This window comes from Streptomyces sp. CA-250714, from assembly GCF_050936705.1.
Classification (GTDB): Bacteria; Actinomycetota; Actinomycetes; order Streptomycetales; family Streptomycetaceae; genus Streptomyces.
In genome coordinates, this window is the sequence record NZ_JBNJMI010000002.1 from 3,684,344 (window position 1) to 3,739,902 (window position 55,559).

Below are 55,559 nucleotides of genomic sequence, written 5' to 3' on the forward strand. Positions count from 1 at the left end.
TCCGGACCGTACGCGCGAGGGGCGAACTGGACATCGCGACGCTGCCCGGGCTGGAGTCCGATCTCGTCCGGGCACTGTCCGACGCCTCGCCGCCCCGCGTCGCACTGGACATGCGGGACGTGACATTCCTGGACTGCTCGGTGGTCCGCGTGCTGCTGCGGGCCCGTACGACAGCGCTCTCCCAGGACGGCTGGCTGGCTCTGGTGTGCGGGCACGTACCGGTCGGCAGGCTGCTGCGGCGGCTGGAATTGGAGCACCGCCTGCCGCACTACCCCTCCCTCGACGCCCTCGACGCGGCTCTGGTCCCGGCCGAAGACACCAACTGAACACCCCCATACCGCCACCATTACGGTCAGCCGGCCGCCGCGACCACAACGAACACAACGACCAATACTTTTCTTGCCGTACGAGGGCAGACACCGCCCCGCCACCCGGGCAGCATGTGGGCCTCCCCACCCCCGTCCCCCGGACTGCCCCTGGAAAGGCGGTGTTCCGCGTGCGTACGCGCGCCCTTCTCTCCCCCCTGGCAGCCGCGGTGGTCGTGCTGCTCGTACCGCCGCTGATCACCTCCGGCAGCGGCAGCGCAGGCGGTACGAACATCCCCGGCCTGCGCTTCATGGTGCCCAACACCCCCGGCGGCGGCTACGACATCACCGCACGTACGGCCGCCAAGAACGCCGAGGACGCCGGGCTCAACCACAACATCGAGGTCTTCAACCTGCCCGGCGCCGGCGGCACCGTCGGCCTCAGCCGGCTCGTCAACGAGCGCGGCAACGGCAAGCTGGCGATGTCCATGGGGCTGGGCGTGGTCGGCGCCGTGCACACCAACCACTCGCCCTCCACGCTCGCCGACGCGACACCCATCGCCCGGCTGACGGAGGAGCCCGACATCGTGGTCGTCGCCAAGAACTCCAAGTACAAGACGTTCGAACAGCTCCTCGCCGACTGGAAGAAGCACCCGCGGTCGGTACCGGTCGGCGGCGGCTCCTCGCCGGGCGGCCCCGACCATCTTGCGCCGATGCTGATGGCCCGCGCGGCCGGTATCGAGCCGAAATCGGTCAACTACGTGCCGTTCGACGGCGGCGGCGAGCTGCTGGCCTCCGTACTGGGCGGCAAGGTGAAGTTCGGCATCTCGGGCCTCGGCGAGTACCGCGACCAGATCAAGTCCGGCGAGCTCAGGCTGCTCGCCGTCACCGGGCCCGAGCGGGTCGACGGCTTCGACGCGCCCACCCTCAAGGAGTCAGGCGTGGACGTGGAGTTCACCAACTGGCGCGGCATGATGGCGCCGCCCGGCCTGACCGAAGCCCAGCGGGACAAGCTGATCCGCTTCATGCGCGAGCTGCGTCGCTCGAAGGAGTGGCGTGAGTCGTTGCGTACCAACGGCTGGGACGACGCCTGGCTCCCCGGCGACAAGTACGGCCGCTTCCTGAAGCGCGAGGACAAGCGCGTGGACTCCGTCCTGAAGGAGCTGGGACAGTGAGCGCAACGCAAGCACCGGACACAAAACCGGCCCCCACCGGCCTGCGCGCCTACTCCGAACTGGGCGTATGCGCCCTGCTGCTGGCCGTCGGCGTCCTCGTCCTCACCGACGCGCTGACCATGGACACCGTCGCCGGGGCACGCGGCCCGGTCGGGCCCCGTACGGTCCCGCTCATCGTCGGGACGGCACTGCTCGTCGTCTCGGTCCTGCTCGCCGTCGACGTACTGCGCGGCGGACGAGGCGAGGCGGAGAGCGGCGAGGACGTCGATCTCAGCGAGCCGGGCGACTGGCGTACGGTCGCGCTGCTCGCGGGCGTCTTTCTCGCCTTCGCCGCGCTGATCGACCCGCTCGGCTTCCCGCTCGCGGGCGCGCTGCTGTTCTGGGGCTCGGCCTTCGCGCTGGGCAGCCGCACCCATGCCCTCACCCGCGATCCGCTGATCGCCGCCGGGCTGTCCCTGATCACCTATGCGGTCTTCCACCTCCTCCTCGGCGTCCAGCTGCCGGGCGGACCACTGATGGGAGTGATGTAACCGATGGACTCCGTCAACTCCCTGATCGACGGCTTCGGTACCGCCCTGACGCCCCTCAACCTGCTGTGGGCCGCAACCGGCGTACTGCTGGGCACCGCCATCGGCGTACTGCCGGGCATCGGCCCGGCCATGGCCGTCGCCCTGCTGCTGCCCGTCACCTACGGTCTCGACCCGACAGCCGCGTTCATCATGTTCGCGGGGATCTACTACGGCGGTATGTTCGGCGGCTCGACGACATCCATCCTGCTCAACACCCCGGGGGAGAGCGCGGCGGTGATCGCCGCCATCGAAGGCAACCCGATGGCCAAGGCGGGACGCGGCTCCCAGGCGCTCGCCGCGGCGGCCGTCGGGCACTTCGCCGGCGGCATGATCGGCACGGTCCTGCTCGTCGTCCTCGCCCCTACCGTGGCGAGCCTGGCCGTGGACATCGGCGCCCCCGACTACTTCGCGATCATGGTGCTGGCCTTCATCGCCGTCACCTCAGTCCTCGGCTCCTCCCGCATCCGCGGCTTCGCCTCCCTGCTGATCGGCCTGACCCTCGGACTGGTCGGCCTGGACCAGATGACGGGCCAGCAGCGGCTGACGTTCGGCAGCCTCCAACTCTCGGACGGCATCGACGTCGTCATCGTCGCCGTCGGCCTCTTCGCCATCGGCGAGGCGCTGTGGGTGGCCGCACATCTGCGGCGCGGAACCGGCGCCTCCATTCCGGTCGGCCGCCCCTGGCTGGGCCGCGACGAGCTGCGGCGCACCTGGAAGCCATGGCTGCGCGGGCCGTTGATCGGGTTCCCGTTCGGCGCGGTCCCGGCCGGCGGCGCGGAGATCCCCACGTTCCTGTCGTACATCACCGAGAAGCGGCTCTCGAAGCACCGGAAGGAGTTCGGCAAGGGCGCCATCGAGGGCGTCGCCGGACCGGAGTCGGCCGCCTCCGCCTCGGCCGCCGGCACACTCGTCTCGATGCTGACCCTCGGGCTGCCGACGACCGCCGTCGCGGCCGTGATGCTCGCGGCGTTCCAGCAGTACGGCATCCAGCCTGGCCCGCTGCTGTTCGAGCGCGAACCCGAACTGGTGTGGGGCCTGATCGCCTCGCTCTTCGTCGGCATGGTGATGCTGCTCGTCCTCAACCTGCCACTGGCACCGGTCTGGTCGAAGCTGCTGCGCGTACCGCGGCCGTATCTGTACGCGGGAATCCTCTTCTTCGCGGCGGTCGGCGCCTACGCGGTGGGCGGCGAGGCCGTCGATGTGGTGATCCTGCTCGTCATCGGCCTCCTCGGCCTGATGATGCGGCGCTACGGACTGCCCGTGCTGCCCGCGATCATCGGCGTCATCCTCGGTCCGAACGCGGAGCAGCAGTTGCGCAGGGCGCTCCAGATCAGTGACGGCAGCGTCACCGGCCTGGTCAACACCCCGTTCGCCCTCGCCGTCTACGCGATCATCGCCGTCCTCCTCCTGTGGCCCCTCGTGAAACGGCTACTTCCGCCCCGCCAGAGCTGAAGCTCAGCGGCCGCTTGCGGGCTGCGGGTTGCGTTGTGGCTGGTCGCGCGGGTCCCCTGCGAAGCTTGGGCAGTCTGCGCCAGGGGCGCAGGGTGGGCAAGCGCAGCCCCCCATGCCGGGTGCGCACGAAATGCCGGGTGCGCACGAGCCGCCGGACACGGCCTACCGGCGGGCGTGCCGACCCCGGCCGCCAGGCCGGTTCTGCGGAGCAGACTGATCCTGCGGCGGAGCCGGGGGACCCTGCGGCGCCCCGCCCTCCTGGTACGGCGGCGGAGCCTGCGGCGCCGCACCGGGACCGGGGCCGTACGGGACCTCCGGGGGCAGCGGGTAGCCGTCGCCGTAGGGAGCCCCGGGAGGCATCGCACCCTCGGGTCCGGAGGGGCCGGGACCCGCACCGTGCCCAGGGCCATAGCCGCCCGGCGTACCCGGGGCACCCGGGTGCTGCCCCGGAGCGCCGTAACCCGCGGAGCCGTAAGGCGCGCCCGGCGCCGGCGGGTGGCTCTCCGAATTGGCGGGAGCAGCGGCGGCGTCCGGCTCGGCCGTGGCGGAGCCGCCCTTGCCGCGGCTCCGCAGATACTCGATCACGATCGGGAGGATCGACAGCAGCACGATGCCGATGAGAATCGTCTCGATGTGCTTGTGCACGAAGTCGATCTGCCCCAGCGCGGCACCCAGAAGGGTGACGCCGGCGCCCCACAGGGTGCCGCCGATGATGTTGAAGATGACGAACGACCGGTACCGCATCTGGCTGACACCGGCGATGATCGGCGTGAACGTCCGCACGATCGGCACGAACCTGGCCAGCACCAGCGACTTCGGCCCGTGCTTCTCGAAGAACTCGTGCGCCTTCTCGACGTTCTCCTGCTTGAAGAACCGTGAGTCGGGCCGCTTGAAGAGCGTCGGCCCCACCTTCTTGCCGAACATGTATCCGACCTGGTCACCCAGCACCGCGGAGAGCACGATCAGCAGGCACATCAGCCACAGCGGCGTGTGCAGCTGGTCGGTCACGATCAGCAGACCCGTGGTGAACAGCAGCGAGTCGCCGGGCAGGAAGAAGCCGATGAGCAGGCCCGACTCCGCGAAGACGATCGCCAGGATCCCGACAGGGCCGAAGGTCTGGATCAGGAAGTCCGGATCCAGCCAGCTGGGTCCTAGTGCGAGGTTGGTCACGGAAGGCTCCTGATCAGGGGCGCGGGTCTGGAGTGCGGCCGCCCGGCCGGTGGCCGGGGGAGGGCGCGGAGACGACACGCGGGCGGTGTCGGACGCTACACGCTACCAACGAGGTTCCCCTCCCCGGTCGTTCCCGAGCCACCGGGACGGGCAGTACGAGCCAAACCACACCGCGGCAGCACGGGGCACAACACGGCCGCAGTGCGCGCACAGCCGTTCCCTCCCGGCCCGCCGCCCGCTAGCTTCCCTCTGACCGAGTCCGCGCGTCCGTATGCCGGACACTGCCGGACCCGACGCACCAGAGAGCACAGAGCGCACCAGAGCACCACACGTCGACAGCGGTTCCCCGAAAGGATCACGACTGTGTCCGTACCGCTCCGCTCCGCCCGCTCCCTGCACGCACTGCGCAGGAGATCCATGGCGGCTCTGACCGCCACCGCCCTCGCCACCCCGCTGCTCCTCGCCTCGACGACCAGCGCCGGCGCCGCCACCGACGCCGCCGAACGCCCCGCCGGACAGTCGGCGAAAGAAGCCGACAAGCTCGCCGAGAAGCTGGTCCGACGCACCAGTGGCGACGGCGCCATGAAGCATCTGAAGGCACTCAGCGCCATCGCCGAGTACAGCGACGGCAACCGGGGCGCGGGCTCCGAGGGCCACGACCGCTCCGCACGCTACGCGGGCACCCTGCTCAAGGCGGCCGGCTACAAGGTCACCTACCAGAAGTTCGAGTTCACCTTCCGCGAGACCCTCGCGGAGAAGCTCTCCGTCGTGAGCCCGGACCAGCGTGACGTCCCGATCACGCTGATGACGTACACCAAGAGCACCCCGGAGGGCGGCATCAAGGCGCCCGTCACGGCCGTGCCTGTCGACGCCGACGGCTCCAACGGCTGCGAGGCGGGCGACTACGCCCAGGGCGCGTACGACGGGAAGATCGCACTGATCAAGCGGGGCGGCTGTGCGTTCGCGCAGAAGCAGGCGGCCGCCGCCGACGCGGGCGCGGTCGGCGCGGTGATCTACAACAACGTGGACGGCGCGCTCAACGGCACCCTCGGCAGCCCGGACGCCGCCCGCATCCCCACCGGCGGCATCACCAAGGCCGACGGCGAGGCGCTCGCCGAGCAGGCCGCCAAGGGCGAGGTCACGCTCAACCTGGAGCTGCGGGAGCACCAGGAGCAGCGCACCACGCACAACGTCCTCGCCGAGACCCGCGGCGGCGATCCGGACAACACGGTGATGCTCGGCGCCCACCTCGACTCCGTCCCCGAGGGCCCCGGCATCAACGACAACGCCTCCGGCTCGGCGGGCATCCTGGAGACCGCCCTCCAGTTGGCCAAGGCCGACCCCAAGGGCAAGCACGCCAACAAGGTCCGCTTCGCGCTGTGGAGCGCCGAGGAGCTGGGCCTGCTCGGCGCCGAGCACTATGTGACGCAGCTGCCGGCCGCCGAACGCGCGAAGATCGGGCTCTACCTCAACTTCGACATGATCGCGAGCCCCAACTACGGGATGTTCGCCTACGACGGTGACAACTCCGACGGCACGGGCGCGGGCCCGGGACCGGAGGGTTCGGCGACGCTGGAGAAGGACCTGGTGGACTTCCTCACCTCCCGCGGTACGGCGACCCAGGGCACCGACTTCACCGGCCGCTCCGACTACGGCCCCTTCATCGAGGCGGGCATCCCCGCAGGTGGCACGTTCACCGGAGCCGAGGGGATCAAGACCGCCGAGCAGCAGAAGCTGTGGGGCGGCACGGCGGGAGCGGCGTACGACGGCTGCTACCACCAGGCCTGCGACACGCTGAAGAACATCAACACCCGCGCCTTCGACCTCAACGTCAAGGCCATCGCCAACGCGGTCGGCCACTACGCCTGGGACACCAGCGGACTACCCCGCGGCACCGACCGACCGGCCGGTACGTTCTCGACGGAGGAGTCGGCCGCCCCGGTCACCGGCCCGTACAAGGGCGCACACCTCATCCGCTGACCCGCCGCTCCGCGCAACCACACGCCCCGTTGTCCACAACCTGTGGACAACGGGGCGCCACCCCGCTCTGAGCCTTGAATCGTGCACGGCTCCCACAGAACCGGCACGGAAGCGGCGTCCGCCTTCCGCTCGCCTTTCACCTCCGGTCTGCCCGCCTTTCACCCGGTTCATTGAAAGATCACCCGGATTGCACCAGCGGCACAGGGCTGCGCCCGGTACCGGTAGCCCGGTAGGCTTTCCGTGTGATCTTCAAGCGAATCGGAAACGGGCGGCCGTACCCCGACCATGGCCGGGAGAGCACCCGTCAGTGGGCGGATGTGGCCCCGCGCCCGGTGCGCCTTGACCAGCTCGTCACCACCAAAGGCCAGCTCGACCTGGAGACCCTGCTCGCGGAGGATTCGACGTTCTACGGCGACCTGTTCGCCCACGTCGTGAAGTGGCAGGGCGATCTGTATCTGGAGGACGGGCTGCACCGCGCGGTCCGCGCCGCGCTCCAGCAGCGCCAGGTGCTGCACGCCCGCGTCCTCGAACTGGACTGACCGACCCGCCGAACCGGGCTGCCCCGCCGCGAACCGGAGCGGTTTCACGCCGCGCGGGAGCACACACATTCCCCCGTTCGGGTACGTGTTTGTAGGCGTATCGAGGAGCCGTTGATCATCTAGTAGGCAGTCCTGCATACGGCCACTACCCTGCGCACATGAGCATGCTCACTCCCCCAGGCATGGGCGGGAAGTACCGCATCAAGGGAGACCGTTACCCGCGGATGCGCAGGCCACGAAGGCGGGGGCGGATCATCGCCGCCTCGCTCGCCGCCGCGCTGGCCGTCGCGGTACTGGGATGGGGCACGCTCCAGCTCGTCGACATCTTCTCCGGCGGCGACCCCGCCGAAGCCACCGGCCGCCCGGCGGAGCGCTCGAAGTGCGCCTCGCCCGCCGGCGCCGAGAAGGCCACCGCCGGTGGCCGGAAAGCCGCCATCGGCAGCAAGTCGGCCGACGCGGACGACAGCAAGAAGGACACCGCCGACAGCAAGCTCCCGGAGCCCGGCGACATCACCGTCAACGTCCTCAACGCCACCTCGCGCAGCGGCCTGGCCAAGGACACCGCCGACGAGCTGAAGAAGCGCGGCTTCAAGATCGGCAAGGTCGGCAACGCGCCCACGGAGTTCGACGAGAAGGTCAAGAAGGCGGGCATCCTCGTCGGCGCCCCCGGCTCCACCACCTCGGACCGTCTGCAGGTCCTGGGCACCCAGCTCGAGAACACCGAGACCCGGTACGACGAGCGGAACGGCAAGGACGTCGACCTCGTACTCGGCAAGGGCTTCGAGCGCCTGACGAAGAAGAAGTCGGCCACGGCCGCCCTGGCCCAGCTGACCGGCTCGCCCCGGCCGGACAAGTCGGCCTCGGCCTCCCCTGCCGACTGCTGAGCCTCTATCCAGCAGTGCCCGCCGACTGCTGAGCCCTACCCGGCGGTGCCGTACAGACCTACCCGGCGGTGCCGTACATCCGGTCCCCGGCGTCGCCCAGGCCCGGCACGATGAAGCCCTGCTCGTTGAGGCGCTCGTCCACCGAGGCCGTCACCACGGTCACCGGCGTACCGGCCAGATCCCGCTCCATGACGGCGACCCCCTCGGGCGCCGCGAGCAGGCACAGCGCGGTCACGTCGTCGGCGCCGCGCCGGATCAGTTCCTTGATCGCGGCGACCAGCGTGCCGCCGGTGGCCAGCATCGGGTCGAGGACGTAGACCTGGCGTCCGGACAGATCGTCGGGCATCCGGTTCGCGTACGTCGAAGCCTGCAAGGTGTGTTCGTCGCGGATCATCCCGAGGAACCCGACCTCGGCCGTCGGCAGCAGCCGGACCATGCCCTCCAGCATGCCGAGCCCGGCCCGGATGATCGGCACCACCAGCGGGCGGGGCCGGGAGAGCTGCACACCGGTGGTCGCGGTCACCGGTGTGGTGATCCCGACCTCCTCGACCCGCACATCGCGGGTGGCCTCGTACGCCAGCAGCGTCACCAGCTCGTCCGCGAGACGGCGGAAGGTCGGTGAGTCGGTGCGCGCGTCGCGCAGGGTGGTGAGTTTGTGCGCGACCAAGGGGTGGTCGACGACGTGGATCCGCATGCTTCGACAGTATCCGAGGCCGCGCGGGGTCGATCCCGCCGGTACCGGACCGGTACGCGCCCGTACGCGCCGGGGCGCATGCGCCAGGCTCGCGGAGGGCGCGCCGGGATACGCCGGGGCGCACTGGCGTACGCCGGGCGGAGCAGGGAAAGTGGGCAAGTACACCGGAGGTGTGCATATGTCAGAGCCACGTGAGCCCGGGCAGCAGTCGCACCGGCAGCCGGGAAAGATCTCCCGGCCCCGCCAGGAATCGGACTTCCGTCCGGAAACCGACCGCCGCCCGGACCGCTCCACGGACCGCTCCCCGGACGCCGACCGCGGCGCCGACGCGGAGCGGCTGAGCCGCCGTGCCCGCTTTCTCCGCGAGCTGAGCGAAGCGCGTGAGCTGCGCGAGCGCGTCCACCCACGCCGCTCGCGGGCGGCCCGTATGCGTCAGCAGGCGCTGCGGATGCGTACGTTCCGCTGGTGAGGCCGTCCCTGCGAAGCCTTGCGGGTACGACCCGGAACAGGGGCTCGCCGGCCACCGTCCACGCAACAGCGGCTCCCCCTCCCCACAGCTCTGAGTCGCGAGTTGTCACAGTGAGTCGTCGCAGGCGAGCGCCCGGGTAAACGTTCGGGCAACAGTCGGGCAAACAGCGCGACGACGCACTGTCGAAGACCCTTCGCACGGCGCGGGTTTCTGCCACGATTCCGATGGGGCGGGGGCACGGTCCTCGTCAGCACTCGGGCACATCTTGAATCAGTGGGAGAGTCACGGTGTATTTCGCCGCGCTGCTCGCGCGCACCGAAGACGGGTGGGAAGCGAGCGACACAGAGCTGGACGATGTGGAGACCCTGGCCGACCTGGCCGACCTGGCCCGCGAGGCCACGACAGACGACGAGACGGTGCTGGTCTGCATCGAGCAGGACGGTTTGTGGTTCGGCGTCGTCCGGGTGGACGGCGAGGACGATCCGCGCGTGTTCGTCTCGGACGCCGCGGCGGCGATGCGGAGTTCGTACGGCGAGATACTGCTCTCGGACGAGCTGCTCGGCCGCCAGCCGGAAGACCCGTCGGCCCTCGACCAACTCGTGGACCTGGACGGCACGGAGGAAGGGGAGCCGGAGGGCAGCGAGGACGACGACGGGGCGGCACGCGCCGCGGCAGCGGAGGCGGAGACCGCCCCCGCGGGCCCGCTGGGCGACGCCGACCTCCTCTCCGACCTCGGGATGGACGAGAAGGTACTGCTCTCGCTCTCCCCCGAGGACGCGCTGACCGAGGTCGCCGACGCACTGGGCTGCACGGACGTACTGGAGGCCGTCCGCTGAGCCGCCGTACGACAAGCGCGACACTGTCCCCATGACCCCCGCAGCCGACGACCGGCCGACCGCCGCGTCCCCCACCCCGGAAGGCGACCCCGTACGCGACCCCTGGCGCGAGCCCATGCGGCTGGCGCTCATGGAAGCCGCACAGGCGCCCGGGACGGGGGACGTGCCGGTCGGTGCCGTCGTACTGGGGCCGGACGGCGCGGTGCTCGGCCGGGGGCACAACGCCCGTGAGGCGTACGGCGATCCGACGGCGCACGCCGAGATACTCGCCCTGCGCGCCGCCGCCCGCACCCTGGGCGGCGGCGACTGGCGGCTGACGGGCTGCACCCTCGTCGTCACCCTGGAGCCGTGCACGATGTGCGCGGGCGCTGCGGTGCTCGCCCGCGTCGACCGCGTCGTCTACGGCGCCCTCGACGCGAAGGCCGGCGCCGCGGGTTCCCTCTGGGACGCCCTGCGCGACCGCCGCCTCAACCACCGCCCCGAGGTCGTCAACGGCGTACTGGCACACGAGTGCGCCGCCCTCCTCACCGACTTCTTCCGCACCACCTCCCCCCCACCCCCCACCCCACCGGATACCGATTTCGATCCCGGGCCCTCATTGGGCTAGAGTTCCTCTCGGTAGCGTGTCCGAGCGGCCGAAGGAGCTCGCCTCGAAAGCGAGTGAGGGGGCAACTCCTCCGTGGGTTCAAATCCCACCGCTACCGCTTGTGAGCAGGATGTATGGAGGGCCGGACCCCGTGGGGGTCCGGCCCTTTGTCGTGTGACGCGTCATGCGGGCTGTTCGGCGAAGACCTCCGCAAGTGCGGGGCGGGTCAGGACGCGGAGGAAGGGGAGGACGGTGATGGCGACCGAGACGGCGAAGAGCGCGAAGGCGATGCGGATGCCGAGTGCTTCGGCCAGCAGGCCCATCAGTCCGGCGCCGATGGGCATGGCGCCCCAGCTGAAGAGGCGGCTCACGGCGCTGTAGCGGCCGAGCATGGCGTCGGGCACGAGGCGCTGCCCGATCGTGCGGGAGTTCACCGTCCACAGCGTGCCGCCCAGGCCACCGGCGAAGGCCGCGGCGGCGACCGCCCAGACGTTGGTGGTCAGCGCCGGTACGACCATCATCGCGAAGGTGCCGACCAGGTCGGCGAACATCACCCGGCGCCGACCGAAGAGCCGGTTCACCCAAGTGACGGTGAGGGCGCCGACCAGGCCGCCGATGCCCAGAGCGCTCAGGATCGCGCCGTACTCCCCGGGGCTCACCCCCATGACGTCGGTGGCGAACAGCGGCATGAGTGCCAGCCAGGCACCCCAACAGGCGCACAGGGCGGTCAGGATCAGGGCCATGGTGCGCAGCAGCACCTGCCGCCACAGATAGCGCAGGCCGATGGCTATCTGCTTGTTGACGCTCTCGCTGTTGGATCCGCGGTCGTCGTGTCCGCGGTCGGGTCCGCCGGGCACGCCGGGCGCGCCGTCAGGTCCGTTCTCCGGGGCGGCCGTTGCCGCCGTCTCCCGACCAGCGCGGAAGCGGCCCACGAGCAGGAGCAGGACGAACGAGACGGTCAGGTACGACACCCAGGTCGCGCCGAGGGCGACGCCCGTGCCGGCTGCCAGGAGGAGGCCGCCGACGAACGGGCCGCAGAACTCGTTGCAGACCGTCTCGGCCCCGGCGATCCAGGCGTTCGCACGTTCCCGGCTCTCCGGCGGGGTCAGGGCCGGTACCAGAGCCGCGGCCGCCGTCAGCGCGACGACCTCGGCGACGCCCAGCACCGCGCCGACGGTACAGAGCACCGGGATGGTGATGCTGTCGGTCGCCGCGCGCTGGATCAGCGCGCCGAGCGCGAGCAGCCGCAGGCCGTCCGCGCCCCACAGCAGACGGCGGCGATCGACGCGGTCGACCAGCACTCCGACATGGAGGGCCACCAGCAGCCAGGGCAGGGAGAGGGCGAGCGACACCGCCGAGACCTGGCCCGGGGAGCCCGAGGCGCGGGTGGCGAGCAGCGGCAGGGCGATCTTGGTGACGCCGTCGGCGAGATTGGTGATCGCGGTGAAGACGAGGAGGACGACGGTGTTCCGCGTGCCGTACTGCGCGGCGGACTCCGCGGTGGGTCCCGGGGCGGTCCCCGTACGGGACTTCGGGACGGCCTCCCCGGTGAGCTCCGGGGCGGTCCCCGTACGGGACTTCGGGACGGCCTCCCCGGTGGGCTCCCGGACGGTCCCCGTACAGGGCTTCGTAACAGCCCGCCTGCCGGGCTCCGAGACAGCGCGCCTGCCGGGCTCCGGGACAGCCCTCCCACCGGGCTCCGCGACTGCCCTCCCACCGGGCCCCGGGACAGTCCGCCCGCCGGGCTCCGCGAGCGCCGCCGACGGCTCCACCACCGCGACGGCGTGGTCTCGCTTCTGTCCGTCACTCACCAGATCCTCCCCCTAACCCTCTAACGAGTTTTGCCGGTTATTGGCGAGGGGTGGAGTCTGGCACAGGACCAGGCACCTCCGCTACCGGTAAAACCGTTAGCCGGTTAGTCGGGTGTAGGCTGGCGGCCTTCCGAGGAGGTGACTGATGCGCGATGCCCCGGCTTCGGCCCGGCTGATCGAGGCCTTCGCCAACACCGTCGACGTGGAGCTCGGCACCGACGAGTTGGCCACGACGAGCGGACTGGCCGTCTGGCTGGTCGACCAAGGGCTGCTCGACCGCAGCCGCCGGGTCAGCGCCGAGGACCACGCCCTCTGTCTGCGGCTGCGCATCGGCATCCGGGAGGAACTGGGGGTCAACGTCGGTGACACCGCCGACGCGACGCTCCTCGCCGGGGCCGACGACGCGCTCCGCGAACTGCCCGTCCTCATCACCGTCCGGGGTGGCACCCGGGAGGGCGTCCTGTCCCCGGCGCCGCATCTGCCACCGGTCAGAAGGGCACTGGCCGGGCTGGCGATCGCGTGGAGCGAGCTGGCCCTCACGGGGGAGGCCACCAGGCTGAAGCGCTGCGCCGAGCACGGCTGCGCCTGGGTCTTCTGGGACGTGTCCAAGAACCGCAGCCGCCGCTGGTGCTCGATGCGCGTCTGCGGCAACCGGGCCAAGGCCCGCCGGTACACGGCGAAGCAGGCCGGCACTGGCGCGTCGGCGGACCGGCCGGCCTGAACCCGGGTCGGCAAGAACGACCGTTCTCCAGGTCGGCCGACGCCCGGAGAACGCTCGTTTCCGCAGTCAGCCGGAGAATGCAGTCGGCCGGATAAGAAGGAGCCACCATGGCCCCGCGCCCCTGCCCCCCGTTCGACGACTAGAGCCCGCCGCACAAGGGGCAGGCCGCGCAGGCCGCGCAGCCCTCCGCAGCACGACCACCCACCCCGAGAACTCCGTCCGGCGGAACCCGGCGGCGCCCCGCGAGCGGGCGCGAGCCCTCACCACCCGTCCGGTGAGGCAATTCGGGGGAATCCAGGGATTGCCCCGCAGAAATTCGCCGGAACAATAATGGCGTTTTTCTCCGGGAAGTGCTTGACCGTTGCGGTATCGTCATCCCAACTCTCCCTTTGAGAGGGGGTGAGGAGAAATGGCCGGTGCGGGCTGTAAGTCTGAACCGGCGAGGACGACGCTTCAACGGTTCGCTGATCTCGCGCGGGCAATCGCCGGCTTCTTCCAGGCGGTCTACTACGCCGTCCGGACGGAGCAGCTGTGGTAGCTCCCGTACGAGCTGATGGGCCCACCCCGGGCCTGGGATGAGCCCATCAAAGGTCCTCGCCCGCGGCCCCGCTCTTCGTCCGACCAGAGGCGCGGGGCCCGCGCCGTGCGGACCGGCAGCAATTGCGCTGTTGTTTGCAGACTAGCATTGATCGCCCCGATTTTGCGGGTGCGCCCATACCCATTGTGATGCCCTGGTTGATCCTCCGGCGGCGTCACGGGAGGGGTTTGTTTTCACCCGTCCCGCACCAGGAGCGCCGGTATCGAAGGCGCGCCGCCGCTATTCCTCTTCGCGGAGACGACGAATACCGCGGGCGGCATTCCCCCGGTATTTCGGCCGGACGGCGGGGGACGGCCCGTGCGGGCGATCTGCGCGGGGCCGCGGGCTGTCGTACGTTGAGAGCGTCCGCTGGTTCCAGGGGGGAGCAGGGAGGCGCGGGTCGATGCGTGCTGTCGGTGTGCGGGAGCGGAACGGGCGGCCCGAGCTTCTTCAGGCGCGGCGGCCTGAGCCGGGCGAGGGCGAGGTGCTGGTGCGGGTCGTGGCCGCCGGCCTGAACCCGCTGGACTGGAAGATCGCCGAGGGCATGCTGGAGGACCTGGTTCCGTATGACTTCCCGCTGGTCATGGGGGTGGACTTCGCGGGCGTCGTGGAGGCCGGCGGTCCGGAGACATACCGATTCGCCCTGGGCGAGCAGGTGTTCGGGCACGTGGTGAGCGAGCCGGTGGGCGGGGGGACATACGCGGAGTACGTCGTGGTGAACGAGGCGGGCAGCATCGCCCACGCACCGACCAGCATTCCGCTGACCGCCGCCGCGGGAGCTCCCACGGCGGGGATGACGGCGCTGGGGCTGATGGACTCGGCCGCACTGCGCTCGTACGAGAGCCTGCTGATCATCGGGGCTGCGGGCGGCGTCGGTACGTTCCTCACCCAGCTCGCCGCCGCGCGCGGGCTGCGCGTTGTGGCCGCCACGCACGGGCACGACCAGGCCCGGATGGGCGCCTTCGGCGCGGCGCTGACCATCGACACCCGGGAGCGGGAGCTGGCGGACGCGGTGCGGGAGGAGTATCCGCACGGTGTGGACGCGCTGGTGGACCTGGGGTCGGCCGAGCCGGAGGAGTTCGCCCGGCACGCCGCACTGGTACGGGACGGTGGCGTGGCCGTCTCCACGCTGGACGCGGCGTCGGTGGAGGCGCTGTACGGGCGCGGCATCGAGGGCATCAACTATCACATCGCGGCCTCCGCCGACCTGCTGGAGCGGCTCTGCGAGGAGATCGACAGCGGCCCGCTGACCGTGCCCATCGAGGCGGAGGTCCCGCTCGACCAGGCGCCCGGCGCTGTGGCCCGCAACCGGGCGGGCGGCGCCCGCGGAAAGACCGTCCTCCTCCCCTGAGCCCTCGCCGCCCCCTGCCGCTGAGCCCCAGCACTCCCCGCCACTGAGTCCTCGGCCCTCGCTGCCGCTGACCCCGCCCACCCTGCCCCCGCGCCCCGGACCTCACGCCGCCCCGGACTCCCGTTGCCCTCCCGGAACGCTGGACTCCCTTCGCCTGCTGGCGACTCGTCGTTCCCGCTACACTCACACAGCCGCACAGGTGTACAGAGTGTCGATGATCGAACGCCCGGGGGCCGAAGGCCCGGGGGAGGGACAGCACGATGGCGCAGACGAAGAAGGTCGCGGGCTATGTGCTTGTCGTCTTCGTGCTGTACACGATCATCACGTCCCCCGAACGCGCGGCCGATCTGGTCCAGATAGGTTTCGAGGGCATCTCCAGCGCCGCGCAGGGCGTCGGCCGGTTCATGACCTCGCTCGTCAACTGAGACCCCCGCTCCGCCCCACTGAGACACCTGTCCCGCCTCTTCCGCGCGGGTTCCCCACCCCTCTTCGACCAGGTGCTTCCGGCTGCAACTGGCAAGCAACACGGAGTTATACGGTGCTTGCGCACGGTGCACATGTCTTGTGATGCTATGACCGCTTTTTGGCTGACGAATCCTGCCTGCACGCTCAAGGCCGGCCGAGCAAGCGAAGCACCCGAAACACCTGAAGCACCCGAAGCGATCGAAGCGATCGATCAGGACAGATCTGCACCGTAAGGGGTGGTGGCTGAGTGGACGGGACCCGTACCCCCACCCAGACCTCCTCCGGCGACGCCGAAACACCCTCCTCCCCCGCCGAGGCGCAGCGGGAACGAGCCGCGCGGACCCGGGCGCTGACGCAGTCCCTCTTCGAACAGCTCGCCCGGCACGAACCCGGCTCCGCCGAGCACGAGCGCATCCGCGCCGCCCTCATCGAGGCCAATCTGCCGCTCGTGCGGTACGTCGCGGCGCGCTTCCGCAGCAGGAACGAGCCGATGGAGGACGTGGTCCAGGTCGGCACCATCGGGCTGATCAATGCCATCGACCGCTTCGACGCGGAACGCGGGGTGCAGTTCCCCACCTTCGCAATGCCGACCATCGTCGGCGAGATCCGCCGCTACTTCCGCGACAACGTCCGCACGGTGCACGTCCCGCGTCGGCTGCACGAGATGTGGGTGCAGGTCAGCGGCGCCACCGAGGATCTGACGACACTTCACGGGCGGTCCCCCACCACCGCCGAGATCGCCGAGCGGCTGAAGATCACCGAGGAGGAGGTGCTGGCCTGCATCGAGGCCGGACGGGCCTATCGGGCCACCTCCTTGGAGGCCGCACAGGAGCGCGAGGACGGAATGCCGGGGCTGCTGGACCGGCTCGGCTACGAAGACCCCGAGCTGGACGGGGTCGAGCACCGTGACCTCGTACGCCATCTGCTCGTACAACTGCCCGAGCGCGAGCAGCGGATCCTGCTGCTGAGGTACTACAGGAATCTGACGCAGTCCCAGATCAGCGCCGAGCTCGGCGTCTCGCAGATGCATGTCTCGCGGCTGCTCTCGCGCAGCTTCGCCCGGCTGCGGGCCGCAAATCGAATCGACGCGTAACCGGTTCGAGCGACCTCAACTTCCGTCTCACCGCCCTCAACTGTGCAGTTTTATCGACATGAGGCTACGTCGCGTTGCCTACTTGTGACATTCTGCAAGAGCTGCGTTTGCCGCAGTGGCGTGCCCGGTATGGAGGGGGAGGTGCTTCCCTCTGAGCCGAGGGCGCCGCAGCGACCGTCCGCGACCTCAAGGGGGTGGCATGTCCGTAGAACTGGGCAGCTCCAAGGTGCTCGCCGAGAACACGTCCCCGGCCCCGGGGGCACCTCCAGGGCCCGCCGAGCCGGGCAGTGTGTCCCCGGTGCTCGACGGGGTCGCGCCGGACGACCTCGCGGGAGGGGAGCCGGCGGAGCTCGCCGGCGTCGTCGCCGCGGTGCCCGACAGCGACACGATCGACACCCGCACGCTCTCCCGCTCGCTCTTCCTGCGGCTCGCCGCGCTCGACAAGGCGGCGGCCGAATCCCCGGAAACGGCCAACACCGCGGAGCGGATGTACGTACGGGACACTCTCATCGAGCTGAACCTCCCGCTCGTCCGCTACGCCGCGGCCCGCTTCCGCAGCAGGAACGAGCCGATGGAGGACATCGTCCAGGTCGGCACCATCGGGCTGATCAAGGCGATCGACCGCTTCGACTGCGAACGCGGCGTGGAGTTCCCGACGTTCGCTATGCCGACCGTGGTCGGCGAGATCAAGCGCTTCTTCCGCGACACCTCCTGGTCGGTGCGGGTGCCGCGCCGCCTCCAGGAGCTGCGGCTGGCGCTGACGAAGGCGAGCGACGAGCTGTCGCAGACCCTGGACCGCTCCCCGACCGTCACCGAACTCGCGGGCTGCCTCGGCGTCTCCGAGGAGGACGTGGTCGACGGGCTGGCCGTCGGCAACGCCTACACCGCCTCCTCGCTGGACTCCCCGGCGCTGGAGGAGGACGGCGGCGAGGGCTCGCTCGCCGACCGGCTCGGCTACGAGGACAGCGCGCTGGAGGGCGTCGAGTACCGAGAGTCCCTCAAGCCGCTGCTGGCCAAGCTGCCACCGCGGGAGCGCCAGATCATCATGCTGCGCTTCTTCGCGAACATGACGCAGTCGCAGATCGGCGAGGAGGTCGGCATCTCCCAGATGCACGTCTCCCGGCTGCTGACGCGCACGCTCGCACAGTTGCGCGAGGGGCTGATCGCAGAGGACTGACCGACGACGGGGGGCGGAGTGCGGCGGGGGACAGCGACTGGGACACCCAACCGGACATCTGAGGACGCGGACGGAGGGTTCACTTCTGACGAGGCGTCAGTAACACTGGCGCCATGCGAAGCCAGGGGAGCAACACGCGAAGCCGTCGGGGCAGCCGGATAGCCGCCTCGGCGGCTCTCGTATGTCTCGGGGCACCGCTGGCCGCGGGGTGCGGCGGAGGCGGGGACGACGGCTATGTGGCGGTCGGCGCGGCGGACCCGTCGGGACGGAGCGGCGACGGCACCGGTCCCGTACGGCCGGACGACAAGGTGCGGTTGGTGCCGCTGCCCGGCGAGGGCGACGGTGACCGGAAGAGCGACGGCGCCGGGAGAGACGGCGGCGGCGACCCGAAAGGTGCGCGCGGGAGCGGGGGCGCGGACGAGGGGCGTACGGGCGCCGGCGAGGGCGCGGACGACGGCGCCGGCGAGGCGGGGGAGGGCGCGTCCGGTACGGGACCGTCCGGTTCCGCGTCGCCGGGCGCAGCGGGTTCGGCGGACTCAGCGGGCTCGACCGGCTCGGACGGCTCCGACGGCTCGTCACCGGGCAACGGCACGGGCGGCGGCGGCCCGCAATCCGGAGGCAGCTCCTCCGGCTCAGGCTCCCCGGACTCCCCGCGCCCGCCGAGCGGTCCGGCCGTGCTGACGGCGAGCGAGCCGGAGCGGGCGAAGACGGACGACCGGTGGTGCGAGAAGGTGACCGTCCGCCTCAGCAATTCCGGCGGCCGCGCGGTGACCGGCGGCAGGATCACCTTCAGTACGCACATCATCGGCGCGCTCGGCGTGGACTGGGACACCCGCGAGAGCACGCGTGCGCTGCCCGTACCGATCAAGGCCGGGGAGAAGAAGGAGAAGACCTGGACGGTGTGCGTGGACGCGTGGCGGGTGCCGCTGGGTATGCACATCGAGACCCGCGAGGTGCGGCTCTCCGGCTGGAAGTAACTGGGACCCGCCAGGGGTTGCCCCGCGCCTGAGGGCGTGTCCGGGCGCCTCTGTTCCCCCTCACCTGTGGTGGTGAGGGGCTGCCCCTGCTCGACGTACAAATCTGCGGGTGGTCTGTGGCTGGTCGAGCAGTTCCCCGCGCCCCTTCGGGGCGCGTCTCCCCGTCCCAGCCATACCTCAGGAGAAGGCGAGCCAGGCGACGCCCGCCAGGACGACGAGCGCGACGACGACGCCGACGATCACTCCGACGCGGGGTCCGGCCGGGGCCGGGGCGGCGGGCTGCCTGCTGCCGGGCCGGGAGGCCCCCTCGTCGACGAAGGCGCGGAACATCTGGGTGCTGCCTGCCGGGTCGGGGTGTCCCTGTCCGTCCGGACCCTGCGGCGCCTGCGGGTTGTGAGCCATGTCCCAGGACCCTAGCGAACCGTCCCCCGGATGGCACAGTCACGCCCGGTCAGGCGCTGTGCGCTCGCTCACACGGCCACCCTGGCCCTTGCGCACTCTTTGCGAAGCGTTTGCCTCGGTTGCCCGAAATCAATTTGCCTACAGCAACCAACCATCCTATGGTTGCCTTAAGCAACAAGTTCATGGGGTGCAGATGGCCGCACGCAGTCAGTACGAGGAGCTGGCCCGGCAGATCAGCGCCATCGGCGCCGTCAAACGAGAGATGGCGCGTGGTCTTCCCCCGGAGTGTCCGCCCGCCTCGGCGGCCGTACTGACGCTTCTGGAGAAGCACGGGGAGATGCGCACCAGCCGACTGGCCGAGCTGATGGCGATCGACATGTCGGTCACCAGCCGGCATGTCACCCACGTCGCCGACCGTGGCTGGATCGAGCGCCGCCCTGACCCGCAGGACGGCCGGTCCCGGCTGCTGCGGATCAGCGACAGCGGTGAGCGGCTCCTGGCGGAGCTCTCGGCACATCTCGTCGAGGCGCTCGCCGCCCACCTGCACGACTGGAGCGACGAGGACGTCGCCCAGCTCAACACGCTGCTCAGCCGGCTCCGTACGAGCTTCGGGGACTGCCGCGCCCGCGGCGGGCTGCCCCACGAGACGAAACCGACCGCACCACTGAGTTAGAAGGACGCCGAATGGCAACAACCCGACCCCAGCCGCCGGTTGGGGGGCCTCGCGACGCCGTGCAGGGGGCCGGCGGCGGGGCCCGGCACGCGGCACACGCCGCGTCGTCAGGCCACTCCAGCGACGCCCGGGCCCAGGCTGCCCAGGGCGTAGGCACCGCCGCAGCGACGGCAGCCGAGAGCGCGGCTCCGATGACGCACCGGCAGATCATGGAGGCGCTGTCCGGGCTGCTGCTCGGCATGTTCGTCGCCATCCTGTCGTCGACGATCGTCTCCACGGCGCTCCCCAAGATCATCTCCGACCTCAACGGCAGCCAGAGCTCCTACACCTGGGTGGTGACGGCCTCGCTGCTGGCGATGACCGCCTCCACCCCGCTGTGGGGCAAGCTGGCCGACCTCATCAGCAAGAAGTTGCTGGTGCAGATATCCCTGATCGTCTTCGTGCTGGCCTCGGCGGGTGCCGGTCTCGCGCAGAACCCGGGGATGCTGATCTCCTTCCGGGTCGCCCAGGGCGTAGGCATGGGCGGGCTCTCGGCGCTCGCCCAGATCATCATGGCCGCGATGATCTCCCCCAGGGAGCGCGGCAGGTACAGCGGCTACCTCGGTGCCACGTTCGCCATCGCCACCGTCGGCGGCCCGCTGCTCGGCGGCGTGATCACCGACACCAGCTGGCTCGGCTGGCGCTGGTGCTTCTACGTCGGCGTGCCGTTCGCCGTCATCGCGCTGATCGTCCTCCAGAAGACGCTGCACCTGCCCGTCGTCAAGCGGCCGGGCGTCAAGGTCGACTGGGCCGGCGCGTTCTTCATCGCCGCCGCGGCCTGCACCCTGCTGCTGTGGGTCACCTTCGCGGGGGACAAGTACGACTGGCTGTCCTGGCAGACCTACACGATGGTCGGCGGAGCCGTCGTACTCGCGCTGATCTTCGTGCTCGTCGAGTCGAAGGCCAAGGAACCGATCATCCCGCTGCGGCTGTTCCGCAACGGCACCATCACACTGGCGTCGATCGCCTCGCTGTTCGTCGGAATCGCGATGTTCGGCTCGACGGTGTTCATGAGCCAGTACTTCCAGTTGGCGCGCGGCAAGTCGCCGACGATGGCCGGTGTCATGACGATCCCGCTGATCGCCGGGCTCTTCCTGTCCACCACGGTCTCCGGCCAGGTCATCACCCGCACGGGCAAGTGGAAGAAGTTCCTCATCGCCGGCGGTGTGCTGATGGCCGCCGGCATGGGCCTGCTGGGGACACTCCGGTACGACACCGAGTACTGGCACATGTCGATCTACATGGCGCTGCTCGGCCTCGGCGTCGGCATGATGATGCAGAACCTGGTGCTCGCCACCCAGAACCAGGTGGCGGCGAGCGACCTCGGGTCCGCCAGCTCGACGGTGAACTTCTTCCGTTCGCTGGGCGGTGCGGTCGGGGTCTCGGCGCTCGGTGCCGTGCTCTCCAACCGGATCACCCACTACATGGAGGACGGCTTCGCCAAGCTCGGCGTCAAGCCCGGCGGCGGAGCCACGGGCGGCGGCGGCAGCGCCCTGCCGGACCTGGACAAGCTGCCCCCACCGGTCCGTACCGTCGTGGAGAGCGCGTACGGGCACGGCATCGGCGACATCTACCTGTACGCCGCGCCGGTCGCGCTGCTGGCGCTGGTGTGCGTGCTGTTCATTCGGGAGGTCCCACTGCGGACCACTGCCGTGAACGAGGCGAACGAGGCGTCCTCCGCGGCCTCCACGACCTGGGCGGCCGAGGACCACACGCAGCAGGCCGCCGCGGTGGCCGCGCCCGCGGGGGACGACACCCAGCTCAGGGAGTACGCAGCCATGGCCACAGACCAGCCCCCGGCCCCCATACCGACCAGCCAGTATGGAGTGCATGGCACCGTCCGCAACGCCGACGGCATCGGCGTGGCCCGCGCGGCCGTCACGCTGATCTCGCTCAGCGGGCGCCAGCTCGGCCGCTCCGTCGCCCACGCGGACGGCTCCTACGGGCTGGACGCGCCGGGGCCCGGCTCCTACGTCCTGATCGCGGCCGCCGACGGCCACCAGCCGCAGGCGTCCACCATCGTGGTCGGCGAGCAGCCCCTCAGCCACGACCTGCTGCTCTCCGGCACCAGCGGCCTGGCGGGCCAGGTGCGCGGGCTGGCGGACGGCGCCCCGGTGAGCGGCGCGATGGTCGTCGTCACCGATGTACGGGGCGAGGTGCTGGCCACCGGCGTCACCGGCGACGCGGGCGACTACCGGTTCGACGAGCTGGTCACCGGCAGCTTCACGCTCGCCGTGAACGCCACCGGCTACCGGCCCACCGCCGTCCCGGTCGAGGTACAGGGCCAGGGCACCACCCGGCTCGACGTCGACCTGGCGGCGGGCGCCCGGGTGACCGGCACCGTACGGGCCGGTGCGCAGCACCGGCCGCTGCCGGACGCACGCGTCACCCTCGTCGACGCGGCCGGCAACGTCGTCGCCACGTCCACCACCGGTGAGGACGGCGCCTACGCCTTCACCGATCTGGACGCCGGCGAGTACTCGGTCATAGCGAGCGGCTACCCGCCCCAGGCGAACGCCCTGCATGTGACCGGACCCGGAGTGGACGCGTACGACATCGAGTTGCACCACCCGGACGAGTGACCCCCCGGTCCTGACGGCGCGTGAATCGAGCGGAGCGCGCGCCGTCGGGTCCGGCAGGGGAAGGGCCCCGGCGGCCCGGAGAACCGCGACTGGCGAGCGCGGGCAAGGGACGGCCCGCCGCCGGGCGCCGGGGCCCGTCGTATGCGAGGCCGGGGCCGTCGTATGTGAGAAGGAGCTGGAAGAGATGACAGGCGGGGCAAGCGGAGCGGACCCGGCCGGCGGCGCCGGAGACGGCGTGCGGGCGCGGGTGCGTACCCGGGACGGCTGGGCGGTGCGGCACGCCGTGCTCACCCTCACCGATATGACGGGCGCCCAGGTACTGCGCGTCGAGGCCGATGACGAGGGTGTCGCACGCGGCGGGGAGCCGCTGCCCCCAGGTGCGTACATGGTCATCGCCACGGCTGTCGGCTATGCGCCGGCCGCCGCCACGGCGATGGTCACCGCTGCCGGGCGCGCGGAGCTGGGCACCCTGGTGCTGGCCCGGCAGGGCGGCGTCGAACTGCCGCCGCCGGGCCCATGGACGATCGACCCGATGCACTCCACGGTCGCCGCGTCCGCACAGCACCTGGGAATGACCAGCGTGCACGGCCGGTTCACCGAGTTCGGCGGCGGGATCGAGATCGCGCAGGACCCGGAGAAGTCGTCCGTCGAGGCCGTCATCAAGGCGGAGTCCATCGACACCGGCAACGACATGCGCGATCAGCACCTGCGCTCAGGCGACTTCCTCAACGCCGAGACCTACCCGGACATCACCTACCGGAGCACCGGCATCGACCTGGCGGGGCCCGACCGGTGGACGGTGCGCGGCCAACTGGGGATGCACGGCGTCGTCCGCGACGTCGACCTGGACCTCACCTACCTGGGCAGCGGTCCCGACCCCTGGGGCGGGCTGCGGGCTTCCTTCCGCGCCACCACCGAACTGCGGCGCTCGGACTTCGCGATGAACTACAACCAGGTCGTCGCCGCCGGGATCGCCGCCGTCGGTACGACGCTGAGGGTGGACCTGGACATCCAGGCGGTGCAGGGGGAGTCACTGCCGTTCTGACGCCGGGCCCCGCGCGATCGGGGCCCAGCTGCTCAGCGGTCCTCGGGAGCCGGAGGCTGGGGCGGAATCACGGGCGCGGCGCGGTCCAGCGGGGCCGCGCCGCGCCCGTACCGTGCCATGGCCTCGATGCCCGCGATGACACAGTCCAGGGCGACACCGAAGTCCCGCTGCTCCACCGGGAGTACGGCCTCTCCGTGTACGCCCCCGCCGCACTCCGCGTACTCGGGGCGCGCCCCCACCGTCGTACGCAGCGCGTCCACACAGTCCTGCGAACTGACGCCCGCCTCGCTGCACCGGCGCTGCCAGCTGGCCTCGACGGCGGCGTGCCCGTAGACGAACGAGAACAGCGCGGCCAGCGCACCGTCCGCCTGCTGCTCGGGGAGGCCGGAGCGCAGCAGCACGCGGCGCACGCCCAGCTGGAAGGACATCGCGCTCGGCCCGACGTTCAGGAAGCTGCCCAGCGTGCCGGAAGCCCACGGGTGACGGCGCAGCAGCCCGCGCAGCTCGTACGCCGCCTGCCGCAACTGCTCGCGCCAGTCGATGTCTTCGGCGTCCGCGTCGGGCACCTCGAGTTCGCCCTCGACGGCGTCCAGGGCGAGTTCGAGCAGGTCGTCCTTGCGGTCCACGTACCAGTACACCGACATGGCCGTCACGCCCAGCCGGGCGGCCAGCCGGCGCATGGAGAACTTCGCCAGCCCCTCGGTGTCCAGCAGCCGTACGGCAGCCGCCGTGATCTTCTCCCGGTCCAGCCCCTCGGTCTGCCCGTTCCCGGCCGCTCTGCGGCGGGTCTCCGTCCGCTCCTCCAGCCACACGCTGGTTCTGCGCATCCGGCTGGTGCGGCTGCCGTCGCTCATGGCACGCGCTCCTTCGGGGGCCGGCTCCGAAGGCCGGTCGGAGAGACGGAACGGGGCGGCAACGGCCGAGGTGACTTACGGACCGTTACCCCTCGATGCTAATCCGTATCCGCCCCTTCATCCGCCTTCGGCGACCCGAACGCCGGTATGACGGACTCGCCGGAACGATCCGGACGACCGGGACGACCGGCACTTGTGGCGCCCTCCCCGGGTTTGAAGACGTAACCCGCGCCGCGCCGCGTGTGGATCATCCGCTCCCTGCCCGCATCGATCTTCCGCCGCAGATACGAGATGTAGAGCTCCACCAGGTTGGCGTGCCGGCCCACGTCGTAGTTCCACACCCGGTCGAGGATCTGCGCCTTGCTGAGCACCCGGCGCGGATTACGCATCAGAAAGCGCAGCAGCTCGAACTCGGTTGCGGTCAGCCGTATCCGGTCCCCGCCCCGCCACGCCTCGCGGCTCTCCTCGTCCAGCACCAGATCCCCGACGACGAGCAGCCGTTCGGTCCGGTGCGCGCACGCACGCGGGGTTCGCTCACGCGGGGTTCGCTCGGGCGGGGTGAATTCGCGCGGGGTGAATTCGCGCGGGGCGCCCGTCCCACTCCTGCTCCCACTGCTCCCACTCATGCGCCCACCCTCGAACGCCCGGGTGAGAGAAGACTTGCGGGCACCTGTGAATCGCCTGAGAAAGACCTAGGGTCGGGTGGGTGAGCGCAGTCATAGCAGCGATGATCACGGCCATCGTCGGCGTCCTGGGCACCCTGTTCGCTCCCGTACTCACCCAACGCGTCGCCGCACGGCAGCGCGAGGAAGAGCGGGCGGAGGCCGACCGCCTGCGCCGCCTCGAGGAGCGCCGCGCCGCCTACACCGCGATGAACCGCGCCTCCCGGCAGTTCAGCACCCTCCTCAAGGACGCCCTGCACCGGCTGCGCGACGAGGTCTACACCGACCAGGAGCGCACCGCCCTGGAAGAGGCCCGCCTCGACTACCGCGACCGCTACGCGGAGGCCCAGATGATCGTCCCCGAGCACATCATGGAAGCCTCCCGCGCCGTCAACCGCGTCCTCGCCGGTGTCGACGCCGCCGTCAAACGACTCGACCGCGGCCGCGCCCACCCCACCGAGACCCCCGACTCCGTCCGCCACACCCTCACCACCGAAGGCGACCCCCAACTGGCCGCCATGCGCCAGCTGATGCGCGAAGACCTGGGCATCCGCGACTGACCCCCGAGATCACCCGCCACCGCGCCGGGCGCCAAGCTCGGCGTAGATGCCATACGGGAACGCTGACAAGGCCGGTAGCGCATGAGGCAGCGGCAGCCGGACCGTCCCACGGCTGAATCCCGCCCCTCCCCACGCTGGACCAGCCGTCTCCGCCGCCGCTGCGCGGGAGCACGGAGCGAGAAATGGTCACAGAATGGCCGCCTCTTCCCTATACCCCTCACACTTCGCCCTGCCGAGCACTACGGTCACTCCACCCGAAACACCCTGGGGGGGGACGAGATGACCAACCCGTACACCACGCCCATACCGCCGACACCGCGACCGCCCAACGCCCGACCGCTCCGCAAGCGGGTACTCGTGTGGGTCGGAGGCTCGGCACTGTTCTTCGCGGGCGTGATCATCGGCACCACCGACGACGGGCAACAGCCCGTCGACAACAAGGCCAAGCCCGCGACGACCATCACCGCGACCACCACCGCCACGCCCAAGCCGAGCCCGGCCGTCACCGAGACCGTCAAAGCCAAGAGGAAGCCAGGCCCCACGGTCACCGTCACCAAGACCGCCACCGCCAAGGCTGCCGACAGCGGCAGCCGCAGCGACAGCGACGGAGGCGAGGACAGCACCGGCACCTGCACGATCGTCTCGAACTCGGGGAACTGCTACTCGGCGGGACAGCTCTGCCGGAACAGCGATCACGGGGCCACCACCTCCACCGCCGACGGCAGGAAGATCAAGTGCGCGCGCAGCTCGAATGCATGGCGCTGGACCTACCTCTGACGGGACAAGGCCCGACGGTGCGACCGGTCAACTGGCGGGCTCCCGCCCGACCTTGGGAATCACCCGGCGGCCCGGGGCTCAGCCGCACGTACGTCGACGGCAGAACTTGCGCCGACGCACACAAGAAGTGAGGGAAGCTCCGCGCCGACGCCAAGAAGGGCTCGATGCCCACTCGGCACCGCCGGCGGCGACCCTCCTCGACCACTGGCTCGAGTCGATCGTGAAGCCGGACCTCGCGCCCCTGCCGCACGTCTCGGCGAGGGCGGCGGTGGACCTGTATTCCGGGGACGGCGGAGATGCGGTGACAGGCGACGGACTCCTGGGCCTGCGGGCAGCTGTGCGGCACTGGCACTCGCGTCGACCATACGGAGCCGACCCGTTCCTGTCCGGTGGGCCGCGCGGACACCGGACGACTGACGCCGTTGCCGTAATTCGCCGCTGTACGCCCTCAACGTAAGAGGCCCCCGGATTATCCCGGGGGCCTCTGAGCTGCTGCGCGCTCGGCAGGATTCGAACCTGCAACCTTCTGATCCGTAGTCAGATGCTCTATCCGTTAAGCTACGAGCGCTTACTGTCCGGCGGGTTTTGCCGCCGGGCGGCGTTGCGGGAACAACATTACATGACCTGCGCGCCCAGGTGAAATCCATTAGGCGCACCCCTGCTGACCTGCGGAAATGACGCCAGGGGCGGGTGGGTGGCGCGGGGTGGAAACGGAAGAAGCCCCGGGCGGGCCGGGGCTTCGGTGATCTCTTCATGATCTTGAGATCTGGCGATCCGGGATCAGGAGATCGTGAGCGGAGGCTGAGGGATTTGAACCCTCGATGGGGTGATAGCCCCAAACCGCATTAGCAGTGCGGCGCCATAGACCAGACTAGGCGAAGCCTCCAAACACACTCGGGACGCCCGGAGGGGCGGACAAAGTGTGTGCTGATGATGGCACAGCCCGGGGGGCTGTCTCCAATCGGCCCCTACCGTACTCGGTCCGCGGACCCCTGGGCAAAGCCTTAAAGCGGTGGTCCGGGAGGTCGACCCCCTCGCGGACCGGCGCCGGTGCCTCCGGACGGGGGTCGGGCTGCGTCCGGACGGGTCCGCCCGCGCAACGGCGCGGGACCCGGGGCGTTAGGGGAAGGGGGGCGTACTCGCGGCGCCCCCACCTCCCTCCCACCGGGAAGGGCCGCCCCCGTCCAGCCAGGCGGAAGCGCGCTCTCGAGTCTCTGGAGCCAGCCATGCCGCGTCGCACCGTTCCCGTACCGTTCCGCGTCCGCCCTCTCCTCACCCTCACCGCGGTCAGCTCCGCGGCGGCGGGCCTGCTCTCCCTCGTCGGGGCGCCGGAGGCGACGGCCGTCAGCCGGCCGGCCGCAGCCGGTGGGTCCGCGGCCACCGTGCGGCCCGCCGACGAGCTCAGGTTCACCGTCACCCACACCGGGAGGGCGGCGAGCGACGGGTCGTACACCCTCCGTTGTCACCCCGCGGGTGGCAGGCACGCGGCGCCGAGCCGGGCCTGCGCGGCGCTCGACCGGGCGACCTCCGGGGGCCGGGACCCCTTCAAGCCGGTCCCGGCGGATGCGACGTGCACGATGATCTACGGCGGTCCCGCGACGGCCCGCGTGACCGGCACCTGGCACGGCCGGAAGGTCGATGCCCGGTTCAAGCGGACCAACGGGTGCGAGGTGGCGCGCTGGAACAGCTTGGTCCCGGCGCTGCCCCGGACCGGGCCGGCCTGAGCCAGGACCACCTACCGAACCTCGGCCACGTTCTGAGCCTGGAGCGGGTCCCGCGCCTGGCCCGCGGCGGCCTTCGCCTCCCACGGCGGCCCGCACCTAAGCGGCAGCGATGTCGGTGACTGCCAGCGTCCGCCTACTCGCCGCTGTACGCCGCGTGTTGACCCGCGGCGTACACAGGGGCCCGACTCCCTACCGCGACGCGGCAACGGCCTCCCCCGTATCCGCCGCCGCGCTCATGAGTGTGGCCCGTAGACTCCCCCCTAGTGACACGCCCGGGGTGAACGGCAGACTGGCAGCCGTGGCCTGGCCGGATCAACGAGACCAACAGGGAAGAAACGGGCGGAAGGTCACGAGCACCTGAGGTCAGCAGGAGGGAATTGTCGCCGTGAGCAGCAGGCCATCCCGAGGCGCTGCTCGCCTCGCCGCCATACTCGACGCACTGCCCGACGCGCTGCTCCTGGTGAACTGCAACGGCACAGTGGTGAACGCCAACGCCATCGCGTTGGAGACCTTCGAGACGCCCGGCACGGCGCTCGTGGGGCGTGGACTGCTCGACCTGCTGCCCGAGTTCGACTCGAAGCGCATCCCGGGCTCGATGCGGCGCCCCGAGGAGGCGGCACAGGCGCAGGGCCGTCAGAAGCCGACCCGGATGGTGGCTCGGCGTACGGACGGCAGCGAGTTCCCGGTCGAGGTGACCAGCGCGAACCTCGAGGACGGACGGACGCCCTACGCCTCCGCGTTCGAAGCCGCCTTCGCCGACCATCCGGGCGGCGGCGGGTACACGGGCGACGAACTGCTGATGCTCGTCGTACGCGATCTCACCGGCACGCTCGACACCGAGGCCGAACTGGCGCGCCAGCAGCGTCAGACCGAGATGATCCTGCGCGCCGCTTCCGAGGGGGTCGTGGGGGTGGACGCCGAGGGCCGGGTGGTGCTCGTCAACCCGGCGGCGGCGCAGATCCTCGGCTACCGCGCCAGCGATCTGGGCGGCCGGGAACTGCACCCACTGGTGCACCACTCGCGCCCCGACGGCTCCGCCCTCCCGTACGAGGAGACCCCGCTGGCCGACACCTTGCGCTCGGGCCGCAAGCACCGGGTGCGGGCCGGACAGGTGCTGTGGGCGAAGGACGGGCGCGCGGTGCCGGTGGACATGACGACGGCGCCGGTACGGGACGGGGAACAGCTGGTCGGCGCGGTGCTGACGTTCGCCGACCGGCGCCCCTACGACGCCGTCGCGGCACGCCAGACCCAGTTGCGGGCCGTGCTGGAGGAGTCGCTGCGCGGACCGCTGGAGCAGCTGCGCCAGGAGTTGTCGGGGCTGACCTCCGATCCGGCCGCGCAGCTGTGGCCGGAGGCGAACCAGATCCTGCACCATCTGTCCGCGGGCTACGCGCGGATGACGACGCTGGTCGACAACGTCCTCGGCTACCAGCGGCTGGACGCCGGCCAGGAGCGGCTGCGGACCGAGCCGGTGCCGATGGACGCGGTGGTCTCCGCGGGCGTCGAGGGGGCGACGGAGCTGATCGGCCCGGGGCGCGCCCAGTTCGCCGTGCACGCGCCGCCGATCGAGGCCGAGGTGGATCCGGAACGGCTCGCCGTGGCACTGGCGCACCTGATCGCGGACGTGGCGGGCGTGGACGCGACGGGCCGCGCGCTCGCCACTCCGTCGCCCAACGTCGATCCGACGATCGTGGTCGCCGCCGCGCAGCGCGGCGAGGTCGTACGCGTCGAGGTGCGCGGCCCGCACAGCGGGGGCAGCCCGGTGCACGAGCCGCTGGTGCGCGGCATCGTCAACCAGCACGGCGGCGTGCTCCAGACCCATGAGGTGCCGGGCTCGGCGGGCGGCAGCGCGTATGTGCTGGAGGTCCCGGTCAAGGCGGTCGGCAACACCACCCGGCAGTCCGGCAGCCGGGCCCGCAAGGGCGGCCCTGACGACACGAGCGGTACGGGCAGTACGGGCGGTGGCCGGAGCACCGGCGGTACGGGACACGACCGGGACGGTTCGACCGGTGCGGGCCGCTCCACGGGCGGTGGACGGTCGACCGGTGGCGGGCGGAGCGGGAGTCACGCCCGGGGCGGCAGCCATGCGCGCGGAGGCGCCTCGCAGGGTGGCCAGGGCGGGGCGTTCGGGGTGCCGAGTGTCGTGCCCGGCACGGAGCGCGGCGAGACGACGGTGATGCCCGTACCGGCCGCTCCGGCACGGGGAACCGGGACCGAGTCGGCGGGGCACCCGCAGGAGACCGGTGGCCAGAGCGGGGTGCAGGAACCGGCCGGGCTCGGTGGTACGGAGCACGGGCAGGGCGGCGCGGCCGAGGGCGCGTCGGCAGCCGCCCTGGAGCCGGTGGCGGACCAGCGGCAGGGAGCCGGCGCGCTCGCTCCGGTGCCCGATCCGCGGCAGAGCATCGAGTTGGGGCCGGGGCCGTCCGCCGCCGGTGGCGGCCAGGGGCGGCCGGAGTTGGGGCCCGCGCGGCCTTCCGCGGGGAGCGAGCAGCCGGACCCGGCGGCGACCCCGGCGGCGACGCCCATGGCGGTCCCGTACCAGGGGGGCGCGCAGCAGGAGGGCCTGTACGCGGACGCTGCGGCCGTGCCCCGGCCCACCGGGCGGCGGCGTGGCCGGCCGAGTCCGGCCGAGGAGCAGCACGAGCAGGCGCCGCTCGGGGCCCAGAGCGCTGCCCGTACCGCGTCCGGGGCGCTCGAACTCCCCTCGGGAGGGTCGGGGAGCTCGGATGAGAGCGGGGGCGGCGGGGGCGCGAACGTGCCGGTGCCCGCGCAGGGTTCGGGTCGGCGTGCGCGGCGTGCGCTGGGCGAGCGCGTGGATTCCGCGCCGGCCCCGCAGGGCGCGGAGCCGGGTCAGGAAGCCGTAGCCGCACACGGGCCAGCCCCGCAGGAAGTGGACGCCGCCGCGGACGGGGAGACCGGCAGCGGTCTGGAGCTTCCGCCGGCCGGCGGAGGGCGCCGGGCACGGCGCATCGCGGCTGCCCGCGCGCGGGCGCAGGCAGCGGCCGAGGCCCAGCAGGGGCCGCACCACGCGCCGTTCGCCCTCCCGCCCGCGCCCTCGGAGGACGCCTCGGCCCCCGCACCGTCCGGGGCCCCGGCAGCCGCTGCGGGCTCCGCCGACTTCACGGCGCCCTCCGGCGCCGCCTCGCCCACGGGCGCGGGCCCGGAGACCGCGTCGGGTAACTCGGGGGCTGCCGCGACGCCGCCGGGCGCGGTCGCGGGCCCGGCGTACGACCCGTACGACGCGAGCGGGGGCGCGGGCGAGGGCGCGAGCACCGACGCGGGCACCCCGGAAACGCAGCAGGAGAGCGGCGGCAGGCCGCAGCGGGGCGAGCACTCGGTCGTCGCGGCCAGCCCGATCCTGGGCGGCGGAGCGTTCCAGCAGCCGCAGCAGACACAACAGGGACAGCAGCCGCAACAGCCGAACCCGCAGGCCCAGCCGCAACGCGGGCTGCCCAGGCCGGAGCAGGGGCAGCCGGGTGCGGCGAGCAGCCCGTACGGCACCGACCACGGTCCCCGCGTACGGACGCTGGGGCAGGGGATGCCGTTCGCCGAGCGGATGGCCGAGCAGCAGAACGCCGCCCAGCAGCAGTGGCCCCCGGCGCAGTCCTCGACCCCGTCGGCCGCCTCCGCCATACCGTCCACCCCCTCCACCCCCGGGCCGCCCCCCGGCTCCGGCCGCCGCCGGAAGCTGGCCACGCCGGAGGAGCGCGCGCAGGGCAACGGGCCTGCCGAGTCGTCCCAGGGCGGCCCCGGCCAGCCGGGCGAGCCTCCGCACGCCGCAGCCGAGCCGGGTCAGTCCGGTCAGCCGGGTCCGTCCGGTCAGCCCGGGCCGAGCGACCACGAGCAGGCGGAGCGCGGGGCGCTCCCGGTGGAGCAGGGCGCCCAGCCAGGAGCGGGAACGGCACCCATCGGCCGGTCCCAGCCGGGCTCGGCCCAGCCGTGGGGTACGCCGAACCCCGAACAGCACCAGGACGGTGCGACCGTTTCGGGCGGTCCCGGTCCGCAGGACGGAGCTTCCGTCCCCGGTCAGCCGCAGCCCTGGGCAGCCGCAGGCCCCGGACATCCCCAGCCCGCGACGGCCCACCCCGGCCAGCCCGAACCCGGCACGGGCGGTCACGGCCAACCCCAGCTCGGGGCACCCGACCACGGGCAGGCCCAGCCCGGAGCGCTCCCCGCGGGGCAGCCCGGCGCGGGAGCACCCGGTCAGGCGCAGCCCTGGGCAGCCGTGCCAGGCCGCCCAAACGCCGGCGCCCAGCAGGGCGCTGCCGTGGACCAGTCGCAGCAGGCGCCCGGGCAGGGATCGGCGCAGGGCACGCCCCAGGGCGGCGGTTCGCAGGCGCAGCCGCCCGCACTGCGCCAGCCGCCGGGGCAAGGGCAGGGGCAGCCCGGCGCGATGCCGGGCCCGATGCCCATGCCGCAGCCCGGAACAGGCCCCGCGACACCCGCCCAGCACGGTCACGGCCCCGGCCCCGGCCGAAGCGGCGGCCCGCAGCAGTTCGCCGTCGGCACGCCCGGCGGAGCCCCCGAAGCGGAGGAGGGGCCCGAGCCGCTGGACGGGCCGGACAGTCCTGTCGAGATGACGGACGGCCGCGGCTTCGGCGTACCGCCGCACGCCATGGACGACGAGCTGCCGCCCGAACCGCTCGACAACCCGCGGCGGCTGCTGGTCTGGCCTGAGCCGGACGTCTCCACCCAGCAGGCGCTCTCCGACCGCGGCTACCGCCCCGTACTGGTGCACTCGCGCGAGGAGGTGGACGCGCAGATCGCGGCCTACCCCGCGGCGCTGTTCGTCGACCCGCTGACGGGGCCGATCACCAGGACGGCGCTCCAGTCGCTGCGGACCGCGGCAGTGGCTGCCGAGGTGCCCGTACTGGTGACGGCGGGGCTGGGGCAGGCCACGCGCGAGGCAGCGTACGGCGCGGACCCCGCTGTCCTGCTGAAGGCGCTGGCACCGCGCGACAGTGAGCAGCATCCGCCCCGGGTGCTGCTGGTCGAGGAACAGCAGGCGATCGCCACGGCGCTGGCGGCGACCCTGGAACGGCGCGGTATGCAGGTCGCGCTCGCGCCGACGGACTCCGAAGCGGTGCACGTGGCCGCGCAGATCCGGCCGAACCTCGTCGTGATGGACCTGATGCAGGTACGGCGGCGGCGCGCGGGCATCATCGACTGGCTGCGGGTGAACGGGATGCTCAGCCGCACCCCGTTCGTCGTCTACACCTCGGCGGACCTGGACCAGGCCGAGCTGCCCCGGCTGGCCTCGGGCGAGACGGTGCTGTTCCTGGCGGAGCGTTCGACCAGCACCGAGGTGCAGTCCCGGATCGTCGACCTGCTGACGAAGATCGGCGCGCACTGACCGCCGGCGCCCACTGACCGACCGGGGGCTGGCCAGGCAGCCCCCGGCCCGGCGGTCCGTTCAGCCCAGCTTGGTCACGTCCAGCTCGCCCGCCGCGTACTGCCGACGGAGTACCTTCTTGTCGAACTTCCCCACGCTCGTCTTCGGTACGGCGTCGAGGGTGACCCAGCGCTCGGGGAGCTGCCAGCGGGCGATGGTCTTGCCGAGGAAGGTGCGCAGTTCCTCGTAGGGGAGGGGTTCGTGGCCCTCCTTGAAGACGACGCCGGCGAGCGGGCGCTCGCCCCACTTCTCGTCGGTGACGGCGACGACGGCGGCCTCCGCGATCGCCTCGTGCGCCATCAGCGCGTTCTCCAGCTCGACGGAGGAGATCCACTCGCCGCCGGACTTGATGACGTCCTTGGCGCGGTCGGTGAGGGTCAGATAGCCGTCCGGGCTGATGACGCCGACGTCTCCGGTGCGCAGCCAGCCGTCCGGGCTGAACTTCTCCGCGGGGCGCAGCGGTGGCTCGCCCACGCCCCCGAAGTAGGCGGCGGCTATCCACGGGCCGCGTACCTCCAGCTCGCCCGGCGACTTGCCGTCCCAGGGCGCGAAGCTGCCGTCCGGCGCTGCCAGTCGCGCCTCCACGCCCGCGGGGAAGCGGCCCTGGGTGACCCGGTACGGCCACTCCTGCTCGGGGGTGAGACCGCCCGGCGGATGCGCGAGGCTGCCGAGCGGCGAGGTCTCGGTCATCCCCCAGGCGTGGCAGACCCGTACCCCGTGCAGGTCCTCGAAGGCCCGCATCATGCTCGGCGGACAGGCGGAGCCGCCGATGGTGACGGTCTTGAGGCTGGAGATGTTGCGCGGGGTGACGGCGAGCTCGTCCAGCAGGCCCTGCCAGATGACCGGGACCGCGGCCGCGTGGGTGGGCCGCTCGGCCTCGATCATCTCGGCGAGCGGCGCGGGCTGGAGGAAGCGGTCCGGCATCAGTACGCCGACGCCGGTCATGAACACGGCGTGGGGCAGCCCCCAGGCGTTGACGTGGAACATCGGCACCACGGGGAGGGTGGTGTCGGCAGTGGTGAGGCCCATGGACTCGGTCATGTTGACCTGCATGGAGTGCAGATAGACCGAGCGGTGCGAGTAGACGACGCCCTTGGGGTCACCGGTGGTGCCGGAGGTGTAGCACATGGCCGCCGCGGTGCGCTCGTCCAACTCGGGCCAGTCGTAGGAGGTGGGGCGCCCGGCCAGCAGCTGCTCGTAGTCGTGCACCTGTGGGGAGCAGCCCGCCAGCAGCGAAGTGTCGCCCGGGCCGACGACGACGAGGTGCTCGACCGTCTCCAGGCGGGGCAGCAGTGGCGCCAGCAGGGGCAGCAGGGTGCCGTTGACGAGGATGACGCGGTCGGCCGCGTGGTTGACGATGAAGACGAGCTGCTCGGCGGGCAGCCGCAGGTTGAGAGTGTGGAGCACGGCGCCCATGGAGGGGATCGCGAAGTACGCCTCCATATGCTGCGCGTTGTTCCACATCAACGTTCCCAAAACATCCCCTTCGCCGACTCCGAGGTCAGCAAGGGCGTGCGCGAGCTGTGCGGCGCGCTCGCCGGTCGCACGGAACGTGGTGCGGTGCGGCTCCGCGTCGCCTGTCCATGTGGTGATCTGCGATCCGCCGTGCACTGTCGCGCCGTGAGTCAGGATGCGCGAGAGCAGTAGCGGGACGTCCTGCATTGTGCTGTGCACTGGGGGCCTCCCCTTACGCGGCGGTAGCTATGGCCGCGATTCTCAGGGCATACCCGGCGGTATGTCACTACCTCGACGGCACCTCTTCCCATGAATCCGTCTGTACCTCGGCCCACGGGTCCGGCTCCCACACAGGGTGTATCTGCACCTCGACGCCGGCCTGACCGGGTATGGGCTCTCCGTACTGGTCTCTGCGCCTGACCAGTGCGATACGCCGGATGAGCTGTTTCAAGAGGCGGTTGCGTTCTGCCGTGTTCAGGGTCGGCCACTCCTCGGCGGCGCCGACGACCAGCCGCACGAAGTCGGCCCGGTGCGGGGTCTCCTCAACCTCGACGAGCTGTTCGAGGGCCTTGTCGACGCGGGCCCGCTTCTGCTGGAGTTCGTCCCTCGCGGCCTCGAACACGCCGTCGGGGTACTTCTCAGGGTTCATGGCGTTGTCGACAGCAAGGCGACGCAGAGCGGCGTCGTACTGCTCGGCCTCGGCTTGCAGCTTGCGGCGGCTCTCGCGGGCACGCGCCCGTTCGTCTACGGCCGGTGGTTCCTGCTGGGGTGTGGCTGGTGCTGCGTCGATACCCGGGGCGGCTTCACGCGTGAGCCAGTTACGCACCGTCCTTTCAACCACGTGCCGCGGAATCCACACCCCCTCACACTTCGCACCGCCGGACACTGCCCGCTGCGAACAGCGGTACGCCCAGCCGTTTACGTTGACGGGCTTTCCGTCTTCTGACCTGAGAGTCGTTGTCACAGATGTGCCACCGCGGCACTGCCCACACCGGTTCAGGCCGGTGAGCTCGTAGAGGGCATTGCGCGCGCGGGGCGGGGTGGCACGTACCTCCTTCCGACGCTGCTGGTACGCCTGCCACAGATCCCATTCGATGATCTCTTCGTGTGCCCCCTGCACAAGGAGGTGGTTTGGGCATCCGCCGTTGGTCTTCCTTCCGGCGCAGTTGCACGAGGGGTCATGCAGGCGGAGCAGGCCGGCGGGGAAGCCGCTGTCCATGTAGCGGGTGAGTGTCTGTGTGGTCCACAGCGTGCCGCGGGTGGTGCGGTAGCCGCTGCTGTTGAGCCAGCCGCACAGGGAGGCAAACCCGGTGTGTTCGACATAGCGTCGGTACGCCTCTGCCATGACGGGCCCGGTGTCGCTCTCGTCTGGCTCGTAGCGTTCCTCTTGAAGGGTCTGCGTCCTGGTGTTCCAACGCGGGTGCCAGATGTACCCGAAGCGGGGGCGTCCGGTGGCTGGAAGTCCGACGCTCCGTCGGTGCTGGTGGGTCTCCGCCCACGCTTCGCCGATGCGGTCGGACTCGAATGCCGCGAACTCCAGGATCATGCCGCGTTGGAAGCGGCCAATGGCGGTCGACGCGTCAACTGGTTCGGTTGCGGACTCCAGTAGGCCGCCGATGCTTTCGACGCGTGCGAGGTTGATCGCGTTGCCTGCGCGGTCGCGGCCGAATCGGCTGTAGCGCCAGACGGCTATGCCCTTTTCGGGTCCGCGTTCCACGTAGTCGATCGCGGTCATGATCTTGCGTTTGAAGTTCCGGCCGCTGGCATCGAGGTCTTCGACCCATCGTGTGATGCGTCGGCCGGTGCGGCGTGCCCAATCGAGGATTGCCGTGCGCTGGAGCGCCGGACTGATTTTCTCCTCCTTCCACGTGCTGACACGTATGTACCCGACGAACGGCTCGCGTGCCTCCGGGCCGTCGAATGTTGCAGGCCATGCCTGCGTAGTGGTCACGTGCTCCTACTCCTCCCGTGTGTGGATGAGGGATGTCGGGCGCGCGGGATCGCGTCGCCCGTGGTCGGTGGCGCGGTCAGTTCTCCGGCTCGCTGTGGGTGTCGAGGAGTCCGCGGCGTACGTCGCGCAGCGCGTCGAGGTAGCCGGCCCGGTACGCGTCGCGGGTGACGCGTTGCCGTGTCTGCCGCGCGAGGGCTGCGGCAGTGACGGCGAGGGCGGCGGCGGTGGTTGCGACGGTTACGCGTGCCATGGGGCGGCTCCAAAGATCAGTCACCCGCTCTCGTCTGCGGGCGGTGTGCGTAGCGCCTCGACACTGGCAATGAAAGCCCTGCGCGCAGCGGGTTCATGGATGCCCAGTTCGTCGGCTGCCTTCTCGGGTGTGAGGGGTGGCTCATCTGTGCGGCTGGTGACGGTGAGGTCGGCCTCGGTGGCGATGCCTGCGCGGAGGAGCACGAGCCCGAGCGAGATGTCGAGCGCGGTGGCGATGCGGCGCAGAGTGACGATGTCGGGGGTCGCGGTGCCGGCAAGTAGTCGGCTGAGGGTGCCGCCTGGGATGCCCGCGTAACGAGCAAAGCGAGCCTGCTCGCCCCTCGCGTCGAGGGCGAATCCCCGCCGGATGATCTGGTCTCGGAGCCATTCGGCGAATTGGGCGCGCTGGTCTGGCGCGTCGGTGTGTTCCATGCGTGGAACATACCGCGCGCGGAATCACTCCGCACGGGCGCGAATCAGCCAGAGAGGCGCACAGTTCATGTGCACCCGCAGTCATCTCACTACCTCACGTGACCAGTCGAACACGGGTCCGATTTTGTGCTCGCTACACGCGTGTGTCAACCGCATATGCCCTGTGAAGATTCGCCCCTATTCGTGGATGACCTGTGCAGATTGGCGTCCGTTTGCTCCGTTCACGCGCGGCTCATCCTTGTGCTAGCGTTCCACTCGTGGACGAAACAAGTTCGCCCACGGAGTGAAGGACCGCCCATGTACGACCGTTCTCTACTCGTGACCGCCGCCCGTGGCGTGGGTGATGTCACACCGTCCGACACCGCACGACGGTTGAAGGTTGCACGAAACACCGCGTGGCGCCTGTGGACCGGCAAGACCGCGCCGAGCGCCGCCGTGGCCGCCGCCGTCGAGCGCCACTACGGAGTGCCCGCCACCCAGCTCGTGAAGATCCGGGAGGCAGCCCCGTGCGAAATGACGTGATTCCCCGCGAACAGGCGTTCGCAAACGCCCGCGCTGTGCTCGACCGGGCCCGCGCCCGCCGCGACGCCGACCGCGCCGCCGGACGCCTCGACCCTGAGGTCGAGCTCATCCTCCGCCGTTTGGAGCGCGAGCAGCGCGCCCAGCAGGCCCCGGCGCACCGCGCCGCAGCGTGACGGCTGGCCCGAATCCGACTCGGACCAGCCGCAGCAAAACGGCCGCCCCAGATCCGACCTGGGGCGGCCCGCACGACCTACCCGACGAAAGGCAACAGGCCGTGACCATGCACCAGCCTACCGACGCCCCGGCGACCGACGCCGAGAAGCGCCGCACCCTCGCGGGCATCATCGCCCGCCAGCTCGACCAGATCGCCCCCGGTACCGCCCGCGTTCGCACCGTCCCCGTGACGGCCGTCCTCGATGGCGAGCAGCGCCGCAAGGTGTGGGTGTCCCTCGACGACGCGCTCGGCCAACCGATCGAGGCCGACCGGGCCGCGCACCGCGCCGCCCGTGGCCTGCTGCGCCGGATGCTCCCGGACGCCGACTGGTCGCGTCCGCACGTCTACGACGCCATCACGGGCGAGCTCACCGACGACGCGCCGACGATGCCCGAGGAGCTGCTGTGATCCGGCCGCAGCTCACCGCTGACGGCCTCGCCATCCGGTTGGCCGACGACCGGCCCGACGTGCTGCTCGACGAGCTCGCCGCCGCCTACGCCCGCGACCCCGAGACGGTCGCCGCGCTGCTGGCCGCGCACGCCGACGCCGTCGAGGCAGCCGATGACGCCCAGTGCAACCCGTGCGCCACGGACTACGACCGCGCCATGCGCGCCGCCGAGGCCGACGGCACCCGCGACGGGCTGTACGGCGAGCTGCCGCCCCCGGCCGTCCTCGACCACGTCATCGACCCGGCCGAGGCCGTCGCCCTCGCCGACGAACTCACCGCCCGCGCCGCCCGCGCACACCTCGCCAACCAGGAGCACCACGCATGACGACCGCCACCGACACCCCGACGGCCGAGGCCGCCCCCCTGCCCGTCGGCCCCGCAGGCACCACCTACGAGCCTGCACCCGAGGGCGCACCCGCCGACGCACCCCGGGTGTTCACCGCCCTCGCCGCCGTGATGGGCGACGCGATGCCCGTCGCGAAGAACCAGCGGAACCAGCAGCAGAACTACAAGTTCCGCGGCATCGACGACGTGATGAGCGCCATGGCGGGCCCCCTGCGGAAGCACGGGGTGTTCATCCTGCCGAGCATCGTTACGCACCGGCAGGAACGCCGGGGCGAGAAGATGACGCACACCGTCATCCGGATGCGATACCGCATCTACGGTCCGGCTGGTGACTGCCTGATCGCGGACGTACCGGGGGAGGCGTCCGACTACGCCGACAAGGCCACCAACAAGGCACAGAGCGCGGCGCTCAAGTACCTGTTGTTCACGCTGTTCATGCTTCCCGTGGACGGCCGCAGCATCGACGACGGCGACCGCCACCACCCGGAGAACGAGGCGCCGCAGCAGGCCGAGCAGCAGCCGCGCCGCGGTCGCCGCGCCGAGCCGGGCCCGTGGGAGCAGGACCCGCCCCCGCAGCAGCCGACCGGGCCCTCGCGCGACTACCTCGCCGAAGCGCGCGCCGCCGACAACGTGAGCGCCGTCCGTGCGCTGCACAAGCAGGCCAAGGACGAGGGGGCCCCGGCCGACTACCTCGCCGCACTCGCCGAGATCGGCGCGAGCAAGCCCGGCGCCAAACCGCGCCAGCAGCGCGGCGCCGTCGCCGACACGCCACGCCGCGCGATGCAGTGGACGAAGGGCCACCAGCCGACCGCCGTCGACGAGGTGACCGACGCCGCAGGCGAGACGAGTTGGCAGGGCGAACCCGCGAAGCAGGAGCACGCCGCCGCGCTCGGCGAGATGTACGACGCCGCCCGCGACGCCGGACTCGCCTCGCCCGAGGAGACCGACGAGGCGTTTACCGCCCGGTTCCAGTGCCAGCCCGCCGCCGCGACCGTCGCCCAGCTCCGCGAGATGCGCGACGACCTGCTCGACGCCGCGAAGGGAACCGCCGCGTGAGCGCCACCGACAGCACCGAGCGCGAGCAGGCGTTCGCCGTCGCCGCCGCCGCGACGGCCGCCACCACGCAGACCGTCGAGCAGCAGGCCGAATCCCTGCGGGACCTCGCCACGCAGGCCGCCGTGTTGAAACTGCTCTCCGAGCGCGTCAAGCAAGCGCAGGCGGACGTGCGCAAGCGGACACAAGCCGCGTTGGACGCTGCGGCCGAGCGCGACGGTACCGAGCGGATCACCGCCGAGCTCCCAACCGGCGAGGCAGTCGCCACGATCGGGCTCCGCAAGGGCGAGACGGGCCCGGTCGTCACCGACGAGGAAGCCCTCGCCCGCTGGCTCCGCGAGCAGTGGCCCGCCGAGCAGTGGACCGAGACCCGCATCGTGCGCACCGTCAAGCCGTGGAAGCTCGCCGAACTGCTCGGCGAGATGCAGGCCGCGGGCGCGACGAAGGTCGTCGACAAGACCACGGGTGAAGTGCTCGACGTGCCAGGCGTCGTGATCAAGCCCACCCGCGCACGCACGCACGGGATCACGTGGCGCAAGGGCGGGAAGAACGCGACGGCCGCCGCGTGGCGCACGGGCGCCCTCGCCGGACAGCTCGCCGCCATCACAGCGGGCGAGGAGGACGAGCAGTGACGCGCACACCACCCGACCAACTCGCCGCCCTCGCCGCCAAGCTCGGCACCGTCCACCCGGCCGCGCCCGAGCTGGTGCTCACCACCGCCGACCAGCTCGGCACCGCGGACGAGGTGCGCCTCCCGAGCCGCACTGTTGGGGCGCTGCTGCGTCGTCTCCTCGCCGTCGAGACCGACCTCGCCACCACGCGTCAAACCGTCGCCCGCGTCGTCTACGACGCCAACGAAGGCGACGACTGGTCGATGTCCGACCTGATGTACGAGCTCGAACACGCGGGAGTCCCTATCGCGCCCGAGCTCGACCACATCGACGCCGTACGGACAGCCGAGTACCGCGCGCAGGCCCTCGGATGAGCGCCACCGTGAGCGGCCTCGACGCCACGCGCCGTCTGCTCGACGGCCCGCCCCCGCCGACCGTGCCCGGACAGCTCGCCGTCGACGCCGAGCCGCCCCGCTGCGAGCACGGCAACCCCCGGTGCGGAGCCGTCCCCGTGCGCCCGTACCCGTGCGGCTACCGGTGCGCCGAGCACCAGCCCGCCCGCACCCACCCCTACCGCACCACCCCGTGACGCGTCCGGGGGCGAGGGAGAGCCGCCGCGCCCCTCGCCCCCGGCGCCCCCAGACAGGAGCACCCCCCTTGCCTTGGTTCAAGGTTGACGACACTGCGCACGCGCACCCCAAGCTGCTCAAGGCCGGTAACGCCGCCCTCGGCCTTTGGATGCGCGTCGGTGCCTACTGCGCCCAGCACCTCACAGAAGGCGCCGTACCGGGCGTCGTCGCCCAGCTCTACGGCACCGCCCCGCAGGCCCGGAAGCTGGTCACCGCCGGCCTCTGGCACGAGCACGGCCACACCTGCCCGCGCTGCCCGCAGCCAGCCCCCGGCGACTACCAGATGCACGACTTTTTGACCTACAACCCGACGCGCGAGAAGACCGAGCAGAAGCGCGCCGCCGCCGCCGAGCGCCAGCAGCGAGCCCGCGAGAGATCCGCCGAGCAGCGGAACCAAGAGCGTAATCCGCCGGATTCGTCGGCGAATCGTCCGCGAATCGACGACGATTCGTCGGGCGAAAATCGCGAACCGTCCGCGAATCAGATCGAGTTTCCGGACGACATTGCAGGTCAGAAGGAGTCGTCACACCGTGACGGTACGGGCCCGTCACGGTCCCCCCGACCCGACCCGACCCGACCCCTTGTACTTCCTTCGGAAGTACAACAGCAGCAGCACGCGCGCGAGCGGTCCGGGCTGGTACCCGAACTGCACCCGCTCGCCGACGCCCTCGCCGCCGCAGGGTGCGGCGTGCGCTGGTCGCTCGGACTCGGCGAACAGCGCGACGTGCACCAGCTGGTGAAGACACACGGCGCGGACGCCCTCGCCGAGGTCGTCACCCGCCGAACCGCCCCGGGCGACGACCCGAAACCAGCCCGCTACTGGCTCAAGGTCTGGGCCGACCCGCGTACCTGGCAGACCGCGCCCGGCGCCGATGTGATCCCCCTCGACCGCGGCGCCCGCCCCTCCACCACAGATCAGCGCGTCGCCGCAGGAATGGACCTCGCCGCCCGCCTCCGCGCCCAGGAGGCTGCCCAGTGACCCCCGCCGACGCCGCCGAGCTGCTGACCCTCGCCGCCGCGTTCGACCGGCGCACCGTCGGCGAGGCCGACGCCCGCGCGTGGGCTGCCGCACTGCACGCGATGCCGCTCGATCAGGACGCCCGCGACGCCGTCGGCCGGCACTACGCCGAAACCGACCGATGGCTCACCCCTGCGCACGTTCGGGCCCAGCGCGCGAAGATCCGGGCCGAGCGTGTCGAGCGGGCGAACGTCGTTGACGACGGCCACCCGGATGAGACACCCGTGCAGTACCTCGCTCGCCGTCGCGCCCTCACGCGCGCCGTGGCCGACGGGCGTATCGCCCCGCAGACCGCGACGCAGGCCGTCGGCCGCGCCCCAGGTACCGCGCCGCCCGCGCTGACGGGCGGTCCCGCGCCGGAGGTTGCCGAACGTCTGGCCGCCATCGGCCGCAGCATTCCGGCCGAGGCCGCCGCCCAGCTCGCCCCGTACCGGCCCGTTCGCGCCGAACGCGAGTCCCTTGCCGCTCACGGACAGCCCGACCCGCTCGACGTGCCGTGCGGCTACTGCCGGGCCCGTGTCGGCCAACCGTGCCGCATGGGCAAGAACCGCGCCAAGCAGCGCACTACCCCGCACCCCTCCCGCCTCGACGACGCCCTCGCCGTCCACACCACTCGCCAGGAGGCATCGTGAACCGCCGCAAGCACCCCGAGCGTCCGCACCGCCGCAAGCCCACCAGTGGCGACCGCACCCGAAACAGCAAACTGTTCCGCGTCGAGGCCAGTTGGGACTCCCGTCCCAACCGCCCGGCGATCCGAACCACTCCCGACCGTGCCGCCGCCCGCCGCCTGGCCGACACGTTCGCCCAGCAGGGCGCGTACGTCATCGTGCAGGCCGCCCGCGGGTTCGAGTGGCGGACCCTGTACGAACTCGACGGGCCCGCGCTGCTCGCCGAGCGGCAGGCCGCCGAGCAGGCCGCCGCCGAGGCAGCCGAACGCGCCCGCCAGGAGGCCGAGCAGCGCGCCCAGCAGGCCGCGGCCGAGCAGCGCCGCCAGCACCGCCTCGCCGCCGAAGCCAGCACCCATGCCCGCGCGCTCATGCAGCCGCCTGCCATCGTCCGGCCCGAACACCGCCAGCGTGCCCGCCACATCACCGGGGCGCAGCGATGACCGCCCCCGCCGCCCTCGCCGTCATCCGCGCCGCGCTTGAGGACACGACCACCCTCGAACTGCTCAACCGCCCCGGCGCAGCCTCCCAGCGCATCGCACACGCGCTCGAATCCGCCGGGTGGACCATCGAGCCGACCAGCCCCCCGAGCGGCCCGCAGACGGCCACACAGCCGACCACCACCGCCGCATAGCCCCCCAGCAGGGGCGCCCCCACAGCAACCCCCAAGGGGCGCCCCTCCGTGATACGTTCCACGCACGAGCGAAACAGCATCGCTCACGCACGACACATCCAGCCGGCCCCGAACATCCGGAGGTGCACGCGATGGCTCGCCCGACACCCGCCGAGCGGTTCGAGCAAAACGTCGACCGCGGCGGCCCCACGCCACTCGTACGCGACGTGCACGGCCGGTGCTGGATCTGGACCGGCGCCACCAACGAGAAGGGCTACGGCACGTTTTGGGCCGACGGCCGCACCGTCAAGGCCCACCGGTACGCCGTAGAACTCGCCGACGGCCAGCCGGTACCCAACGGCCTCGACGTCGACCACCAGTGCCGCAACCGCGCATGCGTCCGTCGCTCACACCTCCGCGCCATCACCCACCGCGAAAACGTGCTCGCCAGCTCGAACCACGTCGCCCGCCGCGCCGCCGTACGCGCCTGCCCGGCCGGCCACGCCTACGACGCGGCGAACACCTACCGCGCCCCGAACGGCACCCGGAAGTGCCGCGCCTGCAAGCGCGAGAAGGCCCGCGCCGCCCGCGCCGCAGCCCGCGAGCAGCAACTCGCCACCGTCGCACCCATTCGCACCCGCACCACCAACCCCGAGAGGCAGGCCGCCTGATGTCCGGCGAGACCACGATCACCGTCATTGGCAACGTCGTTGCCGACCCCGAGCTTCGCTTCACGCCGTCCGGCGCCGCGGTCGCGAACTTCCGCATCGCCAGCACCCCGCGCCACTACGACAAGCAGTCGAACGAGTGGAAAGACGGCGAGCCGCTGTTCCTTGGCGTCTCCGCATGGCGCCAGCTCGGCGAGAACGTCGCCGAGTCCATCCAGAAGGGCGCCCGCGTCGTTGTCGTCGGCCGACTCCAGCAGCGCCAGTACGAAGACCGCGAGGGCAACAAGCGGTCGTCCTACGAGATCACCGCCGAGGAAGTCGCCCCGAGCCTGCGCAATGCCACCGCCGCAGTCACCAAGACCACCGGCCAGCGCCAGAACGCACCGCAGCAGGGAAGCGGCTGGAACCAGCAGCAGAGCGGATACGGCGCCCCGCAGGGCGACCCCTGGGCCAACCAGCAGCCCCGCGGATACAGCGACGAGCCCCCGTTCTAACCCACCGCCACCGGGCGCCGAGTCCGGACGCAGCCCGCGCCGCGCGCGCGACCCCCTCGACTCCACCGAGATAGGAGCACCGCCTCATGGCACGCACTCGCACGTTCACCCGGGAACAGCTCGACACTCTCGGCTTGCCCGACGATCTCGCCACCGAGACCACTGCCGCAGACTTTCCCGAGGCCGCCGTCGAATTGCACCGCGAGCAGGTCGACACCCGCCGATGGGTGTCCGTGCACGAGCTGGTGTTCCGCGCCCCCGACGACGGCAAGGCGTACCGCGTTACCTACGAGCAGGGCCTCACGGAGCACCAGGACGACACCGACGCGTGGGACTACGCCCGCACGGTCGAGGCGGTCGAGGTCGAGCAGTACGAGCGCAGCGTCCCCGCGTGGCGCCCCGTCGAGGAGCACCAGGAGCAGCCGCCCGCCTGCGGTCGAGCCGCCGCCACAGGGAAGCCGTGCCCCGACCACGCCGAGACCGGCCTCGCGTTCGTCGACGGCCGCGACGCCCTCGCGTACGTCATCATCCGGCCCGCGGGCGAGACCGACGACGCCGAACACATCACCGTCGACGCAGCGGCACGCGGCATGTCCAAGGCCGCGACCGCCTACGCGCTTCGCAGCATCGCCGACCAGTTCGACGCCGCCGCCTCGGCCGAGGGCGACGAGCCGATCCCCTACCCGGCCAGCGAGCAGCCGACCGGCCAGAAGTTCCCATGCGGCATCGCCGTGTTCTGCGACCAGTGCGGCATCACGCACCGCGGCGACTACATAGTCACCGACCAGATGACCAAGGGCGACCGCCTCGAAGTCGCCCGCGACCACCTACGCCGCAACGAGGGCTGGTCGTGCACTGCTGACGGCGACTTCTGCCCCGGCTGCAAGAAGACCGCGAGGGCCCACTGATGGCCCGCAACATCGGAGCCGACGGCCGCACCGTGTACCGCGCCGTCCTCACTCTCACCGGCCGCTCGGGCGAGCAGTGGACCGAGTACGAGGGCCCCTACAGCAAGGCCGGCCACGCCCGCGGGCGCCTGTCCTTCTGGCGCAGCTACATGCGCCGCTCAGGAGGCGACGCCACGGGCCACGTCGAGCAGGCACACACCGTGTGGGCCCCCGTCGACCAGCCGGACGCACAGCGCACCGCCGAGGCATCATCGGGAAACCCCCTGCTGCGGCTGGTCGAGCTGTACGAGGAGACCGGCACGCCTCGCCACCTCGCCCCGGGCTACGCCGCCGAGCTGTTCGCCGCCCTCGCACGCGAGCTCGCCGACGCACTGCCCGAAGGCCCCGACCGCGCGAGCATCCTCGCCCGCGCCGCCCGCCTCGACGCGCGCGGCGAGCAGGTCCTCGGCCCCAAAGAGACCCCGGAGCAGCAGTGACAGCGCTCACCGCAGAGGAGCGGCAGGCCCGCCGCGACAGCCTGCTCGTGCTCCTCTCCCGCGCACAGCGAGGAGTCCTCACGCCCAGCGAGGCCGGACTACTCCGCGCCCACGTCGAGACCGAGCTCCGCGCCGCCGACCGCGCCGTACAGCGCGCCGTCGACGCCGAGGAACAGCTCAGGGCCTACCGCGCCGTGACCGCACAGCGCTCGGAGTGGCAGCAGCGCGCCGAGCAGGCCGAGGCCGCCGTCGACCGCGTACGCGAGACCGCACGACGCCACGGCCCCACCCTCACCGCCGACGAGATCGAGCACGCCATCGACGACGAGCCGTGCAGCAACCCCGATTGCGAGCACCTACGCGGCTGGCACACCGACAGTCACGGCTGCATCAGCCGCGGAGGCGCGTGCCCCTGCCGTGGATTTGAGCCACCCGCCGCGCCCTGCTGCTGCGGGGAGCCCAGCACCCCAGACGTGACCCACCGCACCGACGGCCCGTGCCACGTCGACGAGACCCCGGAGTCGCGCCCATGACCGAGCAGCCCTCGCCGCCCCGCGTCGACCCCGAGGCCGTGCGCGTCGCCGTCGAGCAGATGCGCGCCGTCATGCGCGCCTACGTCGAGGCCATCACGCCCGCCCTGCACGCCGCCGCCCGCGCCGCCGAGACCGCCCGCACCGCCCGGCGCGACGACTACGCCCTCGCCCCGCCGCCCGCCACCCCGCGCGACCGCCCCGCCTGGCAGTCCCCACACGGACCCGCCCACACCCGCCGCAAGTAGGGAGCAGCCCATGACGACCGCCCTTGACACCAGCGCCCCGGCCCGCCGGGCCGCCGTCGACCTCGCCGCCATACGCGAGCAGTGGGGCGACCTGCTGCTCGCGGTCGAGCGCCCCCCGGCCGCCGAGTGGCCGCCCCGCGAGCAGAAAGGTTTCCTCCACCAGCTCGCCGCCCGCGACGCCGAGCTCGACCAGGTGCCGGCCACTGCCACGATCGGCCGTGCCCCGCTCGTACTCCGCGAGCACCCCGCGCCCGTGAATCTCGACGCCCTCGACGCCACCCTCGCTGTCGAACGCGATCTGTTCGACCTCGCCGACCAGATCGCCGAGCAGGTGCAGCGCCCCGTACGCCGCACTCCGAAACCGACCGGCCCCGGCCGCACGGTGGCCGTCGTCGACGGAGCCGACCGCAACGACCCCGCCCGCTGGCACTACGCCTCAGCCACCGATCCCGGCTCCCGGGCGTACGGGCTGCACTGGGCCGCCGTCTGGATCGAGGGCCGCGCACTCGACGAGCCGTCGGGCGACCTGTTCGCCCCGATGCCGCTGCGCCTGCTCGATGAGGCCGCCGCCGTGGCGCGCCGCTGCCGCGAGCGGGTCGAGCGGGCCCTCGGCCGCGACGGACGCACGACCACCCTTGACCGGCCGTGCCCGTGGTGCGGTGGCGAGCTGACCGGCCGCACGCAAGCGGGAGGTACGCCCATGGTCACGTGCGCGACGGGCGAGGCGTGCGGGGCGCCCGTGCTGCTCGACTTCCGGCGCCGGCGCGTGTGGCGTGGCGCCGAGCTGGTCGGCCTGTACGCCGCCCTCGACGCCGCCGACCGCCGCGCCGAGGAGTAGCAGGTACAGGTACCAACAGGCCACGGGGGCGCCGACGTTGCCCGGCACCCCCTTGTCGTGAAGTCGCTTGTGTAGCCACTTGTCAAGCGACTCCACAAGTGCCTACAGTGGGGCTCCCCCGCCGGACTCCACCCGGCGGCGCCGGACTCCACCCGGCACCCACAACCCAAGGGAGCAACCCCCATGGCAACGAAGTTCGTCGCCCACCACGACGGCCAGACCTTCACCCGCACCAGCAAGACCCGCACCTACACACACGTAGTCATCGCCGCAAGCACCACCGGCAACGGCACCTTCGCCTACCGCTGGTCCGGCAGCGAGGTCAACGCCCGCAAGGGCGCCAGCGAGGCCGAAAAGCGGGGATTCAAGGTCGCCGCCGTGATCCCCTGCGCCCCGGAGGGCCAGGAGCAGGAAGCATCCGAGCGGACCGACGACACCCCCCGGACCGGCCGCACGGTCACGATCCCCGGCGCACTCGCCGACCACCTCGCCGCCCAGTACATCGGCGACGACGAGACCGCCGCAGCCCTCGACGCCGCCCGCCGCGGGCGCGGCCGGACGCTAGTCATCGAGCCCACCAGCACCCGCCCACTGCACATCATCAGCCGCCACGCCGAGCACATCCTCAGCATTCGGGGCGCCTACAGCCGCGCCCAGATCGCCGCCGCCCGTCTGTGGATCAAGCGCGCTGGTCACGCCCCAGCAATCCTCACGCACCGGTTCGAGACCACCGGCAAGGCGTACGACGCCTCGCAGAACCGCGACGACATCCGCGACGGCGACGTGCTGGTCATCGAGTCCGAGCAGGTCGTCGCGATCCTGTACCGCGCGTGGCCCGCCGCCGTCACCACCGAGCGCGGCGAACTGCACAGCGTCGACGGCGACCCGCGCACCCTTGACGACGGGAAGTACACCGCGAGCGTCGAGGCGGCCGAGCGCATCGCCCGCGAGCACGGGTACGCCCTCCCCGCCGACCGCCAGCCCGACCCCGTCGAGGCCCCGGTCATCGTGCGGGCCGACGAGGTGCGCCCCGGCGACACCGTACTCGCCTGCTTCGGCGATGATCTCACCGCCGACACCGCCACCGAGCCACACGCCCTGTACCACGCCGAGCCCTACACCGCCGCCCCCGCGCCGTACAACCCGGCATGCGGCTGCACCGCGTGCGCCATCTACAAGGACCACGAGGGCCCGATCGTGAACCTCGCTATCGACACCCCATGGGAGACCTGCGACCCGGCGCCCGCTGAGGCTCCCACCCTCATCCGCCGGGCCACGGTCGACACCGAACTCGCCGACACGGTCGCCGCCGTTGAGCAGGCCGACGCCGCAGCGGGCACGTGGCGCGGCGAGTGGATCGGCGAGCAGCAGGCCGACGACGCGCTGTTCACCGTCGAGCAGGACGCCGAACAGGGAGCGCTGTTCGCCCCGGGCGTCCGCACCGAGCAGGCCGCCGAGCGCCGCGTCGTCGAGGGCGTCATCGTCGAGCACGACGGCACCGCCGAGGGCAGTCTCCCGGCCGACTCCACCCACCCGAACGTGCGCGCCGCACGCGCCGCCCTCGACGGACTCAAGGCCGCCCGACTCACGGACCACCACGACGTGACCGAGCCGACCGAGGCCGAGACCGACGTACGCGGATACATGGTCGACCCCCGCGAAGGCGACCGCGTCGCGGTCTACTGGCTGGAGGGAGGCCGGATCATCCGCCGCGACCAGATGCCGCACGGCCCGGCCCTCGACTGCCTTGCCGACCGCTTGCGCCGCCGCGGCTGGACTGTCGAGACGATGCTCCGCAGCTCGCAGTGCGTCTTCGCCCACCGGCCCCAGTAGCCACCCACCGGCCCGCCCCGCCCGGGGCGGGCCTCGCCCATCGACAGGAGCAGCACCGCATGGACACCAACGACCAGCCGACCGGCCCGGACGCATCCGAGCACCCAGCCACGGAACCCGAGCAGCGCGCCGAAGCCGAGCGCTACCTCGCCGCCCGCGGGTTGCTCCCCGAGGACCGGCCGGCCAGCGCCGCCCACAACCGGCGCAGGTACGAGCGGATCGCCGCCCAGCTCAACGCCGAAGGCATCCCCGTGGAGACCTCCCCCAGCGCTCAACTGATGGCCCGCATGTACGCCCTGTTCGACGAGTACGAGCGTAAGACGGTGGCAGCGCGCGCCCTGGCAGGCGACCCCAACCCGACCGACGCCGACCCCCTCGAATACGTCAAGGACATCGCAGCCGCCTACAGCGCCGACGCCGCCGACACCCTCGACGACTACCTCGACCGCCTCGCCGATCAGCTCACCCTCGACGACGTGCGGTCGCTCCGCCTCGCCGGGGAAGCCGCCCAAGCCGTCACGCCCCGCGTGGTCATGGCCGAGGCGGACCGCGGCATGAAGCCGGCGCGGATCGCCGACGAGCTCGGCCTCACGCAGTCACGCGTGTACCAAATTCTCCGCGAGGAGCGACAGAAGCGCGTCAAGGAGCTGTGCGAGTACGCCGTCAAGGCCGAGGCGGACGCAGGGGGCGACCCGCGCAAAACTCTCGCCCGCTACTCCGCTGCGCTCGGAGACGTGCCCGAGCAGGACCGCGAGGCCGTCGAGCAGTACCTCGAAACGCTGCGCGGGGCGGTCGCCAGGCACCAGGCGCAGCAGGACGACAGCAAGTAGAGAGCCCGAAATCAGCGCGGGCCCGCACACGGTGACTCCACCACCGGACGGGCCCGACTCACCACACCGGGAGCAACCCCCGCCATGGCTGACACCAACCCTAACCGCCGCCGCACCGCCACCCCGCCCGCCGTCGGCCGCGCCGTCTCCGTCCGCGTGCTCGACGAGGACATGCGCGACGACCTCGCCGTACTCATGCGCGCCCACGGCAACGCGGCCGACCCCGTGCGCCTGGCCGTGCACCTGCTCGCCAACGCCTACCGCCGCGCATGGGACCACCAGGAGGCGCCCGGCGGCACCGCGCCCCACATCATCGGCGTGCGCTACGCACTGTCCGACGGGACGCCCGAACAGGTGCCCAACCCGGCGCACACCGCCTACCCCCGCGTCGCCGAGACGCCAGCACGGCAGGCGCTCACACACCCGCAGAAACCGCGCAACGCGTGAAGCGCCCGCCCTACGCTGACCACCACCGAGAGGAGCACCAGCCATGGGAGCGATCCAGCAGCCCACCCCAGAGATGGGCCCGTACAGCACCGAGGTACGACGCGAGTCCTTCTACCTCAACCGCGCCAACAACGACGCACACGGAGTCGTCCACCGCGTCGACCGGTACGCCGTCACCCTGCCCAGCGCCGACCGGGCCGCCCTGCTCGCCACCCTCGCCCAAGTGACCGGTCACCGGGCATGGCAGGAGTGGCAGAAGTCCAATCCCGCGCCCCTCGACCCCGAGTGGCTGCTCCCGCCGGACGGGTCCGCACCGACACCCCCCGGAGAGTGGACCGTCGAGCGCGACAACGACACGATCACTCTCCGGGGCCCGTGGCTCGTGCACGCCGACCACGAGTACATGAACACCGAGATCGCGTACGAGAGCGTTACCGCACTGCGCGCCGCCCTCGAACACCAGTAGCCGCACCCGCCGTTCCCCTCCCAGCCCGTACAACCATCAGGCACACCAGAAAGTCACATCACACACACGCGGTCGTCACGGGAGGGGACCATGCCCAGAATCAAGCAGCGCCGGAAAATGGGGTGGGTGGCCATCGGCTTCCACTGGACGATGATGCTCTTCACCGTCGGCCTGTGGACACCGATCTTCCTTGCCGCACGTCGACGCCGTCTCACAGTCATGGACGTACCCCCCGGATACTCCGGTCCCGTGCCCGGCGCCCAGGGCGCGCCCGGCTACTACGCCCCGCCAGCCGGGCCGGCACCCGCACCGCCTCAGCAGTACGCACAGCCGCAGCAGCCGTACGCGTGGGGCCAGCCCCAGCAGCAGGCCCCGTACCCCGGCCAGCAGCCGCCCCCGCGCTACTGACCTTGCAGGCCGTTATCGGACTGTGATCTAATCGGGCCGTCTCCGGCATGCCCGGAAACAGACACCAGCGCCCCGCCACACCCCCGAGTGGCGGGGCGTTTCGCATGCCCGCGCGAGGAGGTGACCACCCATGCCGCGCCCAATCACAGACGACGACCGCGAGCAGGTGCGCCGCCTCCACGCGCAGGGCAAGGCGCGCAACGAGATCGCCCGCGAGCTGAAACGTTCCCCCTCGACCGTGTCGAAGATCGCCCGCGAGCTCGACCTCACATTCGACCGCGGACCCGAGGTCATCGCCGCCACCGAGGCACGCCGCATCGACCTCGCCGCCCGCCGCGCCCAGCTCGCCGAAACGCTGCACCAGGACGCCGAACGACTCCGCGCCCAACTGTGGGAGCCGTCCACCTACGGCGAGTTCGCCGGCCGCGATGGCGAATGGCACGAGGTGCACCTCGACAAACCGCGATTCGCCGACCAACGGCAGATCATCGCCGCGACCGGCACCGCCATCCAGCAGTCACTCAAGTTGGCCCCCGCCGAGGGAGGCGAGGGAGCCGACCAGGTGCGCAGCATGCTCGGCGCGCTCGGCGAGGCACTGACCCGCGCAGCCGATGACGACGCGGACGACGGGGGCGCCGAGTAGGAGGTGAGCCGCAGTGCTCGACCTCGACTCTCTGCCCCTGTCTCGTAAGCAGTTGCGCAGCATCGGGCAGGCCCGCGCCCGCATCAACCTCTGGCACGGCAGCGTGCGCAGCGGCAAGACCATCGCGAGCCTGCTCGCATTCGTGATCGCCGTCGCCACCGCCGGCCCGTCCGGGCTCATCATCATCTGTGGCCGGTCGCTCCAGACGATCGAACGCAACTGCCTCGACCCCCTGCAAGACGTGGCACTCTTCGGGCCGCTCGCCCGGCACGTGCAGCACACCCGCGGCGCCACCACTGCCACCATCCTCGGCCGCACCGTCCACCTGATCGGCGCGGCAGACGCCCGCGCCGAGGGCAGGCTCAGAGGGTTGACGGCGCAACTCGCGTACGTCGACGAGGCCACCCTCATGCCCGAGGGCTTTTGGACGCAGCTACTCGCCCGGCTCTCCGTACCCGGGGCGAGGCTGTACGCGACCACGAACCCGGACTCGCCCCGCCACTGGCTCAAGACCGGCTACCTCGACCGGTCGCACGAGCTCGACATGCGCGCGTGGCACTTCAAGCTGCGCGACAACCCGAGCTTGTCCCGCGCCTACGTCGACGCGCTCGCCGCCGAGTACGTCGGCCTCTGGCGACGCCGCATGATCGACGGCGCATGGGTCGTCGCCGAGGGCGCCATCTACGACATGTGGGACGAGGGACAGCACGTCGTCGACGAGCTGCCGCAGATGCGCCGCTACTGGGCCGGCACCGACTACGGCACCACGAACGCGTTTGCCGCGCTGCTGCTCGGCGAGGGCGTCGACGGCCGCCTATACGTGTGTAGCGAGTGGCGGCACGACTCCCGCCGCGTGCACCGGCAGATGACCGACGCCCAGTACAGCGCCGCCGTGCGAAACTGGCTCGCCACGTGGCGTCATCCGGACGCGGCCCCCGACGCGCCTGCGGGCGTGACGCCCGAGTGGACGTTCATCGACCCCAGCGCCGCGAGCTTCATCACGCAGATGTGGGCCGACGGCTTCCCGGGTATCGCCCGCGCGCAGAACGACGTGACCGACGGCATCCGGTCCGTGGCCGCACTGCTCGCGTCCGGCCGCCTGCTCGTACACCGCTCCTGTGAGGGCCTGCTCGGTGAGATGGCCGGCTACTGCTGGGACCCCGCCGCCACCGAAAAGGGCGAGGACAAGCCGCTCAAGGTGGACGACCACTCATGCGACGCGCTGCGGTACGCCCTCCACTCCACCGCTCACGAATGGCGGCACCTGCTCAGCCTCGCCGCGTAAGGAGCCGCCCCATGGCCGCAACCGCACCACTCACCCTCCCCATACGACTCACCGTCGGCGACCACACGGTCGACGCGGGAGAGCTCACCCTCGAACCCGGCGAGCCCCTGCGCCCCGCAGTCGCCGGATTCCTCCGCGCCGCCGCCGACATCCTCAACGACCAGGAGGTGACCCCGGATGCCACTCCCTGAGACCGGCGCCCCGTGGCCGCCCCCGCAGTGGGCAGAGGTGTACCGCGAGATCGCCCTCGACGACGCCTGGTACTCCGGTGACCGGCGCCGTCTCGCCCGCATCTACGAGCCCCACCCGCGCCCGGCCGAGCGTCGCCGCCTGTGGGGCCGCAAGTCCCTCGACCACCACCCGCGCCGAGACAACCGGCTGCACGTTCCCCTGCCCGGCGATATCGCCAGCACGTCAGCCGACCTGCTGTTCGCCGACATGCCCGCAATCACCGTCACAGATACCAACACGCAAGCGCGGCTCGATGTGCTGCTCGACGAGGGCCGCGTACAGCAGACGCTCATCTCTGGCGCCGAGCAGGCCGCCGCGCTCAGCAGCGTCTACCTGCGCGCAACGTGGGACCGCGAGCTGGTCGACCGGCCGATACTCGACGTGGTGCAACCCGACGCAGCCCTGCCCGAGTTTCGATATGGGATGCTGCGCGCCGTCACGTTCTGGCGCGAGCTCACGACCGACGACGCGCACACCGTGCTGCGCCACTTCGAGCGGCATGAGCCGGGCCGCATCACGCACGCGCTGTACGAGGGCACCGCCGACACCGTCGGCCGGCCCGTGCCGCTCACGGAGCACCCGGACACGGCCGAGCTGGTCGACAGCCTCGACACCGACGGCGACGGGCAGTCCATCAGCACCGGCATTCGCAACCTCACGGCCGCTTACGTGCCGAACATGCTGCCCAACCGCAGGCACCGCGGCGCCCCGCTCGGGCGCAGCGACTACGCCGCGCCGATCTACGACCAGTTCGCCAGCCTCGACGAGACGTGGTCGAGCTGGATGCGCGACATCAGGCTCGCCCGCGCCCGGCTGATCGTTCCGGACGGCTACCTGCGCGACAACGGCCCCGGAGAAGGCGCGAGCTTCGACGAGGACCGCGAAGTGTGGACGAGTCTGCGCATGCCCCCGACCGAGGGCAACGGCATCACGCTCGCTCAGTTCGAGATCCGCGTCGAGGAGCACCAGCGCACCGCCGAAGCGCTCATGCGGCAGGCCGCCCAGTCCGCCGGCTACAGCGCCCAGTCCTTCGGCCTCGATGGCGGCGGGCAGCCCATCACCGCGACGGAGTCGGACAGTCGGGACGCCCGGAGCATGGTGACCCGGAAGAAGAAGGCCGGGTACGTCAGGCATCCGTTGGCCGACATGCTGCACGTCATGTTGCAGCTCGACGCGGTGCAGTTCGGGCAGCGCATCACCCCCGAACGCCCCAACGTCGAGTTCGGAGACGGTGTCGCCGAGTCCGAGCAGCAGACCGCCACAACGCTCGACCTGCTCAACCGTGCAGGCGCTGTCTCCACCAAGACCAAGGTCAAGGTGCTGCATCCGGAGTGGGACGACAGCGATGTACAGGCCGAGGTCGACGCGATCCTCGCCGAGACCGGCGCGGGCGCGCCCGACCCCGTCGGAAACTTCCCCATGGCCGCGTGATCGGTCAGACGTACTGACCCGACCCGAGAGGGACACCAGGGCAGGCACCGCCCGCCCAGAACTTACGGGCCATGCGG

General features: G+C 71.6%; 60 protein-coding genes, 3 tRNA genes and 1 pseudogene (1 of these 64 cut by a window edge). 52 read left to right on the forward strand and 12 right to left on the reverse strand.

Annotation, left to right across the window (positions count from 1 at the left end):
• From ACQEU8_RS35325 to ACQEU8_RS35340, 4 genes are all read left to right on the forward strand, one after another.
• Positions 1-326: the 3' portion of an STAS domain-containing protein gene (locus ACQEU8_RS35325; RefSeq protein ID WP_433108464.1), read on the forward strand. 43 nt of this gene lie to the left of the window's left edge; the window shows 326 of its 369 coding nt (coding positions 44-369); its start codon lies beyond the left edge, outside the window; its stop codon occupies positions 324-326.
• A gap of 170 nt (positions 327-496) precedes the next feature.
• Positions 497-1,480, forward strand: a complete 984-nt coding sequence (locus ACQEU8_RS35330) for a Bug family tripartite tricarboxylate transporter substrate binding protein (protein ID WP_433108466.1) — start codon at positions 497-499, stop codon at positions 1,478-1,480.
• A complete protein-coding gene (locus ACQEU8_RS35335) occupies positions 1,477-2,010 on the forward strand; it encodes a tripartite tricarboxylate transporter TctB family protein (protein WP_433108468.1) in 534 nt (177 codons plus the stop codon). Before ACQEU8_RS35330 ends, ACQEU8_RS35335 begins: the two co-directional genes overlap by 4 nt.
• Positions 2,011-2,013: 3 nt before the next feature.
• Entirely contained in the window at positions 2,014-3,501 is a 1,488-nt protein-coding gene (locus tag ACQEU8_RS35340) for a tripartite tricarboxylate transporter permease (protein ID WP_433108470.1), read from the forward strand.
• Between the two features lie 162 nt (positions 3,502-3,663).
• Here ACQEU8_RS35340 and ACQEU8_RS35345 read toward each other — a convergent pair whose 3' ends face one another.
• Positions 3,664-4,671 (reverse strand): DedA family protein, encoded by a 1,008-nt coding sequence (locus tag ACQEU8_RS35345; RefSeq protein ID WP_433108471.1) that lies wholly within the window; start codon positions 4,669-4,671, stop codon positions 3,664-3,666.
• A gap of 417 nt (positions 4,672-5,088) precedes the next feature.
• Between ACQEU8_RS35345 and ACQEU8_RS35350 the strand changes: the two genes are divergently transcribed.
• The 3 genes from ACQEU8_RS35350 to ACQEU8_RS35360 all read left to right on the forward strand — a co-directional run bounded on the left by ACQEU8_RS35350 (position 5,089) and on the right by ACQEU8_RS35360 (position 8,074).
• Positions 5,089-6,651 (forward strand): M28 family metallopeptidase, encoded by a 1,563-nt coding sequence (locus ACQEU8_RS35350; protein ID WP_433108965.1) that lies wholly within the window; start codon positions 5,089-5,091, stop codon positions 6,649-6,651.
• A 242-nt stretch (positions 6,652-6,893) separates the two neighbouring features.
• Entirely contained in the window at positions 6,894-7,190 is a 297-nt protein-coding gene (locus ACQEU8_RS35355; RefSeq protein ID WP_003999914.1) for a type II toxin-antitoxin system VapB family antitoxin, read from the forward strand.
• Positions 7,191-7,348: 158 nt separating this feature from the next.
• The gene (locus ACQEU8_RS35360) at positions 7,349-8,074 is read left to right on the forward strand and encodes a LytR C-terminal domain-containing protein (protein ID WP_433108473.1); all 726 of its coding nucleotides are present in this window, start codon (positions 7,349-7,351) and stop codon (positions 8,072-8,074) included.
• 58 nt (positions 8,075-8,132) lie between these two features.
• Here ACQEU8_RS35360 and upp read toward each other — a convergent pair whose 3' ends face one another.
• Positions 8,133-8,768, reverse strand: a complete 636-nt coding sequence (gene upp, locus ACQEU8_RS35365) for a uracil phosphoribosyltransferase (RefSeq protein ID WP_433108475.1) — start codon at positions 8,766-8,768, stop codon at positions 8,133-8,135.
• 229 nt (positions 8,769-8,997) lie between these two features.
• On the opposite strand from upp, the gene ACQEU8_RS35370 reads away from it, so the two are divergent.
• The 4 genes from ACQEU8_RS35370 to ACQEU8_RS35385 all read left to right on the forward strand — a co-directional run bounded on the left by ACQEU8_RS35370 (position 8,998) and on the right by ACQEU8_RS35385 (position 10,777).
• Entirely contained in the window at positions 8,998-9,237 is a 240-nt protein-coding gene (locus ACQEU8_RS35370; protein WP_433108967.1) for a hypothetical protein, read from the forward strand.
• A 287-nt stretch (positions 9,238-9,524) separates the two neighbouring features.
• Positions 9,525-10,073 (forward strand): hypothetical protein, encoded by a 549-nt coding sequence (locus tag ACQEU8_RS35375; protein WP_433108477.1) that lies wholly within the window; start codon positions 9,525-9,527, stop codon positions 10,071-10,073.
• A 31-nt stretch (positions 10,074-10,104) separates the two neighbouring features.
• Positions 10,105-10,680: a tRNA adenosine(34) deaminase TadA gene (gene tadA, locus ACQEU8_RS35380; RefSeq protein WP_433108479.1), complete on the forward strand. Its 576-nt coding sequence runs from the start codon at positions 10,105-10,107 to the stop codon at positions 10,678-10,680.
• Between the two features lie 10 nt (positions 10,681-10,690).
• Positions 10,691-10,777, forward strand: a tRNA-Ser gene (locus ACQEU8_RS35385).
• A 64-nt stretch (positions 10,778-10,841) separates the two neighbouring features.
• On the opposite strand, the gene ACQEU8_RS35390 is transcribed toward ACQEU8_RS35385, so the two are convergent.
• The gene (locus ACQEU8_RS35390; RefSeq protein WP_433108481.1) at positions 10,842-12,470 is read right to left on the reverse strand and encodes an MFS transporter; all 1,629 of its coding nucleotides are present in this window, start codon (positions 12,468-12,470) and stop codon (positions 10,842-10,844) included.
• Between the two features lie 145 nt (positions 12,471-12,615).
• Here ACQEU8_RS35390 and ACQEU8_RS35395 point away from each other — a divergent pair, with 145 nt between their 5' ends.
• The 6 genes from ACQEU8_RS35395 to ACQEU8_RS35420 all read left to right on the forward strand — a co-directional run bounded on the left by ACQEU8_RS35395 (position 12,616) and on the right by ACQEU8_RS35420 (position 18,831).
• A complete protein-coding gene (locus ACQEU8_RS35395; RefSeq protein WP_433108483.1) occupies positions 12,616-13,191 on the forward strand; it encodes a CGNR zinc finger domain-containing protein in 576 nt (191 codons plus the stop codon).
• Between the two features lie 980 nt (positions 13,192-14,171).
• Entirely contained in the window at positions 14,172-15,119 is a 948-nt protein-coding gene (locus ACQEU8_RS35400; protein ID WP_433108485.1) for an NADP-dependent oxidoreductase, read from the forward strand.
• A gap of 260 nt (positions 15,120-15,379) precedes the next feature.
• On the forward strand, positions 15,380-15,544 hold the full coding sequence (locus tag ACQEU8_RS35405) for a hypothetical protein (protein ID WP_433108487.1): 165 nt from the start codon (positions 15,380-15,382) through the stop codon (positions 15,542-15,544).
• Between the two features lie 287 nt (positions 15,545-15,831).
• Entirely contained in the window at positions 15,832-16,677 is an 846-nt protein-coding gene (locus ACQEU8_RS35410) for an RNA polymerase sigma factor SigF (protein WP_433108489.1), read from the forward strand.
• A 199-nt stretch (positions 16,678-16,876) separates the two neighbouring features.
• A complete protein-coding gene (locus tag ACQEU8_RS35415; RefSeq protein WP_433108491.1) occupies positions 16,877-17,854 on the forward strand; it encodes an RNA polymerase sigma factor SigF in 978 nt (325 codons plus the stop codon).
• A gap of 113 nt (positions 17,855-17,967) precedes the next feature.
• Positions 17,968-18,831 carry a hypothetical protein gene (locus ACQEU8_RS35420; RefSeq protein WP_433108494.1) on the forward strand — a complete coding sequence of 288 codons (864 nt, stop codon included), beginning with the start codon at positions 17,968-17,970 and terminating at the stop codon, positions 18,829-18,831.
• A gap of 177 nt (positions 18,832-19,008) precedes the next feature.
• Here ACQEU8_RS35420 and ACQEU8_RS35425 read toward each other — a convergent pair whose 3' ends face one another.
• Positions 19,009-19,233 (reverse strand): hypothetical protein, encoded by a 225-nt coding sequence (locus ACQEU8_RS35425; protein ID WP_433108496.1) that lies wholly within the window; start codon positions 19,231-19,233, stop codon positions 19,009-19,011.
• A 193-nt stretch (positions 19,234-19,426) separates the two neighbouring features.
• Here ACQEU8_RS35425 and ACQEU8_RS35430 point away from each other — a divergent pair, with 193 nt between their 5' ends.
• From ACQEU8_RS35430 to ACQEU8_RS35440, 3 genes are all read left to right on the forward strand, one after another.
• Positions 19,427-19,906 (forward strand): MarR family winged helix-turn-helix transcriptional regulator, encoded by a 480-nt coding sequence (locus ACQEU8_RS35430; protein WP_433108498.1) that lies wholly within the window; start codon positions 19,427-19,429, stop codon positions 19,904-19,906.
• Between the two features lie 11 nt (positions 19,907-19,917).
• Positions 19,918-22,527 carry an MFS transporter gene (locus ACQEU8_RS35435; protein ID WP_433108500.1) on the forward strand — a complete coding sequence of 870 codons (2,610 nt, stop codon included), beginning with the start codon at positions 19,918-19,920 and terminating at the stop codon, positions 22,525-22,527.
• 184 nt (positions 22,528-22,711) lie between these two features.
• Complete coding sequence (locus tag ACQEU8_RS35440; protein WP_433108502.1) at positions 22,712-23,572, forward strand: YceI family protein; 861 nt, start codon at positions 22,712-22,714, stop codon at positions 23,570-23,572.
• Between the two features lie 32 nt (positions 23,573-23,604).
• On the opposite strand, the gene ACQEU8_RS35445 is transcribed toward ACQEU8_RS35440, so the two are convergent.
• Positions 23,605-24,426, reverse strand: a complete 822-nt coding sequence (locus ACQEU8_RS35445; RefSeq protein ID WP_433108504.1) for a TetR/AcrR family transcriptional regulator — start codon at positions 24,424-24,426, stop codon at positions 23,605-23,607.
• A gap of 203 nt (positions 24,427-24,629) precedes the next feature.
• Positions 24,630-24,941, reverse strand: a pseudogene (locus tag ACQEU8_RS35450) (winged helix-turn-helix domain-containing protein); the annotation flags it as partial.
• 191 nt (positions 24,942-25,132) lie between these two features.
• Between ACQEU8_RS35450 and ACQEU8_RS35455 the strand changes: the two are divergent.
• Together ACQEU8_RS35455 and ACQEU8_RS35460 are read left to right on the forward strand one after the other, a co-directional pair.
• On the forward strand, positions 25,133-25,648 hold the full coding sequence (locus ACQEU8_RS35455) for a hypothetical protein (RefSeq protein ID WP_433108506.1): 516 nt from the start codon (positions 25,133-25,135) through the stop codon (positions 25,646-25,648).
• 279 nt (positions 25,649-25,927) lie between these two features.
• Positions 25,928-26,425 (forward strand): hypothetical protein, encoded by a 498-nt coding sequence (locus ACQEU8_RS35460; protein ID WP_433108508.1) that lies wholly within the window; start codon positions 25,928-25,930, stop codon positions 26,423-26,425.
• A gap of 495 nt (positions 26,426-26,920) precedes the next feature.
• Here ACQEU8_RS35460 and ACQEU8_RS35465 read toward each other — a convergent pair.
• Both ACQEU8_RS35465 and ACQEU8_RS35470 read right to left on the reverse strand, forming a co-directional pair.
• Positions 26,921-26,993 (reverse strand) — tRNA-Arg (locus ACQEU8_RS35465).
• Positions 26,994-27,220: 227 nt separating this feature from the next.
• A tRNA-Ser gene (locus ACQEU8_RS35470) sits at positions 27,221-27,311 on the reverse strand.
• 340 nt (positions 27,312-27,651) lie between these two features.
• On the opposite strand from ACQEU8_RS35470, the gene ACQEU8_RS35475 reads away from it, so the two are divergent.
• Positions 27,652-28,149, forward strand: coding sequence for an SSI family serine proteinase inhibitor (locus tag ACQEU8_RS35475; RefSeq protein ID WP_433108510.1), 498 nt, complete (start codon positions 27,652-27,654; stop codon positions 28,147-28,149).
• Between the two features lie 385 nt (positions 28,150-28,534).
• Positions 28,535-33,502 carry a PAS domain-containing protein gene (locus tag ACQEU8_RS35480; RefSeq protein WP_433108512.1) on the forward strand — a complete coding sequence of 1,656 codons (4,968 nt, stop codon included), beginning with the start codon at positions 28,535-28,537 and terminating at the stop codon, positions 33,500-33,502.
• Between the two features lie 60 nt (positions 33,503-33,562).
• On the opposite strand, the gene ACQEU8_RS35485 is transcribed toward ACQEU8_RS35480, so the two are convergent.
• The 4 genes from ACQEU8_RS35485 to ACQEU8_RS35500 form a co-directional block, all read right to left on the reverse strand.
• Positions 33,563-35,215, reverse strand: a complete 1,653-nt coding sequence (locus ACQEU8_RS35485) for a long-chain fatty acid--CoA ligase (protein WP_433108514.1) — start codon at positions 35,213-35,215, stop codon at positions 33,563-33,565.
• 67 nt (positions 35,216-35,282) lie between these two features.
• The gene (locus ACQEU8_RS35490) at positions 35,283-36,947 is read right to left on the reverse strand and encodes a recombinase family protein (protein ID WP_433108516.1); all 1,665 of its coding nucleotides are present in this window, start codon (positions 36,945-36,947) and stop codon (positions 35,283-35,285) included.
• A 76-nt stretch (positions 36,948-37,023) separates the two neighbouring features.
• A complete protein-coding gene (locus ACQEU8_RS35495; protein ID WP_382930479.1) occupies positions 37,024-37,197 on the reverse strand; it encodes a hypothetical protein in 174 nt (57 codons plus the stop codon).
• Between the two features lie 20 nt (positions 37,198-37,217).
• Complete coding sequence (locus tag ACQEU8_RS35500) at positions 37,218-37,628, reverse strand: helix-turn-helix domain-containing protein (protein WP_433108518.1); 411 nt, start codon at positions 37,626-37,628, stop codon at positions 37,218-37,220.
• Between the two features lie 297 nt (positions 37,629-37,925).
• On the opposite strand from ACQEU8_RS35500, the gene ACQEU8_RS35505 reads away from it, so the two are divergent.
• From ACQEU8_RS35505 to ACQEU8_RS35640, 28 genes are all read left to right on the forward strand, one after another.
• Positions 37,926-38,150 (forward strand): XRE family transcriptional regulator, encoded by a 225-nt coding sequence (locus ACQEU8_RS35505; RefSeq protein ID WP_382930483.1) that lies wholly within the window; start codon positions 37,926-37,928, stop codon positions 38,148-38,150.
• Positions 38,135-38,323: a hypothetical protein gene (locus ACQEU8_RS35510; protein WP_382930484.1), complete on the forward strand. Its 189-nt coding sequence runs from the start codon at positions 38,135-38,137 to the stop codon at positions 38,321-38,323. Before ACQEU8_RS35505 ends, ACQEU8_RS35510 begins: the two co-directional genes overlap by 16 nt.
• Positions 38,324-38,430: 107 nt before the next feature.
• Complete coding sequence (locus tag ACQEU8_RS35515; protein ID WP_433108521.1) at positions 38,431-38,772, forward strand: hypothetical protein; 342 nt, start codon at positions 38,431-38,433, stop codon at positions 38,770-38,772.
• Positions 38,769-39,137 (forward strand): hypothetical protein, encoded by a 369-nt coding sequence (locus ACQEU8_RS35520; RefSeq protein WP_383130339.1) that lies wholly within the window; start codon positions 38,769-38,771, stop codon positions 39,135-39,137. The genes ACQEU8_RS35515 and ACQEU8_RS35520 overlap by 4 nt, the downstream gene beginning before the upstream one ends.
• Positions 39,134-40,213 (forward strand): ERF family protein, encoded by a 1,080-nt coding sequence (locus ACQEU8_RS35525; RefSeq protein ID WP_433108523.1) that lies wholly within the window; start codon positions 39,134-39,136, stop codon positions 40,211-40,213. Before ACQEU8_RS35520 ends, ACQEU8_RS35525 begins: the two co-directional genes overlap by 4 nt.
• A complete protein-coding gene (locus ACQEU8_RS35530; protein WP_433108525.1) occupies positions 40,210-40,842 on the forward strand; it encodes a hypothetical protein in 633 nt (210 codons plus the stop codon). The genes ACQEU8_RS35525 and ACQEU8_RS35530 overlap by 4 nt, the downstream gene beginning before the upstream one ends.
• Complete coding sequence (locus tag ACQEU8_RS35535; RefSeq protein ID WP_433108527.1) at positions 40,839-41,195, forward strand: hypothetical protein; 357 nt, start codon at positions 40,839-40,841, stop codon at positions 41,193-41,195. The genes ACQEU8_RS35530 and ACQEU8_RS35535 overlap by 4 nt, the downstream gene beginning before the upstream one ends.
• A complete protein-coding gene (locus ACQEU8_RS35540; protein WP_433108529.1) occupies positions 41,192-41,410 on the forward strand; it encodes an aromatic ring-opening dioxygenase LigA in 219 nt (72 codons plus the stop codon). Before ACQEU8_RS35535 ends, ACQEU8_RS35540 begins: the two co-directional genes overlap by 4 nt.
• 68 nt (positions 41,411-41,478) lie before the next feature.
• Complete coding sequence (locus tag ACQEU8_RS35545) at positions 41,479-42,429, forward strand: mucin-2 (RefSeq protein ID WP_433108531.1); 951 nt, start codon at positions 41,479-41,481, stop codon at positions 42,427-42,429.
• Complete coding sequence (locus tag ACQEU8_RS35550; protein WP_433108533.1) at positions 42,426-43,100, forward strand: zinc finger domain-containing protein; 675 nt, start codon at positions 42,426-42,428, stop codon at positions 43,098-43,100. The genes ACQEU8_RS35545 and ACQEU8_RS35550 overlap by 4 nt, the downstream gene beginning before the upstream one ends.
• Positions 43,097-43,576, forward strand: a complete 480-nt coding sequence (locus ACQEU8_RS35555) for a hypothetical protein (RefSeq protein ID WP_433108535.1) — start codon at positions 43,097-43,099, stop codon at positions 43,574-43,576. Before ACQEU8_RS35550 ends, ACQEU8_RS35555 begins: the two co-directional genes overlap by 4 nt.
• Complete coding sequence (locus ACQEU8_RS35560) at positions 43,573-43,767, forward strand: hypothetical protein (protein ID WP_383130346.1); 195 nt, start codon at positions 43,573-43,575, stop codon at positions 43,765-43,767. Before ACQEU8_RS35555 ends, ACQEU8_RS35560 begins: the two co-directional genes overlap by 4 nt.
• 131 nt (positions 43,768-43,898) lie before the next feature.
• Complete coding sequence (locus ACQEU8_RS35565) at positions 43,899-44,417, forward strand: HNH endonuclease signature motif containing protein (RefSeq protein ID WP_433108537.1); 519 nt, start codon at positions 43,899-43,901, stop codon at positions 44,415-44,417.
• Positions 44,417-44,908: a single-stranded DNA-binding protein gene (locus tag ACQEU8_RS35570; RefSeq protein ID WP_433108539.1), complete on the forward strand. Its 492-nt coding sequence runs from the start codon at positions 44,417-44,419 to the stop codon at positions 44,906-44,908. Before ACQEU8_RS35565 ends, ACQEU8_RS35570 begins: the two co-directional genes overlap by 1 nt.
• Before the next feature lie 86 nt (positions 44,909-44,994).
• Complete coding sequence (locus tag ACQEU8_RS35575) at positions 44,995-45,816, forward strand: hypothetical protein (protein WP_433108541.1); 822 nt, start codon at positions 44,995-44,997, stop codon at positions 45,814-45,816.
• Complete coding sequence (locus ACQEU8_RS35580; protein ID WP_433108543.1) at positions 45,816-46,292, forward strand: hypothetical protein; 477 nt, start codon at positions 45,816-45,818, stop codon at positions 46,290-46,292. The genes ACQEU8_RS35575 and ACQEU8_RS35580 overlap by 1 nt, the downstream gene beginning before the upstream one ends.
• Positions 46,289-46,825, forward strand: a complete 537-nt coding sequence (locus tag ACQEU8_RS35585) for a hypothetical protein (protein ID WP_433108545.1) — start codon at positions 46,289-46,291, stop codon at positions 46,823-46,825. The genes ACQEU8_RS35580 and ACQEU8_RS35585 overlap by 4 nt, the downstream gene beginning before the upstream one ends.
• Positions 46,822-47,070: a hypothetical protein gene (locus ACQEU8_RS35590; RefSeq protein ID WP_433108547.1), complete on the forward strand. Its 249-nt coding sequence runs from the start codon at positions 46,822-46,824 to the stop codon at positions 47,068-47,070. The genes ACQEU8_RS35585 and ACQEU8_RS35590 overlap by 4 nt, the downstream gene beginning before the upstream one ends.
• Positions 47,071-47,080: 10 nt before the next feature.
• Entirely contained in the window at positions 47,081-47,908 is an 828-nt protein-coding gene (locus tag ACQEU8_RS35595; protein ID WP_433108549.1) for a hypothetical protein, read from the forward strand.
• Positions 47,909-48,091: 183 nt separating this feature from the next.
• Positions 48,092-49,741 (forward strand): hypothetical protein, encoded by a 1,650-nt coding sequence (locus ACQEU8_RS35600; RefSeq protein ID WP_433108551.1) that lies wholly within the window; start codon positions 48,092-48,094, stop codon positions 49,739-49,741.
• A gap of 59 nt (positions 49,742-49,800) precedes the next feature.
• Positions 49,801-50,571: a hypothetical protein gene (locus ACQEU8_RS35605; protein WP_433108553.1), complete on the forward strand. Its 771-nt coding sequence runs from the start codon at positions 49,801-49,803 to the stop codon at positions 50,569-50,571.
• 84 nt (positions 50,572-50,655) lie between these two features.
• Positions 50,656-51,018 carry a hypothetical protein gene (locus tag ACQEU8_RS35610; RefSeq protein ID WP_433108555.1) on the forward strand — a complete coding sequence of 121 codons (363 nt, stop codon included), beginning with the start codon at positions 50,656-50,658 and terminating at the stop codon, positions 51,016-51,018.
• 43 nt (positions 51,019-51,061) lie between these two features.
• Entirely contained in the window at positions 51,062-51,484 is a 423-nt protein-coding gene (locus tag ACQEU8_RS35615) for a hypothetical protein (protein WP_433108557.1), read from the forward strand.
• A gap of 90 nt (positions 51,485-51,574) precedes the next feature.
• Positions 51,575-51,892 (forward strand): hypothetical protein, encoded by a 318-nt coding sequence (locus ACQEU8_RS35620; protein WP_433108559.1) that lies wholly within the window; start codon positions 51,575-51,577, stop codon positions 51,890-51,892.
• Positions 51,893-52,022: 130 nt separating this feature from the next.
• Entirely contained in the window at positions 52,023-52,535 is a 513-nt protein-coding gene (locus ACQEU8_RS35625; RefSeq protein WP_433108561.1) for a helix-turn-helix domain-containing protein, read from the forward strand.
• Positions 52,536-52,548: 13 nt separating this feature from the next.
• Positions 52,549-53,820: a PBSX family phage terminase large subunit gene (locus ACQEU8_RS35630; protein ID WP_433108564.1), complete on the forward strand. Its 1,272-nt coding sequence runs from the start codon at positions 52,549-52,551 to the stop codon at positions 53,818-53,820.
• A gap of 11 nt (positions 53,821-53,831) precedes the next feature.
• A complete protein-coding gene (locus ACQEU8_RS35635) occupies positions 53,832-54,011 on the forward strand; it encodes a hypothetical protein (RefSeq protein ID WP_433102060.1) in 180 nt (59 codons plus the stop codon).
• Complete coding sequence (locus tag ACQEU8_RS35640) at positions 53,998-55,482, forward strand: phage portal protein (protein WP_433102058.1); 1,485 nt, start codon at positions 53,998-54,000, stop codon at positions 55,480-55,482. The genes ACQEU8_RS35635 and ACQEU8_RS35640 overlap by 14 nt, the downstream gene beginning before the upstream one ends.
• The last annotated feature ends 77 nt before the right edge of the window (positions 55,483-55,559 follow it).

Coding starts and splice junctions, on each gene's coding strand:
- ACQEU8_RS35340 (WP_433108470.1), top strand. CDS start 2,014: ATGGACTCCGTCAACTCCCTGATCGACGGCTTCGGTACCGCCCTGACG.
- ACQEU8_RS35350 (WP_433108965.1), top strand. CDS start 5,089: ATGGCGGCTCTGACCGCCACCGCCCTCGCCACCCCGCTGCTCCTCGCC.
- ACQEU8_RS35360 (WP_433108473.1), top strand. CDS start 7,349: ATGAGCATGCTCACTCCCCCAGGCATGGGCGGGAAGTACCGCATCAAG.
- upp (WP_433108475.1), bottom strand. CDS start 8,768: ATGCGGATCCACGTCGTCGACCACCCCTTGGTCGCGCACAAACTCACC.
- tadA (WP_433108479.1), top strand. CDS start 10,105: ATGACCCCCGCAGCCGACGACCGGCCGACCGCCGCGTCCCCCACCCCG.
- ACQEU8_RS35395 (WP_433108483.1), top strand. CDS start 12,616: ATGCGCGATGCCCCGGCTTCGGCCCGGCTGATCGAGGCCTTCGCCAAC.
- ACQEU8_RS35400 (WP_433108485.1), top strand. CDS start 14,172: ATGCGTGCTGTCGGTGTGCGGGAGCGGAACGGGCGGCCCGAGCTTCTT.
- ACQEU8_RS35405 (WP_433108487.1), top strand. CDS start 15,380: ATGGCGCAGACGAAGAAGGTCGCGGGCTATGTGCTTGTCGTCTTCGTG.
- ACQEU8_RS35415 (WP_433108491.1), top strand. CDS start 16,877: ATGTCCGTAGAACTGGGCAGCTCCAAGGTGCTCGCCGAGAACACGTCC.
- ACQEU8_RS35420 (WP_433108494.1), top strand. CDS start 17,968: ATGCGAAGCCAGGGGAGCAACACGCGAAGCCGTCGGGGCAGCCGGATA.
- ACQEU8_RS35425 (WP_433108496.1), bottom strand. CDS start 19,233: ATGGCTCACAACCCGCAGGCGCCGCAGGGTCCGGACGGACAGGGACAC.
- ACQEU8_RS35430 (WP_433108498.1), top strand. CDS start 19,427: ATGGCCGCACGCAGTCAGTACGAGGAGCTGGCCCGGCAGATCAGCGCC.
- ACQEU8_RS35435 (WP_433108500.1), top strand. CDS start 19,918: ATGGCAACAACCCGACCCCAGCCGCCGGTTGGGGGGCCTCGCGACGCC.
- ACQEU8_RS35440 (WP_433108502.1), top strand. CDS start 22,712: ATGACAGGCGGGGCAAGCGGAGCGGACCCGGCCGGCGGCGCCGGAGAC.
- ACQEU8_RS35445 (WP_433108504.1), bottom strand. CDS start 24,426: ATGAGCGACGGCAGCCGCACCAGCCGGATGCGCAGAACCAGCGTGTGG.
- ACQEU8_RS35460 (WP_433108508.1), top strand. CDS start 25,928: ATGACCAACCCGTACACCACGCCCATACCGCCGACACCGCGACCGCCC.
- ACQEU8_RS35475 (WP_433108510.1), top strand. CDS start 27,652: ATGCCGCGTCGCACCGTTCCCGTACCGTTCCGCGTCCGCCCTCTCCTC.
- ACQEU8_RS35495 (WP_382930479.1), bottom strand. CDS start 37,197: ATGGCACGCGTAACCGTCGCAACCACCGCCGCCGCCCTCGCCGTCACT.
- ACQEU8_RS35500 (WP_433108518.1), bottom strand. CDS start 37,628: ATGGAACACACCGACGCGCCAGACCAGCGCGCCCAATTCGCCGAATGG.
- ACQEU8_RS35505 (WP_382930483.1), top strand. CDS start 37,926: ATGTACGACCGTTCTCTACTCGTGACCGCCGCCCGTGGCGTGGGTGAT.
- ACQEU8_RS35515 (WP_433108521.1), top strand. CDS start 38,431: ATGCACCAGCCTACCGACGCCCCGGCGACCGACGCCGAGAAGCGCCGC.
- ACQEU8_RS35525 (WP_433108523.1), top strand. CDS start 39,134: ATGACGACCGCCACCGACACCCCGACGGCCGAGGCCGCCCCCCTGCCC.
- ACQEU8_RS35540 (WP_433108529.1), top strand. CDS start 41,192: ATGAGCGCCACCGTGAGCGGCCTCGACGCCACGCGCCGTCTGCTCGAC.
- ACQEU8_RS35560 (WP_383130346.1), top strand. CDS start 43,573: ATGACCGCCCCCGCCGCCCTCGCCGTCATCCGCGCCGCGCTTGAGGAC.
- ACQEU8_RS35565 (WP_433108537.1), top strand. CDS start 43,899: ATGGCTCGCCCGACACCCGCCGAGCGGTTCGAGCAAAACGTCGACCGC.
- ACQEU8_RS35570 (WP_433108539.1), top strand. CDS start 44,417: ATGTCCGGCGAGACCACGATCACCGTCATTGGCAACGTCGTTGCCGAC.
- ACQEU8_RS35575 (WP_433108541.1), top strand. CDS start 44,995: ATGGCACGCACTCGCACGTTCACCCGGGAACAGCTCGACACTCTCGGC.
- ACQEU8_RS35580 (WP_433108543.1), top strand. CDS start 45,816: ATGGCCCGCAACATCGGAGCCGACGGCCGCACCGTGTACCGCGCCGTC.
- ACQEU8_RS35590 (WP_433108547.1), top strand. CDS start 46,822: ATGACCGAGCAGCCCTCGCCGCCCCGCGTCGACCCCGAGGCCGTGCGC.
- ACQEU8_RS35595 (WP_433108549.1), top strand. CDS start 47,081: ATGACGACCGCCCTTGACACCAGCGCCCCGGCCCGCCGGGCCGCCGTC.
- ACQEU8_RS35600 (WP_433108551.1), top strand. CDS start 48,092: ATGGCAACGAAGTTCGTCGCCCACCACGACGGCCAGACCTTCACCCGC.
- ACQEU8_RS35605 (WP_433108553.1), top strand. CDS start 49,801: ATGGACACCAACGACCAGCCGACCGGCCCGGACGCATCCGAGCACCCA.
- ACQEU8_RS35610 (WP_433108555.1), top strand. CDS start 50,656: ATGGCTGACACCAACCCTAACCGCCGCCGCACCGCCACCCCGCCCGCC.
- ACQEU8_RS35615 (WP_433108557.1), top strand. CDS start 51,062: ATGGGAGCGATCCAGCAGCCCACCCCAGAGATGGGCCCGTACAGCACC.
- ACQEU8_RS35620 (WP_433108559.1), top strand. CDS start 51,575: ATGCCCAGAATCAAGCAGCGCCGGAAAATGGGGTGGGTGGCCATCGGC.
- ACQEU8_RS35625 (WP_433108561.1), top strand. CDS start 52,023: ATGCCGCGCCCAATCACAGACGACGACCGCGAGCAGGTGCGCCGCCTC.
- ACQEU8_RS35635 (WP_433102060.1), top strand. CDS start 53,832: ATGGCCGCAACCGCACCACTCACCCTCCCCATACGACTCACCGTCGGC.
- ACQEU8_RS35640 (WP_433102058.1), top strand. CDS start 53,998: ATGCCACTCCCTGAGACCGGCGCCCCGTGGCCGCCCCCGCAGTGGGCA.